The organism is Streptomyces sp. NPDC085931, assembly GCF_044540565.1.
Taxonomy (GTDB): Bacteria; Actinomycetota; Actinomycetes; order Streptomycetales; family Streptomycetaceae; genus Streptomyces.
Window position 1 is genome coordinate 172191 of record NZ_JBITSK010000012.1, and the last position, 55692, is coordinate 227882.

52 protein-coding genes and 1 pseudogene are annotated in these 55692 nt (G+C 73.8%); 18 read left to right on the forward strand and 35 right to left on the reverse strand.

The window, feature by feature from the left end; translation table 11 throughout:
• Positions 1-708, reverse strand: a 708-nt coding sequence (locus tag ACIGAN_RS25135) for a HAMP domain-containing protein (RefSeq protein ID WP_399860698.1), incomplete at its 3' end; no start/stop codon positions are given.
• A 301-nt stretch (positions 709-1009) separates the two neighbouring features.
• Positions 1010-1399 carry a VOC family protein gene (locus tag ACIGAN_RS25140; RefSeq protein WP_399860700.1) on the reverse strand — a complete coding sequence of 130 codons (390 nt, stop codon included), beginning with the start codon at positions 1397-1399 and terminating at the stop codon, positions 1010-1012.
• Positions 1400-1531: 132 nt separating this feature from the next.
• Between ACIGAN_RS25140 and ACIGAN_RS25145 the strand changes: the two genes are divergently transcribed.
• The 3 genes from ACIGAN_RS25145 (at position 1532) to ACIGAN_RS25155 (ending at position 4073) form a co-directional block, all read left to right on the forward strand.
• Entirely contained in the window at positions 1532-2242 is a 711-nt protein-coding gene (locus ACIGAN_RS25145) for a VanZ family protein (RefSeq protein WP_399860704.1), read from the forward strand.
• A 66-nt stretch (positions 2243-2308) separates the two neighbouring features.
• Entirely contained in the window at positions 2309-2998 is a 690-nt protein-coding gene (locus ACIGAN_RS25150; RefSeq protein ID WP_399860705.1) for a response regulator transcription factor, read from the forward strand.
• Positions 2991-4073, forward strand: a complete 1083-nt coding sequence (locus ACIGAN_RS25155; RefSeq protein WP_399860707.1) for a sensor histidine kinase — start codon at positions 2991-2993, stop codon at positions 4071-4073. The genes ACIGAN_RS25150 and ACIGAN_RS25155 overlap by 8 nt, the downstream gene beginning before the upstream one ends.
• A 12-nt stretch (positions 4074-4085) precedes the next feature.
• Here ACIGAN_RS25155 and ACIGAN_RS25160 read toward each other — a convergent pair whose 3' ends face one another.
• From ACIGAN_RS25160 to ACIGAN_RS25190, 7 genes are all read right to left on the reverse strand, one after another.
• On the reverse strand, positions 4086-4943 hold the full coding sequence (locus ACIGAN_RS25160; protein WP_399860710.1) for a hypothetical protein: 858 nt from the start codon (positions 4941-4943) through the stop codon (positions 4086-4088).
• 384 nt (positions 4944-5327) lie between these two features.
• On the reverse strand, positions 5328-6893 hold the full coding sequence (locus tag ACIGAN_RS25165; protein ID WP_399860874.1) for an MFS transporter: 1566 nt from the start codon (positions 6891-6893) through the stop codon (positions 5328-5330).
• A 174-nt stretch (positions 6894-7067) separates the two neighbouring features.
• A complete protein-coding gene (locus ACIGAN_RS25170; RefSeq protein WP_365740905.1) occupies positions 7068-7547 on the reverse strand; it encodes a MarR family winged helix-turn-helix transcriptional regulator in 480 nt (159 codons plus the stop codon).
• Positions 7548-7640: 93 nt separating this feature from the next.
• The gene (locus ACIGAN_RS25175; RefSeq protein WP_399860713.1) at positions 7641-9152 is read right to left on the reverse strand and encodes a sensor histidine kinase; all 1512 of its coding nucleotides are present in this window, start codon (positions 9150-9152) and stop codon (positions 7641-7643) included.
• On the reverse strand, positions 9149-9853 hold the full coding sequence (locus tag ACIGAN_RS25180) for a response regulator transcription factor (protein WP_365740901.1): 705 nt from the start codon (positions 9851-9853) through the stop codon (positions 9149-9151). Before ACIGAN_RS25180 ends, ACIGAN_RS25175 begins: the two co-directional genes overlap by 4 nt.
• 74 nt (positions 9854-9927) lie before the next feature.
• Positions 9928-10806, reverse strand: a complete 879-nt coding sequence (locus ACIGAN_RS25185; RefSeq protein ID WP_399860716.1) for an ABC transporter permease — start codon at positions 10804-10806, stop codon at positions 9928-9930.
• Entirely contained in the window at positions 10803-11717 is a 915-nt protein-coding gene (locus tag ACIGAN_RS25190) for an ABC transporter ATP-binding protein (RefSeq protein ID WP_365740897.1), read from the reverse strand. Before ACIGAN_RS25190 ends, ACIGAN_RS25185 begins: the two co-directional genes overlap by 4 nt.
• A gap of 383 nt (positions 11718-12100) precedes the next feature.
• On the opposite strand from ACIGAN_RS25190, the gene ACIGAN_RS25195 reads away from it, so the two are divergent.
• Positions 12101-13483, forward strand: coding sequence for a DEAD/DEAH box helicase (locus ACIGAN_RS25195; protein WP_399860719.1), 1383 nt, complete (start codon positions 12101-12103; stop codon positions 13481-13483).
• 70 nt (positions 13484-13553) lie between these two features.
• Here ACIGAN_RS25195 and adh read toward each other — a convergent pair whose 3' ends face one another.
• Positions 13554-15071, reverse strand: coding sequence for an aldehyde dehydrogenase (gene adh / locus ACIGAN_RS25200; protein ID WP_365740893.1), 1518 nt, complete (start codon positions 15069-15071; stop codon positions 13554-13556).
• Between the two features lie 106 nt (positions 15072-15177).
• Positions 15178-16404, reverse strand: a complete 1227-nt coding sequence (locus tag ACIGAN_RS25205; RefSeq protein ID WP_399860723.1) for a GAF domain-containing protein — start codon at positions 16402-16404, stop codon at positions 15178-15180.
• Positions 16405-16688: 284 nt separating this feature from the next.
• On the opposite strand from ACIGAN_RS25205, the gene ACIGAN_RS25210 reads away from it, so the two are divergent.
• Positions 16689-17021 carry a hypothetical protein gene (locus ACIGAN_RS25210; RefSeq protein WP_365740890.1) on the forward strand — a complete coding sequence of 111 codons (333 nt, stop codon included), beginning with the start codon at positions 16689-16691 and terminating at the stop codon, positions 17019-17021.
• On the opposite strand, the gene ACIGAN_RS25215 is transcribed toward ACIGAN_RS25210, so the two are convergent.
• Together ACIGAN_RS25215 and ACIGAN_RS25220 are read right to left on the reverse strand one after the other, a co-directional pair.
• Complete coding sequence (locus ACIGAN_RS25215) at positions 16987-17475, reverse strand: hypothetical protein (RefSeq protein WP_399860876.1); 489 nt, start codon at positions 17473-17475, stop codon at positions 16987-16989. The genes ACIGAN_RS25210 and ACIGAN_RS25215 overlap by 35 nt on opposite strands.
• A gap of 322 nt (positions 17476-17797) precedes the next feature.
• Positions 17798-18181 carry a DUF5997 family protein gene (locus ACIGAN_RS25220; RefSeq protein WP_399860726.1) on the reverse strand — a complete coding sequence of 128 codons (384 nt, stop codon included), beginning with the start codon at positions 18179-18181 and terminating at the stop codon, positions 17798-17800.
• Between the two features lie 58 nt (positions 18182-18239).
• Between ACIGAN_RS25220 and ACIGAN_RS25225 the strand changes: the two genes are divergently transcribed.
• Positions 18240-19118, forward strand: coding sequence for a LysR family transcriptional regulator substrate-binding protein (locus tag ACIGAN_RS25225; RefSeq protein ID WP_399860729.1), 879 nt, complete (start codon positions 18240-18242; stop codon positions 19116-19118).
• Positions 19119-19717: 599 nt separating this feature from the next.
• Here the strand turns inward: ACIGAN_RS25225 and ACIGAN_RS25230 are convergent.
• The 4 genes from ACIGAN_RS25230 to ACIGAN_RS25245 form a co-directional block, all read right to left on the reverse strand.
• Positions 19718-20482: a DUF4142 domain-containing protein gene (locus tag ACIGAN_RS25230; protein WP_365740883.1), complete on the reverse strand. Its 765-nt coding sequence runs from the start codon at positions 20480-20482 to the stop codon at positions 19718-19720.
• 143 nt (positions 20483-20625) lie between these two features.
• Positions 20626-23448, reverse strand: a complete 2823-nt coding sequence (locus ACIGAN_RS25235; protein ID WP_399860731.1) for a beta-L-arabinofuranosidase domain-containing protein — start codon at positions 23446-23448, stop codon at positions 20626-20628.
• A 101-nt stretch (positions 23449-23549) separates the two neighbouring features.
• Complete coding sequence (locus ACIGAN_RS25240; protein WP_399860734.1) at positions 23550-24245, reverse strand: HAD family hydrolase; 696 nt, start codon at positions 24243-24245, stop codon at positions 23550-23552.
• A 19-nt stretch (positions 24246-24264) separates the two neighbouring features.
• Positions 24265-24741 carry an Lrp/AsnC family transcriptional regulator gene (locus tag ACIGAN_RS25245; RefSeq protein ID WP_365088812.1) on the reverse strand — a complete coding sequence of 159 codons (477 nt, stop codon included), beginning with the start codon at positions 24739-24741 and terminating at the stop codon, positions 24265-24267.
• Between the two features lie 197 nt (positions 24742-24938).
• On the opposite strand from ACIGAN_RS25245, the gene ACIGAN_RS25250 reads away from it, so the two are divergent.
• The gene (locus ACIGAN_RS25250; RefSeq protein WP_399860737.1) at positions 24939-26429 is read left to right on the forward strand and encodes an FUSC family protein; all 1491 of its coding nucleotides are present in this window, start codon (positions 24939-24941) and stop codon (positions 26427-26429) included.
• Positions 26430-26858: 429 nt separating this feature from the next.
• A complete protein-coding gene (locus ACIGAN_RS25255) occupies positions 26859-27884 on the forward strand; it encodes a lactonase family protein (protein ID WP_399860739.1) in 1026 nt (341 codons plus the stop codon).
• Between the two features lie 198 nt (positions 27885-28082).
• Here ACIGAN_RS25255 and ACIGAN_RS25260 read toward each other — a convergent pair whose 3' ends face one another.
• The 4 genes from ACIGAN_RS25260 to ACIGAN_RS25275 all read right to left on the reverse strand — a co-directional run bounded on the left by ACIGAN_RS25260 (position 28083) and on the right by ACIGAN_RS25275 (position 32037).
• Positions 28083-29006, reverse strand: a complete 924-nt coding sequence (locus tag ACIGAN_RS25260; RefSeq protein ID WP_365088808.1) for a sirohydrochlorin chelatase — start codon at positions 29004-29006, stop codon at positions 28083-28085.
• 110 nt (positions 29007-29116) lie between these two features.
• Positions 29117-30118, reverse strand: a complete 1002-nt coding sequence (locus tag ACIGAN_RS25265; RefSeq protein ID WP_365088806.1) for an N-acetylglucosamine kinase — start codon at positions 30116-30118, stop codon at positions 29117-29119.
• Positions 30115-30792, reverse strand: coding sequence for a uracil-DNA glycosylase (locus ACIGAN_RS25270; RefSeq protein ID WP_365088804.1), 678 nt, complete (start codon positions 30790-30792; stop codon positions 30115-30117). Before ACIGAN_RS25270 ends, ACIGAN_RS25265 begins: the two co-directional genes overlap by 4 nt.
• A gap of 87 nt (positions 30793-30879) precedes the next feature.
• The gene (locus ACIGAN_RS25275; RefSeq protein WP_399860743.1) at positions 30880-32037 is read right to left on the reverse strand and encodes a WD40/YVTN/BNR-like repeat-containing protein; all 1158 of its coding nucleotides are present in this window, start codon (positions 32035-32037) and stop codon (positions 30880-30882) included.
• Between the two features lie 200 nt (positions 32038-32237).
• Between ACIGAN_RS25275 and ACIGAN_RS25280 the strand changes: the two genes are divergently transcribed.
• Both ACIGAN_RS25280 and ACIGAN_RS25285 read left to right on the forward strand, forming a co-directional pair.
• Entirely contained in the window at positions 32238-32822 is a 585-nt protein-coding gene (locus ACIGAN_RS25280) for an Rv1733c family protein (protein ID WP_399860746.1), read from the forward strand.
• Between the two features lie 212 nt (positions 32823-33034).
• Complete coding sequence (locus tag ACIGAN_RS25285; protein ID WP_399860748.1) at positions 33035-34393, forward strand: cytochrome P450; 1359 nt, start codon at positions 33035-33037, stop codon at positions 34391-34393.
• Position 34394: 1 nt separating this feature from the next.
• Here ACIGAN_RS25285 and ACIGAN_RS25290 read toward each other — a convergent pair whose 3' ends face one another.
• The 4 genes from ACIGAN_RS25290 to ACIGAN_RS25305 all read right to left on the reverse strand — a co-directional run bounded on the left by ACIGAN_RS25290 (position 34395) and on the right by ACIGAN_RS25305 (position 38373).
• Positions 34395-35252, reverse strand: a complete 858-nt coding sequence (locus tag ACIGAN_RS25290) for a hypothetical protein (protein WP_399860751.1) — start codon at positions 35250-35252, stop codon at positions 34395-34397.
• Positions 35240-35794, reverse strand: a complete 555-nt coding sequence (locus ACIGAN_RS25295) for a hypothetical protein (RefSeq protein WP_365740859.1) — start codon at positions 35792-35794, stop codon at positions 35240-35242. Before ACIGAN_RS25295 ends, ACIGAN_RS25290 begins: the two co-directional genes overlap by 13 nt.
• Before the next feature lie 129 nt (positions 35795-35923).
• A complete protein-coding gene (locus ACIGAN_RS25300) occupies positions 35924-36520 on the reverse strand; it encodes a hypothetical protein (RefSeq protein WP_399860754.1) in 597 nt (198 codons plus the stop codon).
• Between the two features lie 185 nt (positions 36521-36705).
• Positions 36706-38373 (reverse strand): acyl-CoA dehydrogenase family protein, encoded by a 1668-nt coding sequence (locus ACIGAN_RS25305; protein ID WP_399860757.1) that lies wholly within the window; start codon positions 38371-38373, stop codon positions 36706-36708.
• Positions 38374-38449: 76 nt separating this feature from the next.
• On the opposite strand from ACIGAN_RS25305, the gene ACIGAN_RS25310 reads away from it, so the two are divergent.
• Positions 38450-39208 (forward strand): PaaX family transcriptional regulator C-terminal domain-containing protein, encoded by a 759-nt coding sequence (locus ACIGAN_RS25310; protein WP_399860759.1) that lies wholly within the window; start codon positions 38450-38452, stop codon positions 39206-39208.
• Positions 39209-39414: 206 nt separating this feature from the next.
• On the opposite strand, the gene ACIGAN_RS25315 is transcribed toward ACIGAN_RS25310, so the two are convergent.
• Positions 39415-40203: a pectate lyase gene (locus tag ACIGAN_RS25315; protein WP_365088789.1), complete on the reverse strand. Its 789-nt coding sequence runs from the start codon at positions 40201-40203 to the stop codon at positions 39415-39417.
• A 412-nt stretch (positions 40204-40615) separates the two neighbouring features.
• Here ACIGAN_RS25315 and ACIGAN_RS25320 point away from each other — a divergent pair, with 412 nt between their 5' ends.
• Entirely contained in the window at positions 40616-41932 is a 1317-nt protein-coding gene (locus ACIGAN_RS25320; protein ID WP_399860762.1) for an extracellular catalytic domain type 1 short-chain-length polyhydroxyalkanoate depolymerase, read from the forward strand.
• Positions 41933-41954: 22 nt separating this feature from the next.
• On the opposite strand, the gene ACIGAN_RS25325 is transcribed toward ACIGAN_RS25320, so the two are convergent.
• Complete coding sequence (locus ACIGAN_RS25325) at positions 41955-43034, reverse strand: NADH:flavin oxidoreductase/NADH oxidase (RefSeq protein WP_399860764.1); 1080 nt, start codon at positions 43032-43034, stop codon at positions 41955-41957.
• A gap of 119 nt (positions 43035-43153) precedes the next feature.
• Between ACIGAN_RS25325 and ACIGAN_RS25330 the strand changes: the two genes are divergently transcribed.
• Both ACIGAN_RS25330 and ACIGAN_RS25335 read left to right on the forward strand, forming a co-directional pair.
• The gene (locus ACIGAN_RS25330; protein ID WP_399860767.1) at positions 43154-43504 is read left to right on the forward strand and encodes an ArsR/SmtB family transcription factor; all 351 of its coding nucleotides are present in this window, start codon (positions 43154-43156) and stop codon (positions 43502-43504) included.
• A gap of 151 nt (positions 43505-43655) precedes the next feature.
• Positions 43656-44114 (forward strand): DUF6214 family protein, encoded by a 459-nt coding sequence (locus ACIGAN_RS25335; RefSeq protein ID WP_399860769.1) that lies wholly within the window; start codon positions 43656-43658, stop codon positions 44112-44114.
• A 567-nt stretch (positions 44115-44681) separates the two neighbouring features.
• Here the strand turns inward: ACIGAN_RS25335 and ACIGAN_RS25340 are convergent.
• The 5 genes and pseudogenes from ACIGAN_RS25340 to ACIGAN_RS25360 all read right to left on the reverse strand — a co-directional run.
• Positions 44682-45335: pseudogene (locus ACIGAN_RS25340) on the reverse strand (TetR/AcrR family transcriptional regulator); the annotation flags it as partial.
• A 203-nt stretch (positions 45336-45538) separates the two neighbouring features.
• The gene (locus ACIGAN_RS25345) at positions 45539-46228 is read right to left on the reverse strand and encodes an HAD family hydrolase (protein ID WP_399860772.1); all 690 of its coding nucleotides are present in this window, start codon (positions 46226-46228) and stop codon (positions 45539-45541) included.
• Between the two features lie 9 nt (positions 46229-46237).
• Positions 46238-46933: a phosphatase PAP2 family protein gene (locus tag ACIGAN_RS25350; protein ID WP_399860774.1), complete on the reverse strand. Its 696-nt coding sequence runs from the start codon at positions 46931-46933 to the stop codon at positions 46238-46240.
• Positions 46934-47127: 194 nt separating this feature from the next.
• On the reverse strand, positions 47128-48063 hold the full coding sequence (locus tag ACIGAN_RS25355) for a M56 family metallopeptidase (RefSeq protein ID WP_399860776.1): 936 nt from the start codon (positions 48061-48063) through the stop codon (positions 47128-47130).
• Positions 48064-48186: 123 nt separating this feature from the next.
• The gene (locus tag ACIGAN_RS25360) at positions 48187-48759 is read right to left on the reverse strand and encodes a DUF5134 domain-containing protein (RefSeq protein ID WP_399860779.1); all 573 of its coding nucleotides are present in this window, start codon (positions 48757-48759) and stop codon (positions 48187-48189) included.
• Positions 48760-48909: 150 nt separating this feature from the next.
• On the opposite strand from ACIGAN_RS25360, the gene ACIGAN_RS25365 reads away from it, so the two are divergent.
• Entirely contained in the window at positions 48910-50598 is a 1689-nt protein-coding gene (locus tag ACIGAN_RS25365) for an FUSC family protein (protein ID WP_399860781.1), read from the forward strand.
• Between the two features lie 263 nt (positions 50599-50861).
• On the forward strand, positions 50862-51404 hold the full coding sequence (locus ACIGAN_RS25370) for a MarR family winged helix-turn-helix transcriptional regulator (protein ID WP_399860784.1): 543 nt from the start codon (positions 50862-50864) through the stop codon (positions 51402-51404).
• Between the two features lie 80 nt (positions 51405-51484).
• Here the strand turns inward: ACIGAN_RS25370 and ACIGAN_RS25375 are convergent, their stop codons facing one another.
• Together ACIGAN_RS25375 and ACIGAN_RS25380 are read right to left on the reverse strand one after the other, a co-directional pair.
• The gene (locus ACIGAN_RS25375; RefSeq protein ID WP_399860786.1) at positions 51485-52246 is read right to left on the reverse strand and encodes a VOC family protein; all 762 of its coding nucleotides are present in this window, start codon (positions 52244-52246) and stop codon (positions 51485-51487) included.
• A 92-nt stretch (positions 52247-52338) separates the two neighbouring features.
• Positions 52339-52731, reverse strand: a complete 393-nt coding sequence (locus ACIGAN_RS25380) for a VOC family protein (RefSeq protein ID WP_399860789.1) — start codon at positions 52729-52731, stop codon at positions 52339-52341.
• Between the two features lie 72 nt (positions 52732-52803).
• On the opposite strand from ACIGAN_RS25380, the gene ACIGAN_RS25385 reads away from it, so the two are divergent.
• On the forward strand, positions 52804-53343 hold the full coding sequence (locus ACIGAN_RS25385; protein ID WP_399860792.1) for a GNAT family N-acetyltransferase: 540 nt from the start codon (positions 52804-52806) through the stop codon (positions 53341-53343).
• A gap of 3 nt (positions 53344-53346) precedes the next feature.
• Here the strand turns inward: ACIGAN_RS25385 and ACIGAN_RS25390 are convergent, their stop codons facing one another.
• Positions 53347-54030: a glycerophosphodiester phosphodiesterase gene (locus tag ACIGAN_RS25390; protein WP_365095937.1), complete on the reverse strand. Its 684-nt coding sequence runs from the start codon at positions 54028-54030 to the stop codon at positions 53347-53349.
• 250 nt (positions 54031-54280) lie between these two features.
• Between ACIGAN_RS25390 and ACIGAN_RS25395 the strand changes: the two genes are divergently transcribed.
• Positions 54281-55678, forward strand: a complete 1398-nt coding sequence (locus ACIGAN_RS25395) for a DUF6421 family protein (RefSeq protein ID WP_399860795.1) — start codon at positions 54281-54283, stop codon at positions 55676-55678.
• The last annotated feature ends 14 nt before the right edge of the window (positions 55679-55692 follow it).

Genomic DNA, 55692 nt, shown 5'->3' on the forward strand with positions numbered 1-55692 from the left:
GATGGTGGACTTCAGCTCCAGGATCTCCCCGCGCGCGTCGACGGTGATCTTCTGCGACAGGTCGCCCTCGGCGACGGCCGTGGTGACCTGGGCGATGGAGCGCACCTGGCTGGTCAGGTTGCCGGCCATGTGGTTCACGGAGTCGGTCAGGTCGCGCCACACACCGGCCACGCCGGGCACCTGCGCCTGGCCGCCGAGGCGCCCTTCGCTGCCGACCTCGCGGGCGACGCGTGTCACCTCGTCGGCGAAGGCGGACAGCTGGTCGACCATCGTGTTGACGGTCTCCTTCAGCTGCAGGATCTCGCCCCGCGCGGGCACGTCGATCTTCTGCGACAGGTCGCCCTTGGCCACCGCCGTGGCCACCTGCGCGATGTCACGGACCTGCGTGGTCAGATTGCCCGCCATGGCGTTGACCGAGTCGGTCAGGTCGGCCCAGGTGCCCGAGACGCCCGGCACCTCCGCCTGCCCGCCGAGCGTGCCCTCGGTTCCGACCTCACGGGCCACCCGGGTGACCTCGGAGGTGAACACGGACAGCTGGTCGACCATGCCGTTGAAGACCTTGGCGATGTCGCCCATGAGGCCGTCCGCGTCGTCGGGCAACCGGGTACCGAAGTCCCCGTCCCGTACGGCGGTCAGGCCGGCCAGCAGCCGCCGCAGCTCCTGGTCGCCCGGCACCGCGTCGACGGCCCCGGCGCTCTCGCTGGTCATGCGCACCCTCGTTCCGCTCCCCAAGAGCCCCCGTGGCCGAGGACTCGGAACTCCCCGGACCGCGGCGGCGGCCCGGCTGTCGTGCATGCGTGTGTGCAGTCACGGATCTGCTCGATGAGAAATACGCCGCAGGCTAACCCACGTTTCGAGTCCCTCACAAAGCCTGCCCGGAATGGTCACCTCAGCACTCGGACGCCTCGAACCCGGCCGGGTTCCCACCTTCACCCGGACCATGCATCGCCCTTCGGGCGAGTCCGTCCGGGGGAGGGGAGCGACCGCCGCCCGGGGCCGCCGCGCACGCTCAGTCGAGGCAGAACTCGTTGCCCTCGACGTCCCGCATCACCAGACACGACTCGTCGACGCCGTCGGCGGGCAGCAGCCGCACGCGCACCCCGCCCAGCCCGACCAGCCGCGCGCACTCGGCCTCCAGCGCGGCGACGCGCTCCTCGCCCACGAGTCCGGTGCCGACCCGCACGTCCAGATGCACCCGGTTCTTGACGGTCTTGCCCTCCGGCACCCGCTGGAAGTACAGCCGCGGACCCGCGCCCGACGGGTCGACGCACGCCGACCAGGACGTCTCGCCCTGCGCCTGCGGCGGTACGACGTAGCCCAGCACCTCGCACCAGAAGTGAGCGACGCGCTCGGGTTCCGCGCAGTCGAACGTGACCTGGAACTGCCTGATCGATGCCATCCGGCCACCCTAGCAAGCGGCCCCGTGCCCCCAACTCCGCTGACCGGGGGGCATGTTGCCACGCCCCTTGTATGGCCGGCGTATCGAAAAGCGCATACGCCGCGACAACCGCCGGGCGTCTCCCATGGGGGCATGAAACCCGACCCGTCCCTGCCGACACCACCCCGCCGCTCGCGCGGGCTCGTGTTCCCCGGCCTGCTGCTCCTCACCGTCGCGGGCGCCGCGTTCGTCCTGCGACGGCCGCTGCTGATGTCCGCTCCGGCGTGCCGGGCCGGGCGGTGGCACACCTGCTTCGGCACGTTCAACGGCGTGCTGCTCATGACCCTCGTCGCGCTGCCGTTGTCCGCGCTCGTCGTGTGGGCGCTGGCCCACCGCCGCCGCAGGGCCGGTGCCGCGTCGCCGTGGCGGACGTCGCTGGCCGAGGTGGGCATGGTCCACGGGACGGTGCCGTTCCTGTGGATGACCATGATGCCGGGCGGCGCCGAGCCCGGCACGGCCCCCGCGCGGGTGAGCCTCGTCCCCCTGCGGGACCTGGTCACGATGGGACCGCTCGGCATCGCCGGCAACCTGCTGGTCTTCGCGGCGCTGGGGTTCTTCGCCCCGATGCGGTGGGCGGCACTGGCGTCCGTGCCGCGGATCCTCGCGCTGGGCGCGGGCTGCTCGGCCCTGGTCGAGACCGCCCAGTACGTCCTGCGGCTGGACCGCGTGTCCTCCGTGGACGACGTGCTCGTCAACGCCACCGGCGCCGCCCTGGCCGCACTGGCGTCGCGCCGCTGGTGGCGTGGGCCGGCGCGGCCGACGGCGGACGACCGGCCCGGTGCCGCGTACGCACGGGCGGGCTGACCCCGCCCGCGGCGGGGGCCCCGGTCCCATACGCCCGCGATATGGCGTGCTGCCTAGGCTGCGGCCATGCGCGTACTGATCGTGGAGGACGAGCCCCACCTGGCCGAGGCGGTCCGTGACGGTCTGCGGCTGGAGGCGATCGCCGCCGACATCGCGGGCGACGGCGACACGGCCCTGGAACTGCTGAGCGTGCACGCCTACGACCTCGCCGTGCTCGACCGCGACATCCCCGGCCCCTCCGGTGACGAGGTCGCCCGGCGCATCGTCGCCTCCGGCAGCGGCATCCCGATCCTGATGCTCACCGCCGCCGACCGGATCGACGACAAGGAGTCCGGGTTCGAGCTCGGCGCCGACGACTACCTGACGAAACCGTTCGAGCTGCGCGAGCTCGTGCTGCGCCTGCGGGCGCTGGACCGCAGGCGCGCGTACGCCCGGCCCCCGGTCCGTGAGATCGCGGGCCTGCGGGTCGACCCGTTCCGCCGGGAGGTGTTCCGTGACGGACGCCATGTGGCGCTCACCCGCAAGCAGTTCGCCGTGCTCGACGTCCTCGTCGCCGCCGAGGGCGGCGTCGTCAGCGCCGAGGAACTCCTGGAGCGGGCCTGGGACGGGAACGCCGACCCCTTCACCAACGCCGTCCGCATCACCGTCTCGGCGTTGCGCAAGCGGCTCGGCGAGCCATGGATCATCGCGACGGTGCCCGGTGTCGGCTACCGCATCGACACCGGCACCGCCCGTCCCGACCGGACGCATGGTTAGCCGCCCGGCGCGCAGCGCCCGGCTCCGACTCGCCCTCAGCTACGCCGGATTCCTCGCCGTCGCGGGCGCCTGCCTGCTGGCCGTGGTGTGGATGTTCCTGCTGCGCTACGTGCCCGACAACAGTCAGGGTCTGCTCGGCGTCTCGCCCAACCGCTACCTCCTGGTGCGCACCTTCGCCCCGGCCGCGGCCCTGGCGATGGCCTTCCTGCTGGTGTTCGGGCTCGTCGGGGGATGGGTCCTGGCCGGCCGGATGCTCGCGCCCCTCACCCGGATCACGGACGCGGCGCGCCGGGCCGGCAGGGGGTCGCTGTCCCACCGCATCCGCATGGAGGGCCGCCGGGACGAGTTCCGCGAGCTGTCCGACGCCTTCGACACCATGCTGGAACAACTGGAGTCCCACGTCGCCGAGCAGCGCAGGTTCGCCGCGAACGCCTCCCACGAACTGCGCACGCCGCTGGCCATCTCGCGGACGCTGCTCGACGTCGCCCGCACCGACCCCACGCGGGACCGCGAGGAGCTGATCGAACGTCTGCATGCCGCCAACGCGCGGGCGATCAACCTCACCGAGGCGCTCCTGCTGCTCAGCCGCAGCGACCGCGGGACCTTCGCCCGTGCGGCCGTCGACCTCTCCCTCCTCGCAGAGGAAGCCGCCGAGACCCTGCTGCCCCTCGCCGAACAGCGCCGGATCACCCTCGAGGTGACCGGAGCGGCGACACCGGCCGGCGGATCGGCGGAGCTCCTGCTGCGGATGGTGACGAACCTCGTCCAGAACGCCCTGGTCCACAACCTCCCCTCCGGCGGCACGGTGACCGTCCACACCGAGGCGCGGCCCGGCGCGAGCGTGCTGCGGGTCGAGAACACGGGCCCTTGCGTGCCGCCGGACCTGGTGCCCACCCTCACCGAGCCCTTCCAGCGCGGAACGGAGCGGGCACGCACCGGCGACCACGCCGGTGTCGGGCTGGGACTGGCCATCGTCCACAGCATCGTCCGCGCCCACGACGGCACCCTCGACCTCGCCCCCCGCGCGGACGGCGGCCTCGTCGCCACGGTCCGCCTGCCCGCCGGGCCCGCGTAGACGTCCTGTTGCTCAGAGGCTGATCGGCAGGTCCGCGCGGGCCTGTTCGAGGTCGTCCTCCCAGATCCACAGGCGGTGCTGGGGCGGCACACCGTGGTAGCCGTACAGGCCCACCTCGGTCAGCGTCCGCAGGTCCACGCACACCCGCTGGTAGGCCTGCCCGATGGCCTCGGCCGGGTCGCCGACCTCGCGTGCCCCGAGTTTGACGCAGGCCCGGTACTCGTAGCCCAGCAGCAGGTCCTCGCCGAACTCCGCCCAGGCGCCGAGGCGTCGGGTCCACGCCTGCTCGGCCTCGTCCAGCAGCAGGTTCAGGTCGGCGGAGGACGGGAGAGAGGGGTAGATGAGGAAGGTGGCGGCCCAGCCGAGAGCCACCATGTCCAGGTTGAACGTGCGCCGGCGCGGGTCGTCGCGCGGCGGCAGCGGATCGGAGGAACCGCCGCCGAACCAGGGCGCGGTGTACGCCAGCAGACGTCCGTTGCTCTCGACGAGCTCACCGGTGGCGATCACGGCCAGCTTGCGCCGGGAGCCGTCGGGGCGGGTCAGACGCGTGGCCACCATGTCCGCGTGGGCCTCGGCCGCCGCCTTGCCCGCCGCCTGGTGCCGCTGCGCGGCGTCGTCGGTGATGCGGGAGACGAGATGGTCGCGCAGGCCCTGCGGCAGGGCGTCGTAGGTGCCGTCCAGCAATCGTGCCCGGGTGCGGTCCAGAGCGGCCTGGGCGGTGGCGGGAGCGCCGCCGAACTCGCTTTCCGGCGTGTCGATGGACACCATGCGGATCGCCATGGCGATGTTCGGTGTGTCGCCGTCGGTGACGCTCAGGAATCGGTAGTCGTGTGCGGGCCGGCTCGGGCCCACGAAGCCCAGATCTGTCATGGCAGTGTCCGAGATGTGGCAAGCGGCGCGGTCCCTTGCGGACTTGCCTTACTTCATTCTCGGCCGCCGTCGCACCGCACGCCACCGCAGCGCGGGCCGTCGGCGGTTCCATCGCCCGGGACGCCGGCTTCCGGCGGCGAGGAACACGCGGGCTGCGGCTGCCCGGGCCGGCCGCACACGGTTCGCGGGGAGCGGCACACGGCCCAACTGCCGTACGCGGGGCGGGACCAGGGGCTTCGCCGTGGCACGGGGGCAGTGGCGCCGGGGCCGGTCGCGAGCACCGGACACCGCCGTGGCGCGGAGGCGGTGGCGCGGACCGGGACACCGCTGCGGCACGGGGAGTGCCGGCGGTGTCCCGGTCCGGCTGTGGACCGGGGCGGGGCGTCAGTGGCCGGAGCCGGCCGGCACCTTTGTCTCGTGCGCGCCGCCGCGGCCGCGCAGGCCGAGCACCGCGAGGGCCGCGCCGACCAGGGCGAGGACGCCGGTGACGAGGACGGCGGTGTGCACGCCGTTCATGAACGCGGTGTGGCTGCCCTCGGTCACGGCGGCCCGGAGCTGCGCCGGCATCCCCTCCGAGACCGGGGCGACGCCCATGGCGACGGCGTCCTTCGCCTCCGCCGAGCGCGCCGCCACCGCGTGCGGCACGCCCGCGTCGGTCAGCGAACCGCCGAGCGTGGAGCCGACGCGGCTGCTGATGAGGGAGACGAGCACCGACGTGCCGAGCGCGCCGCCGACCTGGAGCGCGGTGGCCTGCAGCCCACCCGCGATGCCGCCGTCCCGCACCGGGGCGTTGCCGACGATCGCGTCGGAGGACGCGGCCATCACCATGCCGACGCCGAGACCGAGCGCGACGAAGGGCGGCCACAGGGTGTGGTACGCGGTGTCGGCGTTCCACGCGAGCATCGTGAACGCGGCACCGGCCTGGAGCACCATGCCCAACGGCATGGTCAGACGCGAGCCGAACCGCTCGGTGAGCTTCGCGCCGAGCGGCGAGGCCACCATGGAGGCGAGGCTCAGCGGCAGCGTGCGCACACCGGACTCGACGGGCGTGAAGCCGCGCACGTTCTGCAGGTACAGCATCACGAAGAAGATCACGCCGAGCAGGATGAAGAAGTTCAGCGCGGTGACGACCGTGCCGATCGTCAGGGCCGGGTCGCGGAACAGGCGCATCGGCAGCAGCGGATGGGCGACGCGGGTCTCGTACCGGCCGAACAGGGCCAGGACGACGACGCCCGCGACGATGGCGCCGAGCGTGCCGGGCGAAGTCCAGCCCCAGGTCTCGCCCTTGACGACGCCGAAGACGACGGCGAGCAGTCCGAGGGCGAGCAGCACGACGCCGGGTACGTCGAACTTCTGGTGCGCGGCCGCCTCGTTGCGGGACTGCGGCAGGACCACGAGGCCGAAGACCAGGGCGATGACGCCGATGGGGGCGTTGACGTAGAAGACGGACTCCCAGTCGACGTGCTCGACGAGCAGCCCGCCGACGATGGGGCCGAGCGCGGTGGAGACGGACGAGATCATCGCCCAGATGCCGACCGCCATGCCGAACTTCCCCGGCGGGAACACGGCCCGCAGCAGCGCGAGGGTGTTGGGCATGAGCATCGCGCCGAAGAGGCCCTGCACGGCACGGAAGGCGATGACGCCCTCGATCGACCCGGCCAGGCCGATCGCGACGGACGCGAGGGTGAACCCGACGACACCGACGAGGTACAGGGTGCGGCGTCCGAAGCGGTCGCCGAGCTTGCCGCCGAGGATGAGGGTGGCGGCGAGGGCGAGCAGGTAGGAGTTGGTGACCCACTGCAGTTCGGCGGTGGTGGCGTCGAGGTCCCGGGCGATCTCGGCGTTGGCGATCGAGACGACGGAGCCGTCGAGGCCGACCATGAACAGGCCGAAGGCGACGGCGATCAGCGTGAGCCAGGGGTTGGCGCGCGGACCGCGCGGGCCGGACATGGGCGCGGGCGCTGCGGAGACAGCGGTGACAGACACGGGTGGGTGGTCCTCGGGACGTGGGGCGCGCACAGGGGCGCGTGAACGGGTGGGGGGCGCTGCGCATCGGGGCAGCGCGCCCGGCCCCGGCCGTGGCGGCAGGGGCGGGGGTGGTGGGAAGGCGGGGTACGGGACCGGTCAGGCGGACTGGTCGCGCAGACGCCGGGTGAGGGACTGGAGGGCGCCGAGCGCCGAGCCGAGGGCGTCGAGGTCGCCGTCGGTGAGGTGGCGCAGCGCGGGCGTGAGCCGGGCGGCCGCGATCTTCTCGACCTCGCCGATGCGCTGACGCGCCAGCGCGGTGACGCACAGATGGGCCACGCGCTTGTCGGTGTCGTCCTGGTGCCGCTCCAGCAGGCCCGCCTCGGTGAGGCGGGTGACCAGGGCGCTGACGTTGTTCGGCATCATGCCCAGCGCGTCCGCGGCCTTGTGGACGGTGGCGCCGTCGTGTTCGGCGACGTACTGCAGCAGGGCCAACTGCCGCTCGGGCAGCCTGGGGTAGGGCAGGTTCCGGTCGATGAGCTGCTTGAGCTGCCGGTTCAGTGCGGGCAGGCAGGCCACGAGGCCGGCGGCCACCTGGTCGACGTCCCGGCTCTCGCGAGCCCCACTGCTTCCGGTCACGCCCGCACGTTACCTATGCGGAGAAACCTATGTCAACATACTGATCTCCTGGCGGCATCACCCCGGCCGGGCGTCGGCGGAAGCGCGGGCAGGTCAGGAACCGGTGTGCGCGCTGTCGGTGTGCAGCGGCAGCCGGATCCGGAAGGTGGCGCCCTCGCCGACGGCGGTGTCGACCTCGACCCGGCCGTGATGCGCGCTCACCAGCGAGTGCACGATGGACAGACCGAGCCCCGCGCCACCGGTCGGGGTGCGGCCCCGGGCGGTGTCCGCGCGGTAGAAGCGGTCGAAGACGTGGGCGGCCTGCTCGGTGCTCATCCCGGGTCCCCGGTCGGCGAGTTCGAGGACGGCCTGACCCTCCAGCGTCCCCACGCCGATGCGCACCGGCGTGCCGGGCGGGGTGTGGGCGACCACGTTGCCGACCAGGTTGGACGTCACCTGCCGCAGGCGCGCCTCGTCGCCCAGCACGGGGGCACGGCCGGGCGGGCCACCGCCGGGTCCGGTCAGGGTGACGGGGCGCTCGGGGGCCAGGGCCCGCAGATCGTGCAGGGCGTCCGCCGCCAGGGTGCGCAGGTCCATCGGCGTCGGACGCAGCGTCGGACCCGACTCGGCGGCGGCCTGTTCGTCGAGACGGGCCAGCAGCAGCAGATCCTCCACGAGGCGCACCAGCCGCGCCGCCTCACCCTCGATACGGCTCATCGCCGCGTCGACGTCCGTGCGCTCGGGCATGCCGCCCATCCGGTACAGCTCGGTGAACCCCTTGATCCCGAACAGGGGGGTGCGCAGTTCGTGGCTGGCGTCCGCGATGAAGCTGCGCATGCGCTCGTTGGTGGCCGCTCTGGCCGCGTCCCCGGCCTCGATCCGCTCCAGCATGCCGTTCAACGCGGCCGACAGGCGGCCCAGTTCGGTGCGGGTCCCGGCCGGCTGCGGGACCCGGCTGGACAGATCCCCGGCCGCGATGGCCGCCGCCGTGGCCTCGACGCGCCGCAGCGGCCGCAGCCCGGCCCGCACGGCGAACCAGGCGATGACGCCCAGCAGCACCAGCACCAGTGAGTCGATCACCAGCATCCACCCGCCCAGGTGCCGGATCGTGGCCTGCACCGGCGCCAGCGAACCGGCCACCACCACGGCACCGGGCGCCGCCGCCGGACGGCCGGTGCCCTCGGGCAGGACCGCGACGACCCGCCAGGCGTCGCCGCCGCCCCGGCCCGGCACCTGGAACGGGCGCCCGGCACGGGCCTCGACGGCCGCCCGGTCGAGCACCGGCAGCCGCGGGGCACGGTCGGTGGCCACCCGCAGCGTGTGCCGGACGCGGCCCCGGCCGTCGAGGTGGGCGACGAACACCTCACCGATCAGCTCGCTCTCCGCGGCGCCGCGCGCCCCGGCCTCCCGCTCCCCGGCCGCCGGGGCCGACGGCAGCCGGGCGACCACCGTGGCGGCGGTGCGCAGCCTCGCGTCCAGCTGCTCGACCAGCTGCCGCTGCAGCAGCGTGACCAGCAGCGCGTTGCTGGCCAGCAGCGCGGCGACGACGAGCAGCAGGGTGAGGGACACCACCCGCCCCCGCAGCGACAGACGGCTGACCGGCCCCGCCGCGACCGGGGCGCTCATCCGCGCGGCCTGCGCAGGACGTAGCCGGTGCCGCGCACCGTGTGGATCAGCTTCGGCTCACCCGTGTCGATCTTGCGGCGCAGGTAGCTGATGTAGGAGGCGACGATCGAGTCGTCCCCGCCGAAGTCGTAGTGCCACACCTGGTCCAGCAACCGGTCCCGGGACAGCACCCGCCCGGCGTTCTCCATCAGCACCCGCAGCAGGCGGAACTCGGTCGGCGACAGCTGCACGGGGCGGCCGGCGCGGGTCACCTGATGACTGCCGGGATCCAGCTCCAGGTCGTCGACGACCAGCAGGCCGCCACGGTGGTGGCCGCTGGTGCGGCGCAGCACGGCCTGGATGCGCAGGACGAGCTCCTCCAGGTCGAAGGGCTTGGTGACATAGTCGTCGCCGCCGGCCCGCAGACCGCTGATCCGGTCCTCCGTCGCGTCCCGGGCGGTGAGGAAGAGGATCGGCGGGTGCTCGCGCCCACCGGCCCCGGGCCGCTCACGGCCCAGCCGGCGGGCGACCTCGAACCCGTCGAAGTCCGGCAGCATCACGTCGAGGACGATCAGGTCGGGGCGCCGGTCACGGACCGCCTCCAGGGCCTGGGCGCCCGTCTCGGCCGCGGCCACCTCGAAGCCGGCCAGCCGCAGGCTGGCGGACAACAGCTCACGCAGCGTCGGCTCGTCCTCCACCACCAGCAGTCGCTGCGTCGTCACGGCACCCGTCCTCACCCGATGGTCCTCACCTTCACTGTCCCGCCCCGCCGGAGGCCTGACCCGGACGACGGGCCCTAGGCGTCGCGCCCGCGGAACACGACGAACGCCGCCGCCGTCAGAAGCGTCACACACCCGGCCATCACGCCCAGCCCGGCCCAGGGGCCCAGCAGGTCAGGATCCCGCACACCGGTGACGATCCGCCCGCCGGCGATCGGCGGCCAGTACGTCGACACCCAGTCACCCATCCTGCCCGGCAGCGCCGGAGCGAAGGCCTGGACGATCAGCAGCACGCCGAACAGCGTGGTCACCGTCGCCGTGGTGGAGCGGACGATCGTGCCCAGGGCCAGACCGAACAGGCCCGCCAGTGCCAGATACATGCCACCGCCGACGATGCCGCGCAGGGCCACGCCGTCGGTGAGCGCCAGATGCGGGGCCCCGGCCCGGGACAGCGCCGCCTGCCCGGCCAGGAACCCGGCCAGCGACACCCCGATCCCGGCCGGCAGCGCCACCCCCACCAGCACCACGGCCTTGGAGGCCAGCACCCGCGCCCGGTGCGGCACCGCCGTGAGGGTGGGCACGATGGTGCGCGCCCCGTACTCGGAGGTGACCACCAGGCCGCCCAGCAGCCCCAGGGCGATCTGCGCCAGCAGATAGCCGCGCAGGCTGATGGCCAGCGGGTCGAACGCGCTCCGCTCCGCCGGGCTCATGGACGCGAAGTCGTCGCCGGCGGACGAGCCGCTCAGCGCCGCCAGCCCGATCGTGAACGCCGACGTGCCAAGGATCAGGAACAGCGTCGACCGCATCGTACGGATCTTGATCCATTCGGCGTGCAGGCTGTGGCGGAAGGTCGCCCGCCCCTCCCGTCCCCGGTCCTCGGACGCCCAGGACGCGCGTACGCGTCCCCGCCCGGTCCTCGCCGGCGTGCCGGACGGCGTCGTGGTGGTGCGGCTCATCGGTCCGTCTCCTTCTCCGCCCGGTACTCCACCGCGTCGCGGGTCAACGTCATGAACGCCTTCTCCAGCGACTCCCGGCGCGGGGCGAGTTCGTGCAGCTCCACGTCGGCGGCCGCTGCCACCGCCCCGATCTCGGCGGCCTCCAGACCGGTCACGACCAGGGTGCCGGCGCCCTCGGCCCGCACCTGCGCCGCGGCGCCGAGCAGGCCGCGCAGGACCTCGGCCCGCGGGCTGCGCACCACCACCTCGCGGGCGGAGTGCGCCGCGATGAAGTCCTTCATCGTCGTGTCGGCGATCAGCTTCCCGCGCCCGATGACGAGGAGGTGGTCGGCGGTCAGTTCCATCTCGCTCATCAGATGGCTGGACATCAGCACCGCGCGTCCCTCGGCGGCCATCCGCCGCATCAGGGCGCGGATCCACACGATGCCCTCCGGGTCCAGCCCGTTGAGCGGTTCGTCGAAGACCAGCACCGGGGGATCGCCCAGCAGCGCCGCGGCGATCCCCAGCCGCTGCCGCATGCCCAGCGAGTACGTCCCCGCCGGGCGCCGGGCCGCCTTCTCCAGCCCGACCTCCGCCAGCACCTCGGCGACCCGGCCGCGCGCGATACCGTTGCCGGCCGCGAGCGCCAGCAGATGGTGGAAAGCGCTGCGGCCGGGCAGCACCGCGCCCGGGTCGAGCACCGCCCCGACCGCCCTCAGCGGGGCGGGCTGCCGGACGTACGGCCGCCCGCCCACGCGGGCGGTACCGGACGTGGCGGCGTCCAGGCCCAGGACGAGGCGCAGCGTGGTCGACTTGCCGGCGCCGTTCGGCCCCAGGAAACCGGTCACCGCCCCGGCCCGGACCGTGAACGTCAGATCGTCCACGGCGAGGACGTCGCCGTAGCGTTTCGTCAGACCCTGCACTTCGATCATCGAGACTCCCGACCCGGTGTCAGCGAGGCACACGAGGACCCGTGTGCGCTGCCCCCACTGTCGAGGGCCAGGTGGGGCGGGAGCTGAACGAGCATGTGAGCCTCATGACAACCGCACGCCCGTGACCTGCGGCGATCTCATCCAAGGCGCTCCGCGGGGCGGGAACTCCCAGGAAACTCCCATGCGCTTCCCATGAAAGGCGCGGCCGCGGCGGCGCGACCGCCCGGGGCCCGGCGCCGCGACCGCCGGGCCCCGGTGCCGCGCCCCGTGCTAGCGTTGCCCGTTTGCAGCGTCGCTGTGCCGGTGTCCGTTCCGTGTCCCGGCCGGTGGCCGCGTCCCCGCCGCGCCCTCCCCGGTACGGTCCCCTCGGAGGAAGGCCCGACATGAGCGAATCAGCACCCACCGACCCCACGGCCCTGCCCGCGGCGCCCTCCTTCGCACAGCTGGGGCTGCCCGCCGGGCTCCTGCGGACGCTCGGCGAACGCGGTGTGACGGTGCCCTTCCCGATCCAGGCGGCGGCGCTGCCCGACGCGCTCGCGGGACGGGACGTCCTCGGCCGCGGCCGTACGGGATCCGGCAAGACGCTCGCCTTCGGCCTCGGCCTGCTCGCCCGGACGGCGGGCCGGCGAGCACAGCCGAAGGAGCCGCTGGCACTCGTCCTGGTGCCCACCAGGGAGCTGGCCCAGCAGGTCGGCGAGGCGCTCACCCCGTACGCCGAGGCGCTGCGGCTGCGGCTGGCCACCGTGGTCGGCGGTGTCTCCGCCGGACGGCAGGCCGCCGCGCTGCGCGACGGCGCCGAGATCGTCGTCGCCACCCCGGGAAGGCTGCACGACCTCGTCGAACGCAAGGGCTGCCGGCTCGGACGAGTGCGCATCGTCGTCCTGGACGAGGCCGACCAGATGTGCGACCTGGGATTCCTTCCGCAGGTCACCGAGCTGCTGGACCAGGTGCGCCCCGACGGGCAGCGGATGCTGTTCTCCGCCACCCTCGACCGCGACGTCGACCAGCTGGTGCGGCACTACCTCCGCGGCCCCGCCGTCCACTCCGTGGACCCCTCCACCGGCGCGGTCCCCGCCGTCGAGCACCACGTCCTCGTCGTCCACGGCCCGGACCGCTACGCCGTCACCACGGAGATCGCCGCCCGGGACGGCCGCGTCCTGCTGTTCCTGGACACCAAGCACGGCGTCGACCTGCTCACGCGGCATCTGCGGACCAACGGCGTGGCCGCCGCCGCCCTGCACAGCGGCAAGGCCCAGCCGCAGCGCACCCGGACCCTGGCCCAGTTCAAGAACGGTCAGGTCACCGCCCTGGTCGCGACGAACGTCGCCGCACGCGGCCTGCACGTCGACGACCTCGACCTCGTGGTCAACGTCGACCCGGCCACCGACCCCAAGGACTATCTGCACCGCGCGGGCCGCACGGCCCGGGCCGGCCGCTCCGGCACCGTCGTGACACTCGTCCAGTCCGCGCAGCGCCGCGAGACGAGCCAGGTCCTGGCGGACGCCGACGTCGTCCCCCGGGTCGCCAAAGTGCGCTCCGGCGAAGCGGAGTTGAGCCGGATCACCGGAGCCAGGACCCCTTCCGGCACACCCCTCGACGGCGGACCGGCCGCACCGCGCACCAAGAACCACAACGTGCCGTTCCGCGGCCTGGGCAACAGCAAGGACCCCCAGGGCGGCTCCGGCGGCAGGGCGTCCCGCAGGACCAGCGAGGCACGCAAGCTCGCCGAGGCCCGCAAGGCCGCCCGGGTACGCCGCTCCGGCTGATGCGGCTCTCCGGACGGCCCGCTCGCGGACCGGTGTCCGCATCGAGCCGCGCCTCGACGCCCCTGCGGCCTCAGAAGAACCCGAGCTTCTTCGCCGAGTACGACACCAGCAGGTTCTTCGTCTGCTGGTAGTGGTCGAGCATCATCTTGTGCGTCTCGCGGCCGATGCCCGACTTCTTGTAGCCGCCGAAGGCCGCGTGGGCCGGGTAGGCGTGGTAGCAGTTGGTCCAGACGCGGCCCGCCTTGATCTCGCGGCCCAGGCGGTAGGCCGTGTTGCCGTCCCGGGTCCAGACGCCCGCCCCGAGGCCGTACAGCGTGTCGTTGGCGATCTTCAGGGCCTCGTCGACCGAGTCGTAGGTGGTCACCGACACGACCGGGCCGAAGATCTCCTCCTGGAAGATCCGCATGTCGTTGGTGCCGCGGAAGATGGTCGGCTCGATGTAGTAGCCGCCCTCCAGACCGGGAACCGTGCGGGAGTTGCCGCCCGTGACGACCTCGGCGCCCTCCTTCCGGCCGATGTCGAGGTAGGACAGGATCTTCTCGTACTGGTCGTTGCTGGCCTGGGCGCCGATCATCGTGGCCGGGTCCAGCGGGTCGCCGCCGACGATGGCCCGGGTGCGTTCCACGCAGCGGGCCATGAAGTCGTCGTAGATCGACGAGGGGATCAGGGCCCGGGACGGGCAGGTGCAGACCTCGCCCTGGTTGAGGGCGAACATCACGAAGCCCTCGACGGCCTTGTCCAGGAAGTCGTCGTCGGCGGCCATCACGTCGGGCAGGAAGATGTTCGGGCTCTTGCCGCCCAGTTCCAGTGTGACGGGGATGATGTTCTCGCTCGCGTACTGCATGATCAGGCGGCCGGTCGTGGTCTCGCCGGTGAACGCCACCTTCGCCACGCGCGGGCTGGACGCCAGCGGCTTGCCCGCCTCCACGCCGAAGCCGTTGACGACGTTCAGCACGCCGGGCGGCAGCAGATCGGCGATCAGGTCGACGACGTAGAGCAGGCTGGCCGGGGTCTGTTCGGCCGGCTTGATGACGACGCAGTTGCCGGCGGCCAGCGCGGGCGCCAGTTTCCAGGCGGCCATCAGGATCGGGAAGTTCCACGGGATGATCTGGCCGACCACGCCCAGCGGCTCGTGGAAGTGGTAGGCGACGGTGTCGGCGTCGATCTCCGCGATGCTGCCCTCCTGGGCGCGCACGACGCCGGCGAAGTACCGGAAGTGGTCCACGGCCAGCGGGATGTCGGCGGCGAGCGTCTCGCGGACCGGCTTGCCGTTCTCCCAGGTCTCGGCGACCGCGATCTTCTCCAGGTGCTGCTCGATGCGGTCCGCGATCCGGTTGAGGACGTTCGCGCGTTCCGTGGTGGAGGTGCGGCCCCACGCGTCGGCCGCCCGGTGCGCCGCGTCCAGGGCGAGGTCGACGTCGGCCGCGGAGGAGCGGGCCACCTCGCAGAAGACCTTGCCGGTCACGGGGGTCGGGTTCTCGAAGTAGCGGCCCTCGACGGGGGCCACCCAGTCGCCGTCGATGAAGTTGTCGTAGCGCCGGGCGAAGTTGACGATGCTGCCGTCGGTTCCTGGCTGCGCGTACACCATGGCGGCTCTCCTCGGGGCAGGGCATGTGACGGTCACGCCGTCGTGACGCCCTCACTGTGCTCCCGGCAGGTTGGCGCAAGGTTGGCGCCCGTGCCGGGCCGTGGCGTCAGTCGCGCAGCGCCGCCGTCAGCCGTCCCGCCGCGATCGCCCGGCGGGTGTCGTCCGGGCCCAGCAGCCGCAGCGCGTGCTCGTGGATCTCCGCGTCGTACGGTGCCCGTTCGCCGTAGCGCAGGGCGTGTTCGGGGCGCGTGCTCGCCAGCACGGCCTCCCGCACGGCTACTTCGAGACGGGTGCGCCACTCCTCGATGCCGGGCGCCTCGGAGCGGGGGAGCAGCGGGCCGCCGTAGTGGCGCAGCGCGGTGTCCGTGTCGCCCTGTTCCAGCGCGCGCAGCACGTCCAAGGCGTCGCAGGACACGGGTGCGGTGAGGGTGTAGCGGCGGGGCGAGACGCCACCGCCGAGCGCGCGGCGCAGGTGGGAGACCTCCGCCTTGAAGGTGGACGCGGTGACCGGACGGTCGCCGTACAGGGCGGCGCGCAGCCGCTCCGGCGAGAAGCCGCCCGGTTCCAGCGCGAGCAGGGTGAGGATCTCCAACTGACGTGGGCGCAGGCTCAGTCGGCGGCCCTCTCGGGCGGCCTGCTCGGTGCCCAGGCAGGTGAGCCGCAGCCGGCCGGGGCGGGGCAGCGCCTCCGTGCCGAGACGGGCCTCGATCGTGGACACCAGCGTCCGCACGGTCGACATGGCCAGCGGATGCGAGCGGTCCCAGGTGGTGGACAGGTCCAGGACGCCCAGGACACGGCCGTCCGGGCCGTGCACGGGCGCGCAGTAGCAGACCCAGCCGTGCAGCGCCGACACCAGGTGCTCGGCCGAGAAGACCGAGCTGGGGCGGCCGGTGCGCAGGGCGAGGGACAGGGCGTTGGTGCCCATGGCCTGCTCGTCCCAGCGGCCGCCCGGCGCGAAGTTGACGCGCTCGGCGCGGCGGCGCATGGTCGCCCCGCCGCAGGTCCACAGGATGGTGCCGGACTCGTCCGTGACGGCCGTGACGAACCCGGCGTCCTCGGCGATGCTGCGCAGTTCACCGGCGAGCGCGGTCACCGGCCGGTACAGCGGTGAGGACGTCCAGCGCTGGTGCACCGGGCCCCCGTCGGTCACCGGGGCGCTGTCACGGCCGGGATCCACGCTGATCAGGGAGCGCGCCCAGGACTCGGTCACCTCGTGCCGCAGTGCGGTGGTGCCGCCCGGGCGGGCGCCCGGGACACTCAGCCGCGGCACCCAGCGGGACCACTCGTGCTCCAGCACGGCCCTGCGCTGTTGGAGGTCAGGGCGCTGTGACATGGCCTCTCCCTGCCGTCGTACCGGTTCTCGGCGTGAGGTCAGTGTTACCGGATGCGCCGGGCCCGGTCGAGGAGCCCGGCGTGACCGGAAGACGCCGCATCGAAGGGCCCGTGGCTCGAACGTGACCGAACGGCCGGGAATCGACCCCCGGGCTGAACGGGCGACCGCCTGACTGGATGTTTGTCCGGTGCCCCCGTGCCGCCGGACGGGTGACGCGTTCACTCGACCCGACGGACGGCGTCCCACCCGCGTACCACCGGCGCGCGACGTCCCGTTGCCCTGGCATGGACAGCACTGACACGGCGCGGCGCCCTTCCCACGGCGACGCCACGCCCCGTCCGTACGCCGAGATCACCAGCGCCTACGCGGGGCATCCGCCGATCTACGCGGCCCTGGTCGCCGAATGGGAGGCGAGGGGCCACACGGTGCCCGAGCACCGCGACGGCCAGTGGGTCTCCTTCGCCGCACCGGCGGACAGCGAGACCTGGGCGGCCGTCCCGTCGTGGACGGCCGGCCCGCACCTGGGCCCGGTCGCCCCGGCCGGGGCCCACCCGGCCGCCGGCCGGGCCATGGGCGCCCTCTTCACCAGCCGTCCGGCACCACCGGCTCCGCGCTGACCGGCGCCAGCACGGCGAGCGTGCCGGTGGCCTCGCGCAGGACCGACTCCAGGGCACCGGGCGCGTGCAGCGCGCCGGTGCCGTCCGGCGGGACGAGCCACTCCAGACGGCCCGCGGGCCGGTACGGCGGCGGCACGGCGATCCAGGAGCCCCGGCCCAGGTGCCGCACGCCGCACCCCACCCACTCGCTGACCGGATCCGGTGGCAGGAAGAACCCCACTCTGCGCGCGGCCGAGTCCACCAGGGTGGGGCCCGGCACCCGCAGCGGGTCGCGCCACAGCAGGTCCAGCGCGAGCAGCCCGAGCCGGTCGGGCACGCTGAGCACGTCCCAGTACCGCCCGGCCTCCACCAGCGCCGTGCCCGTGCCGTGGTCCCACTCCCGCTTGCACTCCTGGGGGTCCGTCGCGGCCGCCGCGAGCCACTCGACGGCTTGCTTCCACATGACGCTCTGCATGGCCACCCCAGGCACAGTCGGCGGCGCCGCGGTGGCGCGCGCGGGACACGGGCCGGTGACCCGCGGGGTTCCGCGCGCCGCCCGGCCACAGCCATGGTCGTAGATATTTCTACGGGCTGGAAGGGGTGGCGCGGTCTGGCGTTTTATGCCGGGCCTGGCCCGGTCGAAAGGGAGCAGGCGAAGGTGCCGGCCCGAAAGCCCCCGGTCAACTCCGGACGCGTCCGGCGTCCTTCGCGGGCCGCGAGGAGGGGCAAGGGGCCCGAGCGCGACAACGGCCCCCACCGGAGGCACCGGTGAAGGCCGTCCCGGACGACAGGCGAGGTCAGTCGGTGCGTTCGGCGTGCTTCTTCTTGATGCGGGCCGCTTCCTTGCGCACCTCGGCCTGGGTGGCGCGCTCCCGCACCAGCCACTCGGGGTTCTCCTGCTTCAGCTTCTCGATCTCTTCGGTGGTGAGGGCCTCGGTGACACCCCCACGGGCCAGGCCCGCGATGGAGACGCCGAGCTTCGCGGCGACCACCGGGCGGGGGTGCGGGCCGTTGCGCCGCAGGTTCTGCAGCCACTGCGGCGGGTTCGCCTGGAGCTCGTTCAGCTCGGCGCGCGAGACGACACCCTCCCGGAAATCGGCGGGGGTGGCCTCGAGGTACACACCCAGTTTCTTCGCCGCGGTGGCGGGCTTCATCGTCTGGGTGCTCTGGTGCGACGTCATGGCATCCAGCGTATCGAGCGTGTGCACGAGGCCTGACCACGGCCGGTAACCTGGCCAGGTGACAGGCTCGGAAGTTTCCCCCTCGTTCCGGCTCGTGTACGTCCCCGGGGTGATGCCCGACAAGTGGGTGCGCGTCTGGAACGGGCGGCATCCCGACGTCCCGCTGACCCTCGCGCAGGTGCCCGCCGCGGTCGCGGCCGAGCGGTTGCGGAGCGGGGAGGCCGACGCGGGTCTCGTCCGGCTGCCCGTCGACCGCACGGTCTTCAGCGCGATCCCCCTCTACACCGAGCAGACGGTCGTCGTCGTCCCCAAGGACCACCTGGTCACGGCGGTCGACGAGGTGACGCCGGAGGATCTGTCCGACGACATCGTGCTGCACCCGCTCGACGACGTCTTCGACTGGCAGCAGGGGCTCCCCGGCCGGCCCGCCTTCGAACGCCCCGCCACCACGGCCGACGCGGTCGAGCTGGTCGCCGCGGGCATCGGCGTCCTGATCGTGCCGCTGTCGCTCGCCCGCCTGCACCACCGCAAGGACCTCACGCACCGGCCCCTCACGAACGCCCCCGAGTCGAGCGTCGCCCTGTCCTGGCCCGAGGACGCGACGACCGACCAGGTGGAGGACTTCATCGGCATCGTCCGCGGCCGCACGGTCAACAGCACCCGCGGCCGTGTGCAGCCTCCGGCGGACAAGCGGGGACGCACGGACAAGACCGCGGCCCGCCGAGAGGACGGCCCCCGCCGAAAGCCGGGAGCGGCGGGGAAGCAGGGGGCGGCAGGGAAGTCAGGCGCGGCCGGGAGGTCAGGCGCGGCCGGGAAGCAGGGAGCCGCCGGGAAGCCCGGGGCGGCAGGGAAGCCGGGGACGAACCGTCGCGGGGGAGCCTCCGGCGGAACCCCCAAGGGCGGCGGCAAGCGCGGCCGGCCGCGACGCGGGTCGTAACGCTCACGGGCCCGCGTGCGCGGCGGAGGTAGCGCGCCGCCGGGGCGGGCCGTGCGGCGGCGGGCGTGGCCGGTTGTGACGCTTGCGCGTCTCGGTGTGCGCGGCGGCGCCGTCGTGCGGCGGACCCTGGGGGCGGCGTCCGCCGGCGGTGATAGCCCTCACCGGGCTCGGTGACCCCGGCGGGACGTCGCGCCAGCGGTCTGCCGGGCGGTGGCATTCATGAGCCCCGGCGTGCGCGGCGGAGGTATTGCGCCGCCAGGGTGGACCCTGGGGTGGCGTCCGCCGGCGGTGGTAGCACCGACAAGGCTCGGTGCCCTGGAGGGGGGCGACCGTGTCGGGGTGCGTCCGTTCGGCCACGATGCCGTCCGGCCGTTCGTCCGTCCGTCGGTCGGGTCGTCTGCGGACAGGAGGGCGATCCGGGGGCGAGCCGGGAGGCGACGCGGGGTGGGGCTCTTCGGACCCGGCGCCCGTCCGCCCCGGCGCCCGTCCGCCCCGGCGCCCGTCCGCCCCGGGGCCCCTCCGCCCTCAGGCCCGGCCTTCCCCAGGACCCGCCTTACCCGGGGAGCCCGCTTTCAGGAACCCGGCACCGTCGTTGTGGCTCAGCCCGCCGTCGGGGAGGGCTGTGGCTGGGCGAAGGACGGGTTGGGGGCGACCGTCTGGAAGTCCTTCAGGTCCTCGGGGACCGGCAGCACCCGGACCGGCGCGCCCGCCTGCGGAGGCGGCGGTGTCGTCTGGTCCTGCGGCAGCTTCGCCGGGGCCGTGATCTGGAAGGCCACCTGCTCGTGATTGACCAGACCGGTCTTCTCCAGGATCGAGATGTGGTCGAGCACGGTGTCGTTGGTCTGGTCGGCGAGTTCCCGCACGAGGCTGTTCCGGGTGGTGGCCCGGATCTTGGCGACGGTCGGGAAGATGCTCCCGTGCGCGACCCGCATGATGGTCACCGCCGTGGAGTCGAACTCCTTGCCCGTGGCGCCTTCCGCCGTGGCCACGAACTGCTGCTGCTGCGGCGACGGCTCGTTCGGCAGGGTGATGCCCAGGTCCGTGCCGAGCTTGCGGCACGACGCGTCGAGGCGGCCGTGGCCCACCAGCAGGTGCTTGGCGACTTCCTTCATCGCCGGTGTCGTGCCCTTCGTCATCGCCATCTGCCCGAGCGGGTACTCCCAGAGCCCGGCCGCGCGCACACGGACCACGAAGTCCCGGTCGGCCTCGGTCAGCGGACCCCACTGGGTGTTGGCGATAATGCGGTCCTGGCCGGATGCCGCGTTCTGCACGCCCAGCATGCTGGGGTAGGCGAGCGCGGAGAGCGTAAGGATCAACGCACCGCCCACGAACGCGGTACCTGCCGTGCTGCGCGAGATGCGCATCGTGCCTCCTGGGATATGAACGGCCCAACACCCAGAGGTACGGACGTCAGGAGCGAAACAATCACTCCTGCCGCGAAAAAGTTCATGTGACGTCCGCGACGCGGTGCCGTACGGCAGGCGGCACCGGATCCCGGGTCCGGCGCTCAGTCCCGGTAGGACGCCGCGGCCGCCGTCCGCACCACCCGGTCGCCGTCCGCCCTGTTCAGCAGCCCGTCCGCGACCCACGCGTCCACCGTGGACCGCACCCGCGCCACCAGCGCCCCCTTGGACCGGAACGGCGCCCCGGCCCAGATGTCGTCCAGCAGCGTGGTGCCGTCGGCCTTCGCCGGGTTGGCGACCCCCGCGTCCTGCCCGCCGAACACCACGTCCGGCTCCGCGCGGCGGAAGTAGACGTGCGTGGGATCCTCCGTCCCCGCGGAGAACGGCGCCCACTCCCGGCCGCCCAGGGTGAAGTGGAGCGGCTTGCCCGGCACCGGCCGCAGGGAGGCGGTCAGATCGCCGGAGAGCCCCGCGCCGCCGTACAGGGCGACCCGCAAAAAGTCCGTGGCGGGGTCGCGGGCGACCAGGTTGACGGGGCCGTGGAACAGCGTCTGCAGGGAAGGGTCGTCGAGGGCCTTCTCCACCCGCGTCCGGAACGGCAGGGCGATGCGCACGGTGTCGCCGGCCCGCCACGTCCGGGACACGTCGAAGTAGCTCCCCGGCCGGGGAGTGCCCGGCACGGCGCGGCCGTTGACGGTCACCCGGAACCCGGCGGTCGCCCACGCCGGCACCCGCAGCCGCAGCGTGAACGACGCCCGGCCGCCCCCGATGACCAGCGTGCTGCCCTGCTCCTCCGGGAAGCGGGTGGTCTGCGTGACCGTGACGCCCTTCTCCGCCCAGGTCAGCCCCGAGGCGCTGTACAGGTTCACGTAGAGGGCGCCGCCGTCGGCCCGCGCGAAGTACACCGAGTCCTGGTACTTCGTGGCGCTCTCCATGCCGGTGCCCTCGCAGCAGGTCGTCCCCTGCTTGGGCGTGTAGTCCCGCACATGACCGGGGGTCAGCCCGATGAAGTAGGTGACCAGCGGCTTCTCCGCGTCGGGCCTGTCCTGCTTCGAGCCGAGCACCTGGTTGAACAGGGCACGCTCGTAGTAGTCCATGTACTTCGGGTCCTGCTCGTGGAAGAACAGGGTCCGGCTGAGTTTGAGCATGTTGTACGCGCAGCACGTCTCGGCCGTGGCCGGGCCGATCGTGCCGGCGATCACGTCCCGGGCCTTCCAGAACTCCTGCGTACTGGTGCCGCCGATGCCGTACATCCGGTGCGGGACGACCATGTCCCAGAAGTTCCTCGCCGCGGTGAGGTAGCGCTCCTCGCCGGTCTCGTCGTAGAGCCGTACGTAGCCGGTGAAGATGGGGATGTGCTGGTTGGCGTGCAGTCCGTCGAGGACGTCGGTGTTCGCGGCGCACGCGTCGATCAGCCGGTCCAGGTCGAACAGCCGGGCCAGCGCGAGGTGTTCGGGCTTGCCGGTGAGGGCGTGCAGATCGCAGACCGCCTCGACGATGCCGCCGAACTCACCGCTGGAGAACAGGCCCCACATGCGCTGGAGTGTGGTCTCCGGCAGCTTCGACAGCCGCGCGTGCATCCAGTCGCACATGCCGGACGCGAGGTCGAGGGCCCGGTCGTCGCCGGTGGCGGTGTACGCGTCGAGCAGGCCCCGCAGGATCTTGTGCGCGGTGTAGTACGGCGCCCACACCTTGGTGTAGTCCGAGGTGGTCCGTGACTCCAGGTCGATGAACTGCGTCTCCGGGTACGCCGCGAGGTACCCGGGATGGCTGGGCCCGCCCCAGGTGCGGCGCAGGGTAGCGGTCAGGCCCCGGCCGGAGGCGTCCGCGAAGGTCCCGCCGGACGTCTCGTCGAAGGCGTACGAGACCAGGTCGCCACGGCCCGAAGAGGCGTCGGCGGCCCGGCTGCTCCGCACCTCGGGGATCTCGGCGGCGGTCAGCGCCCGTGAGAAGACGTCGAACGCCTCGAACGCGCCCGCGAAGACGGGGTCGGCGGCGTGGTTCGAGCGGCCCAGCCAGTTGTTCCGGAGGGTGCCGAGGGCCGCCGGGGTCAGGGTCATGGCGGTGTTCCGCGCGACTTCGGTGCCGTCGACGTAGAGGATGCCGGTGCCGTCCGCGACGGTGACCGCCAGGTGGCTCCACCGGTGCAGCGGCAGCGGGGCCGTGCCCTTGAGCGCCTGCTCGCCGCCGGCGCCCGACGTGGTGATGGCGAAGCGGGGCACTCCCGCCTGGTCGCGGGCGGCCAGGTACAGGTAACGGGTGGTGTCGTTGCCGAAGTCGAACACCCGGGCCCAGGCGGCGTCGTGGGTGGGCCGCACCCACACGGAGAAGGTGATCGCCGCCGCTCCGCCGAGCACGGCGGCCGGCAGGTCGACGTACTGGTGGGAGCCGCGCACCAGCTCCGCGGCCGTACCGAACCTCCCCTCCACGCTCAGCACCGCCGGATCCCGCCGCAGCGCCGCGCGCACCTCGGTCAGCGCGCCCACCATGGTGTCGATCCGGTCGGCGAACACCCTTTCCCCGGTGCTGCGGTGGGCCTGCGCCAGCATCGTCAGGAAGTGGCCGGTGTAGTGGCCGCGCAGGTTGCCGTTGGCCTCGCCGTCCAGACCCTCCCAGCCGCCCGGGGCGACCGCGCCGCCCGTGTCCAGACCGGCGTTGGCGCGGAACACCTGCAGCAGCCGGTGCACGTCGTAGCCGCGCGCGTGATCCAGCATCAGCTTCCGCTTGTCGGCGAGGACGCCCGTGCCCAGGCTCACCTCCTCCAGCGCGAAGGGCCGCACGGTCCAGGCCGCGGGGACACCGGCGGCGGCCGCCGAGACGACCGCGGCGGCCGCGGCCTGCCCCGCCCGGGTCCCGGTGAGCGCGGGTACGGCCGCGGCGAGGGTCGCCGCCTGGAGAAGGGATCGTCGGGAGAGGGACCGTGCCATGGATGCTCCTCCGGAGTGTCGATATTTCGAACGCCGTACGCATGGTCGACCAGACCCTAGGGAGGAGGGGGAGGAGCGTCAACGGGTCGGAAGGGGCGAGTTCACCGACGGCCGGCCGCGCCCGCCAGCCAGTCGTACGCGGACCGGGCCGTGAACTCCGCCTGCCCGCCCCGCAGCAGCAGGCTCGCGGTGGCGAACTCCGGCGCGTCCGCCTGCGCCGTGACATAGGGGATCGCGATGCACCGCATCCCCGCCGCGTGCGCCGCCGCGGCGCCCGGGGCGGCATCCTCCAGCACGACGCAGTCGGCCGGGGACGCGCCCAGCCGGCGGGCCGCCTCCAAGAACACGTCGGGGGCCGGCTTGCCGTGCGCGACCTCGTCGGCGGAGACGACCGTGTGCAGGTGCGCGTCCAGTCCCGTTCCGGCGAGCACCGCCCGGATCGCCTCCGGGGACGAGCCCGAGGCCACGGCCATGGGGACGCCCTCGGCCGCCAGCAGCTCGACGAACGCCCGCATCTCCGGGTAGGCGCGGGAGGCGCTGCGGGCCAGCTCCAGGTAGTGGCGGTTCTTCACGGCGAGCAGTTCGTCCACGGTGGCGGACAGCCCGTAGCGGTCCTTCCAGTCCGCGACCGTCTCCTGGGTGCTGATGCCGACGTACCGTTCGTGGTCCGCCCAGCTGAAGTCCGGGACGCCGTACGCGGCGAGGGTCTGCCGGCCCGCCTGGTAGTAGTGCGGCTCGCTGTCCACGAGTGTTCCGTCGAGATCGAAGATGACCGATGTGCCGCGGAGCTTGCTCATGCCGCCATGCTCTCAAAGATCATCGGCGGGCCGACCGCCCGATCGACTCCACCAGCGGCAGCATCCGGTGGGGCACCCGCTCGCGCAGCGCGACCTCGGTGCGGGTGCGCACCACCCCCGGCATGCTGATCAGCTTCTGGACGACGTCCTCCAGGTGCGCGTTGTCCCGCGCCACGACCCGGGCCAGCAGATCGCCGCCGCCCGTGATCGAGAACGCCTCGACGATCTCCGGCACCGCGGCCAGTGCGTCGCCCACCTCGTCGAGATGCCCCTGCGTGACCTCGATGTGCACGAACGCGAGCACCGGGTGCCCGAGCGCGGCGGGGGAGAGGGCCGGCGCCGTACCGGTGATCACGCCGTCGCGCTCCAGCCGGTCGAGCCGCGCCTGCAGCGTGCCCCGGGCGATGCCCAGGAGGCGGGCGTACTCCCGCACGCTCGTGCGCGGCTGCTCCAGCAGCAGCCGCAGGATGCGGGTGTCGAGCTCGTCCACGGGCATGCCGCGCCCTCCTCGTCCGTTGGCTCTGCCGCGGCCGGAATCCGCCCGCCGTCGCTGTACCAATGGCCCAGTGTAGGAGGAGCGAGTTGAGCCAGTGGTGTGCGAGGTGCTGATATGGAGGGGTCGATGGCGCTGCGGACCCCGCGGCGCCTTTTTCGTGCTCATTCCTGATCCAGGTGTGAAGGGGGCGGTAAACGGTGCTGAAGAGGGTGTTCTGGGCTCCGGATCCGGGGCGGACCCGATTGCGGTTCGCCACGCGCGCCGTGCTCGGCATCTCGCTCGCGGTCGCCGTCTGCGGCCTCGCCGGGCACTCCCTCACGGGCGCCGTCACCGGCGGGCTCGCCGCCCTGCTCGCCCTGTTCACCGTCACCGACGCCACCGTCCGCGCCCAGGCGGTCACCACCGCGCTGCTGCCCGCCGTCGGCCTGCCCGTGCTCACGGCGGCCGCCACGCTCCACGACCATCCCGTGGCCCGCGACCTCACCTTCCTCGCCGTGGTCGGCGCCGGCGTGTACGCCCGCCGCTGGGGCCCCCGCGGGCACAGCCTCGGCGTCTTCGCGTTCATGACCTTCTTCGTGGCGCAGTTCCTGCACGCCACCACCGGCCAGCTGCCCGAGCTGTACGCCGCGGTCCTGCTGTCCGTGCTCGCCGCCGCCGCGGTGCGGTTCGGCCTGTGGTGCTACGAGCGTCGCCTGCCGCCGCCCGTCGTGCCCGCTCCGCCGGGCGGCACCGGCCTGGCCCGGATCACCACCCGCCAGGCGATCCAGGCGACCGCCGGAGCGGGCTTCGCCCTCGTCGTCGGCCAGCTGCTGTCCGGCCAGCGCTGGTACTGGGCCGTCGGCGCCACGTGGTGGATCTTCGTCAACACCACCTCGCGCGGCGAGACACTGGTCCGCGGCTTCCGCAGGCTGCTCGGCACGGTCATCGGCATCGCCCTCGGCCTGGTCGTCGCCCTGCCCGTGCACGGCGACCCGGCCGCCACGTCCGCCCTCGCCGCGCTCTGCGTCTTCGGCATCTTCTACACGGCGGCCGTGTCCTACACCTGGATGATGCTCTGGGTGACCCTGCTGGCCGGGCTGCTCTACGGCCTCCTCGGTGTGCTGAGCCCCGGCCTGCTCGCGCTGCGGCTCGCGGAGACCGGCGTCGGGGCGCTCGGCGCCGCGCTGGCCGTCGTCCTCGTCCTGCCCGTCACGACGCACAGCGTCACCGACGCCTGGATCCGGCGGGCCCTGCGCTGTGTGCACGCCTGTGCCGTCGAGACCGCCCGGCGGCTGGCCGGCGCGCCGGACGCCGATCCGGCCCCGCGCGTGGCCGAGCTGGAGCAGCTCCTGGCCCGCGTACGGCTCTCGGTCGCCCCGCTGGTGCACCCGCTGAACCCGATGCTCGGCCGCAAGCGCCGGGCCCGGCAGGTCCTGGACCTGCTCGACGTGTGCGCCCGGGAGATCCGCGCCCTGGTGGCCGTCGCCGCCGACCCGGAGGCCTCGCACGACACCCGCCTGGCCACGGCATGCCGCCGCGTGGAGGCCGCGGTCGAGGCCCTCACCGAGGGCCGGGACATCGCCGTCCACACGGACGGCCCGACCGTCACGGAACCGGCCCTGGCCCACGTCCACGGCCTGGAACGGGCCCTGGCCGAACTCGCCCGGCCCCTGCGGACGCCGCCGGGATCGCCGCTGGTGGGCGCGTGAGTCTCCCGACGGGGCGTGAGTCTCCGGGACGGAGCGCCTTCGGGCGCACGTTCGGGCGTACAGGTGTGTCCGGGCGGGGGCATGTCCCCGACCGGTGCGCAGGTTCCCGAGGGGCGTGAGTCTCCGGAGCGGGGGACCTTCGGACGGGGGCGGGTGTCCGGGCGGGTCCGGGTCCCCCGACCGGTGTGCGTCTTCGGGCGGGCGCGTGTCCCCGAGCGGGGGAGTGTGCCCCTGTGACCTCCTGAACCGCGCCGGAACCGTCGGCCTCGGCCGGCGCCGGTCTCGTCTCCCGGCCCCCGGCCGGTCCACCGGCCTCGCTCGGCCCTGCGCCGATCGGCTCCCGCACCCTTGACCCGTTGGTCTAGACCGCGCATGATCGGCTGCGTGGTCCACCGGGACGGCGCGGCACACGGGCGAGAGGGGTCAGCGGTGGCGGACGGCGGTCGGCGGCGGGCGTTCATCGGGTCGTTCACGGCGGCCGGCGGCCCCGGCATCGTGACCGCGCGGGTCGACACCACCGGCGCCCTGACCGTCCTCAGCGCCCTCGACGACGTCCCGGACCCCTCGTACCTGGCCCTCTCACCCGACGGCCGGACCCTGTACGCGGTGAGTGAGACGGCCCAGGGCGCGGTGGCCGCGTACCGCCTGGACGGAGGGTGGCCCGAGCCGGCCGGTCCGCCCGTGCCGGTCGACGGCAGCGGGCCCACGCACCTCGGCCTCTTCGACGGGCACGTCCTCACGGCCAACTACGGCTCCGGCAGCGTCACCGCCGTCCCCCTCCGGCCCGACGGCACCCTCTCCCGGACCGCCTCCGGCGTCCTCCGGCACACCGGCGCGGGCCCCTGCACCCCGCGCCAGCAGGGCCCGCACGCCCACCAGGTGCAGTCCGACCCGAGCGGCCGCTGGGCCGTCAGCGTCGACCTGGGCACCGACTCGGTGCGTGTGTGCACCCTGGCGGACGGTGCCCCGACGCTGCACCGGGAGACCGCGCTGCGGCCCGGCTCGGGGCCCCGCCACCTGGCCTTCCACCCGGACGGCACCCGCGCGTACGTCGTCAACGAACTCAGCCCCTCCGTCACCGCCGCCCGCTGGGACGCGGCCGAGGGCGTCCTGACGCCGCTGAGCGAGACGCCGGTGCTGCCCGGCGCCCCGGCGGGCGACGCCTACCCGTCGGGCATCGCCGTCTCCGCCGACGGCCGCTTCGTGTGGACCGCCACGCGCGGCGAGGACGTGCTGTCCGTGCTCGCGGTCGAGGGCGAGGACCTGCGGCTCGTCACCACGGTCCCCTGCGGCGGCCACTGGCCCCGCGCCCTCACGGCGGACGACGGCGTCCTGTACGTCGCCAACGAACGCTCCGGTGACGTGACCTGGTTCGCCGTCGACCCGGCCACCGGGATCCCGCGCCGGAGCGGCTCCATCAGGGTGCCGGCGGCGTCCTGCGTGATCCTCGGCTGACAGAGCCGACTGACAGAGCCGACTGACGTAGCAGGCCGGTGGGACCGGCTGACGGAACAAGCTGCCGGAACCGACGGCGGGAGCCGACGGCCGGAGCCGGCTGACAGAGCCGGCCGGCGGATCCGGCGGACACGCGGCTGCCCCGACGACGAAGGCCCGCTCCGAGCCGGAGCGGGCCTTTTCGGTCGTACCGGAGCGTCAGCGAACCGGCGCGCCCTGCGGCTGCTGCGGCGAGATGCCCAGCGCCGTCGTGTACTTCGCCAGGGCCAGCTTCCCGATCGCCGGGTAGGGGCCGAGCGACTCCGCGGCGGAGCACTCCGCCTCCTTCGCGGCCTCCTCGATCAGCCCCGGCTCGATCTCCGGGCCGATCAGGTACGGCGCGAGGGCCAGCTGCTGCGAGCCCGAGGAGCGCAGCTGCTCGGCGACGGACGCGATGGAGCCCTCCTGGTCCAGGGCCGCCGCCATCACCGGCACGGCGAGGCGCGCGGCGAGCAGCATGCCGGTGATCCCGGCCGCCTGCACGGCCTCGTCACCGCCCACGGAGGCCAGGATGATGCCGTCCGCCGCGGTCGCGACCGTGAACAGCCGGGCACGGTCGGCGCGGGCCAGACCGGCCTCGGACAGCCGCACGTGCAGCGCCTCGGCGAGCAGCGGGTGCGGGCCGAGGACGTCCGTCAGCTCGGCGGCGACCCGGCTCTCCATGAGGGCCTGGCGGACCTGGCGCAGCAGCGCGCTGTCCGGACCGGCGAGCAGCGGCACCACGACGGCGACGGGGCCGTCGGGCTGCTTCACGTCCATGCCGGCGGCGCGCGCCTGCTCGTAACGGGCCGTACGCTCCTCGGCCGTGTGCACGAGCACGGTCTGCAGCGTGGGGAACTCGGCGTTGTCGCCGTCGAGGTACCCGATCCGGGCGTCGAGGCCGGGGAGCTCGGAGCGGGCGATGCTCACGACCTCCTCGGCGAGGCTGCGCGTGGCGCTACTGGGCGTCCCCGGCACGGCGAGGACGAGCGCCGGCGCGCCCTCGGGAGCGACCAGCGGCTCGGGACGGCGGTGGCGTCCGGGCTGGCGGGGGCGCGGCATTCGTACGGGCAGGCCATCCGCGGGCCCAGTGGGGGAACTCATGGCGCCGCATGTTACTGGCTTCCTGGGCTCCCCTGTTCGGGGAGGGTGCAGGTGAGCGGTATCCGTCCTGTTTTGTCTGATGAGTTCCGTACGGTTCGGACGGGATCGGATCAATCACCCGATCTCTCACCCGACAGGGTCGTCACGGTCAGCATCGTCGGGTGACCCGGCAGGGTGAGTGAACCGGCGCTCAGCTCGGCGGCCATGCGCACGGCCCCGTCCAGCGGATCGCCCGCCGCCGGCACCCGCCGCGCCTGCGGGAGCCGCTCGGCCAGCTCCTCGTCCAGCGGGCCGAGGAGCGGGTCGCCCATCCGGAACAGGCCGCCGGTGACGGTCACGCGCGCCGCACCGTCCGCGGGGCACACGGCGGCGGCCGACTCGGCGATGTGCCGGGCTGCGTCACGCAGGATGCCCCGCGCCACCGGATCCCCGTCCGCGCAGGCGTCGGCGACCCGGGGCGCGAACGAGGCGAGCACGGCGGGCCGGTCGGGCCGCGGGTACAGCGCCGCGGGCAGGTCCGTGACGGGGCCGAACATCTCCTCCGCGTCCTCCAGCAGCCGGCCCGAGCCGCCCGGGCGCCCGTCGTGGGCCCGCAGCGCGGCCTCCAGACCGGCCCGCCCGATCCAGGCGCCGCCCCCGCAGTCGCCCAGCAGATGTCCCCAGCCGTCCGCGCGGCGCCAGCCGGTCAGGTCCGTGCCGATCGCGATCAGGCCCGTACCACCGGCGACGACCGCTCCCGGCCGGGACCCGAGGGCCCCCGCGTAGGCGGTCACGGCGTCGGCCGCCAGCGCGAGGGTCCGCACGCCCAGCTCCGCGGCCAGGGCGCCCGGCAGTTCGGCGCGCAGCGCGTCCCCGAGGGAGGCGAGCCCGGCCGCGCCGACGACGGCCGCCGTCAGCCGCACCGGGCCCGTCTCGGCGGTCAGGGCCCGCACCAGCGGCAGCAGTTGCGCCATGAGGTGGTCGGGGTCGATCCCCCGCTCACCGGTGCGGACCGGCTCGCCCGAGGCACACCGCGCCAGCGGGCCGCGCTCGGCGGTCCCGACCACCACCCGGAGCCCGGACCCGCCGGAGTCCACCGCGAGGAAACCGGAGACCTCCGGCGCCCCCGTCACGGCAGGCGCCAGTCCACCGGTTGGCCGCCCTGGCGGATCAGCAGGTCGTTGGCCCGGCTGAACGGACGGGAGCCGAAGAAACCCCGGTCGGCGGACATGGGGGAGGGGTGGGCGGATTCCACGGAGGGCAGATCGCCGAGGAGCGGGCGCAGATTGCGCGCGTCACGCCCCCACAGGACGGACACCAGCGGCTTGCCGCGCGCGGCCAGGGCCCGGATCGCCTGCTCGGTGACCTCCTCCCAGCCCTTGCCCCGATGGGCGCCCGGCTTGCGCGGGGCGGTGGTCAGGGCCCTGTTGAGCAGCAGCACCCCCTGCCGCGTCCACGGCGTGAGGTCTCCGCTGGACGGCTGGGGCACGCCCAGGTCGGCCTGCAGCTCCCGGAAGATGTTGATGAGGCTGCCGGGCAGCGGCCGCACCTCGGGGGCGACCGAGAACGACAGGCCCACCGCGTGCCCCGGGGTGGGATACGGGTCCTGACCGACGATCAGGACCCGGACGTCGTCGAAGGGCTGCTGGAAGGCCCGCAGGACGTTCGGCCCGGCCGGGAGGTACGTACGTCCCGCGGCGATCTCCGCGCGCAGGAAGTCCCCCATCGCGGCGACGCGTTCGGCCACGGGTTCCAGGGCCTTCGCCCAGCCCGCTTCGACGATTTCATGCAAGGGTCGTGGTGCCACGGGCGTCACCCTACTGCCGTACGGGCAGCGGAGATCAACCGGTGGCCCGGGCCCTGGCGTAACCACGTCCCCCGGCTCATCCGCGCCTCACCCGACGACCGCGGCCCGGACGCACAGCACGTCCGGCAGGTGCGAGGCGAGCTGCTGCCAGCTGTCGCCGTCGTCCGCCGACGCGAACACCTCGCCGTTGCGGTTGCCGAAGTAGACGCCCGCCGGGTCCGCGTCGTCCGTGCACAGCGCGTCGCGCAGCACCGTGCCGTAGTGGTCCTCCTGCGGCAGGCCCGCCGAGAGCGGCTCCCAGCTCCGTCCCGCGTCCGCCGTGCGGTAGACCCGGCAGCGGTGACCGGCCGGGACCCGGTCGGCGTCGGCGTTGATCGGGAAGACGTACGCCGTGTCGCCTCGGTGCGGGTGCGCGGCCGCGGCGAAGCCGAACGTGGAGGGCAGGCCCTCGCCGATGTCCGTCCAGTGCGCGCCCGCGTCGTCGCTGCGGTACACGCCCCAGTGGTTCTGCAGGTACAGCCGGTCCGGGTCCGCCGCGTCGCGGGTGACCTTGTGCACGCACTGGCCGAACTCCGGGTTCGGGTCGGGCAGGAACACCGCGGAGACGCCCGAGTTGGAGGGCGTCCAGCTCGCGCCCCCGTCCAGGGTCCGGAACACGCCGGCCGTCGACACCGCGACCGTGACCGCCCGTGGGTCGCGCGCGTCGGTGAGCACCGTGTGCAGTCCCTCGCCGCCGCCGCCCGGCATCCACTTCGACCGCGTCGGATGCTCCCACAGGGGGCGGACGAGCTCGAACGTCTCACCGCGGTCCGCCGAGCGGTACAGCGCGGCCGGTTCCGTGCCCGCGTACACCACGTCCGGCTCGGCGGCGGCCGGGTGCAGCTGCCACACCCGCTCCAGCGACGCCCCGGTGTCCTGGGGGAACTTCACGGCCGGGCTGGCCGGCTCCGTCCATGTCCGCCCGAGGTCGTCCGAGTGGAACACGGAGGGGCCCCAGTGCGAGCTGTCGCCGCCCACCAGCAGCCTCGGGGCCGCGGCCCGGGTGTCGATGGCGACCGAGTACACGGCCTGCGCGTTGAAGTACGGACTGTCGTCGAACTCCCAGGCGCCACCACCGCGCCGGCGCCCGATGAACAGGCCTTTGCGCGTGCCCACGGCGAGCAGTACCTCGGTCATGCCGATCACCTCCGCGGCGTCACCTTTGACGCCTTCTCCTCGGACACCGGCCAGTCTGCACCCCACCACTGACAGTCACCTCCGCACGACGCTCCGGTGCAGGTCAGGGCGGTGTCGTGGCGATGTCGGGCCGGTGCCGGGGCCGGTCGCGGCGGGCCCGCGAGAGGCTGTGGCGGGGACCGCGAGGCAGCTGCGGTGAGCATCCAGCCGGCCGCTCGCGTATGGGGAGGGCGGCGGATGGTCCCGCGCACGTGAGGAGGATGCCTTCGATGGCGTTACGTGGTCCGCAGGTGTGGCTCTGGCGCTGGCGGCGCAACCCGCTCAAGCGCCGCGCCGACAGGATCGAGACGTGGGTCGTCCTGGGCGTGTGGACGCTCACCGTGCTGGCCGGGGTGCTCACGGGCGCGGCGGTGAGCCGGTGGGCCGAGGACGAGCTGGCCCGGGAACGCGTCGAGTGGCGCCCGCTGGCGGGGCGGCTGGCCGAGCGGGCTCCCGGCACGCCCGCCGACGGCCGCGCCGCCTCCCGCGCCGACCAGGTGTGGGCGCGGGCGACCTGGACCGCCGCGGACGGCTCCGCGCACTCCGGGCAGCTCCGGGTCCCGGCGGGCAGCCCCGCCGGAACGCCGGTCACCGTGTGGACGGACCGCGAGGGACGCCAGGTGACCCGGCCTTTCACCCCCGCACAGGCCCGCCTGCGGGCCGGCCTCCTCGGCGCGGCGGCGGGCCTCGCCGCGGCCGCCGTCCCCCTCGTCGGCGGCCGCACCCTCCGCGACCGCCTGGAGCGCCGACGCCTCGACCAGTGGGACACCGACTGGTCCCGCTTCGGGCCGATGTGGGGCCGGACGACGGGCTGAGAACACCGAAGGGGGGCCACGGGTCCCGTCACGGGTGGAGACGGACGGACGAGGCGGGTCCGGGGGCGTGGGGGAGGGGGCCGGGCAGCCGTCGCGGGGAGGCGGCGTCGGCGGGGTCTCCGTCCACCCGTGGGCACGCCACGCTGCCACGGGCATGGCCACCGCCACGGGATGGGCAGTGATCAAGGGCCATTCTCGTGAAGGGACCGACCGTGAACGTCACTGCGTCTCCCCCCATACCCAGGGCGGCGGGTTCCCTGCCGCTCGTGGGTCACGCGATACCGCTCCTGCGCGACAACCTCGCCTTCATCGCCTCCCTCCGCCGCACCTACGGCCCTGTCGTCGAGATCACCCTGCAACCCGGCACCCGCACCGTCATCGTCCAGGACCCCGTCCTCATCGAGGCCATGCTCAAGGACAAGACCCTCGACAAGGGGCGCTTCTTCGAGAAGATGGGCCAGTTGCTGGGCGACTCGGTGGTCACGGCGGCCGGCGAGGAGCACACCGGCAAACGGCGCCAGCTGCAACCCGCCTTCGCCCGCGGCGAGATCGCCCGCTACGTCGACATCATGCGCGACGAGACCGACGCGGCCGTCGACGGCTGGGACCCCGGACGGACCCTCGACGTGCGCGAGGCGATGGTCGAGCTCTCCCTGGACATGCTCGCCCGAACCGTGTTCTCCGGCAGCCTCGACGACACGGCCTTTCGCAGACTCCGCCGCGACCTGTCCGTGGTCATGAACGGCGTGGGGACGCGCATCATGCTGCCCGACTGGGCCGAGCGGCTGCCGCTGCCCGCCAACCGCCGGTTCGACCGCGCACGCGATGCCGTACGGGCCACCGTCCACCACGCCGTCCACGACCTCCAGGCCGCCGAGCACGACACCGGCGACATGCTGTCCCTGCTGCTGCGCGCGCAGGACGAGGAGACCGGCCGGCCCTTGACCGCACACCAGATCTGCTCGGAGATCCTCACCCTGGCCGTCGCCGGCACCGAGACCACCGCGTCCGTACTGTCGTGGGCCCTGTACGAACTCGCCCGCCACCCAGGCATCGAGGAGCGTGTCCTCGGCGAACTCGACGACGTCCTCGGCGGCGGGCCGGTCACCTTCGCGGACGTCACCCGCTTGCCGTACCTGCGGCGCGTGATCACCGAGGTGACACGCCTGCACCACACCGGGTGGCTGGTGACGCGCCGCACCCGGACGGAGACGCGCCTCGGCGAATGGACCCTGCCGGCCGGCACCGAGCTGGCCTACTGCCAGCACGCCCTGCACCGCGATCCCGCCCTCTTCCCGGATCCGCTGGTGTTCGACCCCGACCGGTGGCTGGACACGGCGCAGCCGCCTCCGTCCGGGGCGTTCCTGCCCTTCGGCGCGGGCAAGCACAGGTGTATCGGTGACCGGTTCGCCCTCACCGAGCTGGTCACGGCCATCGCGACGATCGTCCGGCGGGTCCGGTTCGACGTCACGGGAAACGGGACGGTTCGTCCGGTGGCGCGGGCCACCGTGCGCCCGCGCACACTGCTGATGACCGTGCGGCCGAGGGGGCAGGAGGCGTGGGGCGGCTGACTCAGGGCTGCAGCAGTGCCTCCAGCTTGACGGCGAAGTCCTCCAGTCCTGCCGGGACATGGTCCGAGTCGTCGAGTGCGCGCTGGACCGTCCGCAGGGTGGTGGCGTAGCACCGGCGGTCCCGTTCCCGTTCCTCCTCGGGCAGGCCCGAGTCGGTCAGCCTGGCGGCGTCCCGCAGCACCTGCTCCTGCCACAAGGGCACGTTGGACACCGTGGACTTGGCCACCGTCACGGACTCGGAGCCCACCCGGAGGGTGAGGGAGAAGCCGTACAGCCAGGACTCGGAGGCCACCTCACCGGCGGGCCCCAGGGCGAAGGCCAGTGACTCGCCCTTGTGCGGATCGACCTTGAAGAACACGGGTTTCACCAGCCGTTGGCCCGGCTTCACATCGGTGGGCACCTCCACCGGGAACCGGACGGAGTCGATCTCGCCGCCGCCCGCGCGAGAGCACTGGTTCATGTCGCGGGCGGCGAAGAAGGTGAACTCGGCGGACTTCACATAGGCCGTACGGTCGCCGGAGTTGACCAGGAGCACGTCCAGGACGGGCGCCGAGAAGTCGCGTTTCGTGGACCCGGCGCCCGGCACCTCGGTCTGGCCGTGCAGTTCCTCGGACCTGCCCACCGCCACGTTCTCGACCTTCACGTCGGACTTCTTCTCCGGCGAGGGCTGCAGGTCGGGGAAGAGGGTGAACAGCAGGCCCGCGCCGGCGCCCAGCAGGCCGATCACGGCCGTGGCGCCCACGACGAGGACGCCCACGCGGTGGCCCTCGAACGAGGCCTGGATCCGTTCCCAGAAGGTGCCGGTTCCGGCGGGAGGCTGATCGTCCGCCGGGTTGCCGGTCTCGTTCACCACTGGCATCGCGGCACATCCAGTACGGAGGGTTTCCGCGCCGAGAGGCGAGTCCCCTCGACGGTGAAGATCTGCACGTGCTTCAGGCCGGGGCAGGCCTTGGCGTCCTTGTACCGCCACCGGTCGGCCACGATGGTGATGCGCTGTCCCTCGACGTCGACCTTGCGGATCTTCGCTCCCGTCCTGACCGCCTGCCGGTAGTCCTTGGTCTCAGGCATGCGGAGCAGGGTCCCCACCACCTCGGGGCCGGCCGCCGGGGACGCCCCGTCCAGCACGACGACATGGCTGAACGAACTGGCGTCGCCCGTCACGCATTCCAGGGAGACGACGAGGTCACGCGTCCCGTCGCCGGTGACGTCGGACCGCACCGGGGCGAGCGGAAGCTCCACCCCCAGACCGGGTACGGAGCAGTCGACGAGCTGTTCGCCCCACGCGACGAGCGCGGCCTCCGTCATCCCCGAGGCGGTGTCCTCCTGCGTGCACCCCGAGCACAGCGCCACCAGCGCGGCCGCCACGGCACAACGGGCCGCTGCCGCCCTGCGGTTCGCCAAGGGCCGTAGCCCCGATGCTGGTTGGCCGATCCCTTGAGCGGCCGCCGTCCCGCGCGTCATGCCCGGTCCCCCGAAACGTCTCCCCCGATACCGTGGTCAGCACTGTAGGGCGCTGGAAGTGACCGGGCATCAGATTCGGCCGAAGAGCCCCTCCGGACCCCGCCCCGTCACGGCCGGCGCCTCCCGGCCCACCCGCATCAGCTCCAGGTCCGGGTCGCTGCCCTGCCCACCGGCGCCCGCCCGGTGCCGTCGCGGGGAGGCGAGTTCGGCGCGCAGCAGGTCGTGCAGGGGCGCGCCCGCCGGACCGGGGGCCGCCACGCACCCCGCGATCGCCGTCCTCGTGCGCGGCTGCTCCGCCCACGCCGAGCGGAGCAGGGACGCGACCCGCCTGCCGTCGCCCGTGATGCCCCACACCGCGCACGCGGCCGCCACCCGCTCCACGGCCTCCTCGGACCCGGTCAGGCGGAACAGCGCGGGCAGGGCCGGGGCAGCCGCCGGGCCAAGCCGGGCCAGGGGGTCCGCCGCCGCGCGGCGGTACCGGCCGCCGCCGTTGTCCGTCAACGCCCGGAGCGGCACGCGCAGTACGGCGTCCGGCTCGCGCGTGACGGACCGCAGCGCCTCCGCCGCGGTGACGGCGCAGTCGGTGTCCAGCAGCCCGCGCAGCTCCGGCACCGCCTCGTGCGCGGCGCCGCCGCACGCGGCCAGGGTACGGACCGGGGGCTCCACGACCGCCTGGCACGGACCCGGGCCCCCGGGCACGCCCCGCAGCAGACGCACCACCGACGGCACGGACGCGGCGTCCCCCAGGGCCGCAGGGCCGACTGACGGGGAGTCTGCACCACGGCACCGACAACGAAGCGGCATCGGGCGATGACGGTGCGCGATCCGTGCGCGCTCCGGCCGATCGACGCTCAGTCCCGGGTGGGCAGCGCCCGCGCCACGATGCCGTCGAGGTCCGCCGCGTCCGGCAGCGTTCCGAACGCGTGCCCCCAGTCTCCGCCGAGCCGGGTCGCGCAGAACGCGTCGGCGACCGCGGGCGGGGCGTGGCGGACGAGCAGGGAGGCCTGCAGCGTGAGCGCCAAGTCCTCCACCAGTCGGCGGGCCGTCGCCGGGGACGCCTCGGACAGCCGGTCCCCGAGCCGTGCCACGGCCGCGTCCAGCCGCGCGTCCGCGCCCCGGGCGAGCGCGAACTCGCCGAACAGGGCTTCGGCCGTGCCGGGTTCACGGCTGAGCGCCCGCAGCACGTCGAGCGCGTTGACGTTCCCGGAGCCCTCCCAGATCGACAGCAGGGGAGCCTCCCGGTAGTGCCGGGGCATGCCCGAGTCCTCGACATAGCCGTTGCCGCCGAGGCACTCCAGGGCCTCCGCGGTGAAGGCCGGGCCTCGCTTGGTCACCCAGTACTTGCCGACGGCCGTGGCGATCCGGCGGAACGCGGCCTCGCCCTCGTCCCCGCGGACCGCCCGGTCCGCCGCCCCGGCCAGCCGCAGCGTGAGCGTCGTGGCCGCTTCCGACTCCAGCGCGAGATCGGCCAGGACGTTGCGCATCAGGGGCTGGTCGACGAGCCGCGCGCCGAACGCGCTGCGGTGCCGCGCGTGGTGCCCGGCCTCGACGAGGGACTTGCGCATCAGCGCGGCCGACATCATCACGCAGTCCAGCCGCGTGCAGTTGACCATCTCGATGATGGTCTTCACGCCCTGCCCCTCGGGGCCGACCAGCCAGGCCACCGTGCGGTCGAACTCCGGCTCGGAGGAGGCGTTGGACCGGTTGCCCAGCTTGTCCTTCAGCCGCTGGATGCGGAAGGTGTTGCGGGTGCCGTCGGGCAGCACCCGCGGCACCAGGAAGCAGGACAGCCCGCCCGGGGCCTGCGCCAGCACGAGGAAGAGGTCGCACATCGGCGCCGAGGTGAACCACTTGTGCCCGCGCAGGGTGTACACCCCCGGCTCGGCCGTGGGCGTGGCCGCCGTGGTGTTCGTGCGGACGTCGGAGCCGCCCTGCTTCTCGGTCATCCCCATGCCGGCCAGCAGCCCGCGCTTCTCGGCCGGCACGCGCAGGCCCGGGTCGTACTCCCGGCTCGTCAGCAGCGGTTCGTAGACCTTCGCCAGCTCGGGCCGGCGGCGCAGCGCCGGGACGGCGGCGTACGTCATCGACGTCGGGCAGCCGTGCCCCGCCTCGGTGTGCCCCCACACCAGCCCCCCGGCGGTCCGCGCGACATGGGCGCCGGGCCGCGCGTCCGCCCACGGCGACGCCGCCAGCCCTTCGGCGATCGCGGTGCGCATCAGGTGGTGCCAGCTCGGGTGGAACTCGACCTCGTCGACGCGGTTGCCGTAGCGGTCGTGCGTGCGCAGCTCCGGTTCGTGCCGGTTGGCCAGGTCGGCCCACTCCTGCGCCTGGGCGCTGCCGGCCCGCCTGCCGAGCCTTCGCAGCTCCTCCTCGGCCCAGCCCGCGCCCTCCCTCCGCAGTCCCTCCAGCAGCGCGAGGTCGTCGGAGGCGTCGTACGGGGTGAGGGGCGGGGGCTGGTTGATGACGTCGTGCGTGGCGGGTCCGTCGTGCGCCCGCAGTGCGTCCGGTGTCGCGACCATGCCCCGAGTGTTGCATCAGCGCTACGACCGCAGCAATAGTGCAACATGTAATCGGTGCCGCGTACAGTACGTGACCATGCCGATGAACGACCCGGCGCGGCCCGGCGCGCTCGATCTGCGGCCGCTGTCCGCGCGGTCGGTGGTGCTGAGCCTGCTGCTCGGCACGCATCCCCCCGAGCTGCCGGTGCGGGAACTCGTGCGCCTGGTGGGGGAATTCGGCGTCGGCGGTTCCACCCTGCGGGCGGCGCTCAGCCGGATGGTGGCCGCGGGCGACCTGCGGCGCACGGACACCGGCTACCGCCTCAGCGACCGGCTGCTGCAGCGCCAGCGGCGTCAGGACGAGGCGGTGCGGCCGCGCACGCGCGCGTGGGACGGCGACTGGGAGATGGTCGTGATCACCGCGACCGGACGTGGACCCGCCGAACGCGCCGAACTGCGGACCCGGCTGACCGGCCTGCGGCTCGCCGAACTCCGCGAGGGCGTCTGGCTCCGGCCGGCCAATCTCACCCGCGCGCTCCCCGGCGACCTGGACCGGGTCGCCGAGCACTGCACGGCCCGCCCCGGCCGCCCCGCGCCCGAACTGGCCGCAGACCTGTGGCCGTTGGACGCCTGGGCCGGGACGGCCCGGACGCTGCTGGCCCACATCGCCCGCACCCCCCGCCCCGCCGACCGGCTCACCGCCTACGCGGCCGTCGTGCGGCACCTGCTGGCCGATCCGGTCCTGCCGCCCGCGCTGCTGCCCGCCGACTGGCCCGGCGCCGACCTGCGCGCCGCCTACACGGCGTACCAGGACGAGCTGGTGGGGGAGGTGCACGCGCGCGTGCGGGGCGCGTGACACGGACGGGCGGGGGGGGGGGGGGGGGGGGGGGCGGGGGCGCGGCCGGCCGCCCGCGCCGGGCCGGGGCGGGGGGCCGCGGGGGGGGGGGGCGGGGGGGGGGGGGGGGGGGGGCGGGGGGGGGGGGGGCGGCCCCCGCCGGGGGGGGGGCGCCCCCGCGCGGCCCCCCCCCCACGGCCGCCTTCACCGTGGGGGGACGCTCGGGACTACCGGTAGGTGATGTCCGAGGCGGAGTACAGGCAGTTCGTGCTGTCGGGACCCGTCCCGACGGCGGTGTTGTTGTTGTACTTCTGGCAGGGGACGACCTTGCGGCTCGCGTCGTTGCGGATGGTGATGCCGCGCAGCGTCGCCACGTCGTTGCGGTTGACGTTGATGCCGACCAGCCGCGCGGTGCTGCCCGTGCCGGTCACGTCGATGGTGTTGAGGTTGACCTTGCGGGTGTACTGCGTGGAGCAGTCGCCGCAGGAGCGGTAGAGCGTCTTGAACTCCTGCACCGCGAAGTTGGAGATGTTGAGCGTGCCGCCGCCGTTGTGCTGGAAGACCTTGTCCGCCGCCTTCTTCGCGCCGCCGCCGATCACGTGGTAGGTGGCGCCGGTGCCGCCGCGGAAGGTGGCGGCGTCCTCGCCGACGTCCTCCCACCAGACGTTCTGCAGCGTGCAGCTGCCCTCGCAATGGATGCCGTCGGCCGCCGGGGCGCCGAGGATGACGTTCTTCAGCACCGCGCCGTCCGAGAGCCGGAAGATCGGGTCCTGGCCCTCCTCCTGGCCGTCGCCGGCCAGGTCGCCGGTGCCGTAGTACCGCTTCATCCCGTAGTCCTTGGTGCCGGACACCGAGATGGTGGAGGAGGTTCCCTGGCTGCCGTTCGGTGTCGGCCAGGTGGCGGCGCTGGCCGTGGGCGCGTTCGTGGTCATGATCATGCCAACCGACAGGCCGAGGGTGGCCAGTGCGCCGGTCAGCGCGCGCCTGCGGGCGCGCGGTCGTGTCGCAGAAGTCATGTCCCGATTCCTTCTGTCCGTTCGAGCGATGGGGGGATGTCGGTGCGTCGAGTGCGTGCCAAGGGCTGCGCGTCCTTTCGGAGCGCTTCGCTTGCATGGGCATGTACGTGAACGACGTTCACAGTCCGGCTCGTTGCAGGTGTGGAGGGCGCCCGTGGGTCACACTGCTGAACGGAACGTAGAGGGCAAGCGCTTTCTAGTCAACGCCTCGCGCAGAACACATTCGGCCGGTCTGGTCACGGGGACGAACCTGTGGGAGCGCTTCCATGGCAGCCGTGTTCATGCCACCATGCGACCGTTCCGGCGAACCGCCGTCCGACCGTTCCGGCGGCCGCCACGCACCCCGACCCGGTATCGAGAACCGCCGTACGACGTCCTGCGAGCCGCGCCTCATCACCGAAGGGACCCGGACGTGCCCGCCACCCCCCACATCACGGCGAGGAGACCCCTGCGGTCGCTGCTCCTCGCCCTCCTTGCCGCGCTGCTGCCGCTGCTCTCCGCCACCGCGCTCACGGCGCCGGCGGCCGCCGCCCGCGAGAGGGCCGTGCCCGCCGCCGCCCTCACCGAGGTCACGGACTTCGGCACCAACCCCAGCGACCTGCGCATGTACCTCTACGTGCTGGAGAGCGTGCGGCCCAGCCCGGCGGTCGTGGTCGCCGTCCACTGGTGCACCGGCTCGGGCCCGGACATGTACCACGGCACCGAGTACGACACGCTGGCCGACCGGTACGGGTTCATCGTGCTCTACCCGTCGGTCACCCGCAGCAGCAAGTGCTTCGACGTCTCCTCGCCGCAGGCCCTGCGCCGCGGCGGAGGCAGCGACCCCGTCGGCATCAAGTCGATGATCGACTGGGTCCTGCGCACCTACGACGCCGACCGGAGCCGGGTGTTCGCCACGGGCATCTCCTCCGGCGCGATGATGACCAACGTGCTGCTCGGCGACTACCCGGACGTCTTCGCCGCGGGCGCCGCCTTCTCGGGCGTCCCGTTCGGCTGCTTCGCCACCACCGACGGCTCCGAGTGGAACAGCGCCTGCTCGGGCGGCACCCTCACCCGCTCCCCGCAGGAGTGGGGCGACCTGGTCCGGAGCGCGTACCCCGGCTACGACGGGCCCCGCCCGCGCATGCAGATCTGGCACGGCACCGAGGACGACGTCCTGCGCTACCCGAACTTCGGCGAGCAGATCGAGCAGTGGACGAACGTGCACGGGGTGAGCCGGACGCCGGCCGCCACGGACACCCCCCAGCCCGGCTGGACCCGCACCCGCTACGGAGGCACGGGCGAGCGCGCCCCCGTGGAGGCCATCAGCCTCCAGGGCGTCGGCCACAACCTCTACGCCCAGGGCATGGCGTCCCGCGTGCTCACCTTCTTCGGCCTGGACGCCGCGGGCCCGGCCCCCCAGCCGCAGCCGGGGGCCTGCAGGGTGACGGCCTCGGTGAACGCCTGGAGCACGGGCCTGACCGCCGCCCTGACCCTCACCAACACCGGCACGACGACGATCGACGGCTGGCGCCTCGGCTTCACGCTGCCCTCCGGGCAGACCGTCACCGGCGGCTGGGGCGCCACGTACGCGCCGTCGTCCGGGGCGGTGACCGCGGCGAACGCGCCGTACAACGGCACGATCGCACCGGGCGCGAGCGTGACCCTCGGCTATCAGGCCACCCACACCGGGAACAGCGCCGGTCCGGCCGCGTTCACCCTCAACACAACGGTGTGCGCGGCCGGTTGACGGGACGGGCGGCGGTGCCGGATCAGACCGAACGGTGGTACTGGTCCGGCACCCGCACCTCGCCGCCCAGTTCACGCGCCGCCTGCCGGGCCCACGAGGGGTTGCGCAGCAGCTCGCGGCCCAGGAGCACCGCGTCCGCCTCGCCGTTGGCCAGGATCTTCTCGGCCTGCTCGGCGTCGGTGATCAGTCCCACCGCGGCGACCGCGAGGTCGGTCTCCTTCTTCACCCGGGCCGCGAAGGGCACCTGGTAGCCGGGGCCGGTCGGGATGCGGACGCCGGAGGCGTTGCCGCCGGTGGAGACGTCCAGCAGATCCACGCCGTGGGCCCGCAGCTCCGCGGCGAAGCGCACGGTGTCGTCGGGGGTCCAGCCGTCGCCGTCCAGCCAGTCGGTCGCCGAGATGCGGAAGAACAGCGGCTTGTCGTCCGGCCAGACCTCCCGCACGGCGTCGACGACCTCGAGCGCGAAGCGGACGCGGTTGTCGTACGAGCCGCCGTAGGCGTCGGTGCGGTGGTTGGAGTGCGGCGACAGGAACTCGTTGATCAGGTAGCCGTGGGCGCCGTGGATCTCGGCGATCTCGAAACCGGCGTCGAGCGCGCGGCGGGCCGCGGCCGCGAACTGCCCCACGACGTCCTTGATCTGATCCACGCTCAGCTCGGCCGGGGCCGGGTGCCTGTCGTCGAAGGCGATCGGGCTGGGCGCGACGGAGCTCCAGCCGTGGGCGTCGGGACCGACCGGCGCGCCCCCCTTCCAGGGGCGGTCCGTCGAGGCCTTGCGGCCGGCATGGGCGAGCTGGATGGCCGGAACCGAGCCCTGCTCCGAGAGGAAGCGCGTGATCCGGCGGAACGCCTCGACCTGTGTGTCGTTCCAGATGCCCAGGTCGTAGGGCGAGATGCGGCCCTCGGGGGACACCGCGGTCGCCTCCACGAAAATCAGGCCCGTGCCGCCGGTCGCGCGGGCGGCGTAGTGCGCGAAGTGCCAGTCCGTGGGCGCGCCGGCCGCCGGGCCCTCCGGTGCCGCCGAGTACTGGCACATCGGGGACATCCACACGCGGTTCGGGATGGTCATGGCGCGCAGGGTGAAGGGCTCGAAGAGCGCGGTCACGGCGGACTCCAATCGTCACGGGGCCGAGGTCGACTCGTACGATAGGCATCGTAGTACGGTGGATGTCAAACTACGAGGGGTCTCGTACTATGGGATCCCCGAAGGAAGTGGAGCCCGCCGTGACGTCGCCCGCCGTCAGTAGCCGTGATCTGCCGCATCCCGTGCGGGGCGAGATTCGCCTGGAAGGCGTGCTGCACGCGCTCAGCGATCCGATGCGGCTGCGGATCGTGCGCGAACTCGCCGCGGCGAGCGGCGAGTTGTCCTGCTCGGACTTCGAGCTCCCCGTCACCAAGTCGACCACCACGCATCACTTCCGGGTGCTGCGCGAGAGCGGAGTGATCCGGCAGGTGTACCGGGGGACGGCCAAGATGAACGGGCTGCGGCGGGACGACCTGGACGAGCTGTTCCCCGGGCTGATGCACGCGCTTCTGGACGCGGCGGGGCGGCAGGCCGTCCGGGTGGGTGGCTGACCCGGGTCCGGCCGGGCTCCGCTGACAGGGTGCTGTGCCCCACCCGGGACGCGTGTCCGATCTGTATGGAATGTGATCATGCGGTTTCGTTCCCTTTGTGCTGGAAGCATCCTTTCTTAATCTTTCTGATCGCTCTCCGGTGGACGGGGCGGTGTCCGTCCGGCCCGCGTGGGAAGTGCGGGAGAACGAGGACGCCACGCGGTGGTTCGAGTACCGGGTGGCCTTCCCGGACGGGGCCCGCGTCGACGCGCTGGCCGTCCTGGCGGGCGGGCGCGTCGGTGTGGAGGAGGTGCGCGCTCAGCCCGCGCTCTCCCTCGACGACCTGGGCGTGCTCGCCGACTGGATCGAGGAGGCACTGGCCGAGGCGTGCGGTGCCGCAGCGGCGCCGGAGGGCTGCGAGGGCCGGGGCCGGCGGGCCCGGCCGGCCTGGCCGCGCGGCGCGGAGGGGCGCCGGCGGGTGGCGCAGGAGTACCGCGCGGCCCAGCGGGAGGGTGCCGACCCGGTCCTGGCGGTGATGTCCGCGACCGGTCACAGCCGCCGCACCTCACTGAGGCTGATCGGCCAGGCCAGGGATGCCGGACTGCTGACATCTCGCCGCGGCCGGGGGTGAAGGTGTGGTGGGGGTCGGGTGCCGGGTGCCGGGTGCTCGCGCCGGGGACAAGGGGAGGCTGTGTGAGTGGGGGAGGGCTGTGTGTGGGGGCGGGGTCGGTGATACCGGGCGGGTCGCGTGCTCAGCCGGTGAGCGCCGCTCGGTACCGGCCGGCCGTCACGGCCGCGCCTCCGGCTCCTGCCCCGCGACGGCGGTGCCGGGCGTGGTCCCGAGCGACGGCGTGACCGTACTCCCGGTCGCGGCATCCACGGCGTTCACGCCGGTGTCTTCGGCAGCGTTCCCGGCGGTGGCGTGGGCGGCGTTCTCGGTCGCGGCATCCGCGGCGTTCGCGCCGGTGTCTTCGGGGGCGTTTCCGGCGGTGGCGTGGGCGGCGTTTCCGTCCGTGTCTCCGGCCGCGCTTCCGGCGGTGGCGTGGGCGGCGTTACCGGTCGCGGCATCCACGGCGTTCGCGCCGGTGTCTCGGGCCGCGCTCCCGGCGGTGGCGTGGGCGGCGTTTCCGTCCGTGTCTCCGGCCTCGCTCCCGCCCGTCGCGTCGGTCGCCGACCGGGTCGCGGCGGCCGCCTGCGCCTCCGTCCCGGTCGCGAAGAAGCGTGACAGGTCCGAGTCGCCCGGCCCGTCCGGCGCCTCGGCCTCCGGAGGGATGCCCAGCTCCCAGTCCAGCCGGTACCGCTTGAACAGCTCGGCCCGCAGCACCGGCACCGGCATCGGCACCCCCGGCACCAGAGCCGCGTACACCGCGCCCATCAGAAGCGCGCGCAGCATCGGGTAGTCGTTGTCGACGTCCCGCGACCCGTGCCGGGCGACGGTGTCCCGCAGCAGTTCGGCCAGACGGCGCTGCTCCGGGCAGGGGAGGAAGCCCTCGGCCTGCAACAACCCGGCCATGTGCTGGCGCATCAGCACGGGACGGTCCCGGGCCAGGCCCAGGATCGCGTCGATGGCCCGGGCCATCCGCTCCCGGCCGTCCTCGGTGCGCGGCTCGCGCTCCAGCGCCTCCTCCAGCGTGCGGTGCATCAGCCGGTGCACGGCCGACTGCACGAGCTGGCGTTTGCCGGGGAAGTAGTACGAGACCAGCCCGCGTGCCGAACCGGCCCGGTCGGCGATGTCGCCGAGCGTCGTCGCCTCGAAGCCGCGCTCGCCGACCAGCTCGACCGCCGCTTGCAGAAGCCGCTCCTTCGAACGCCTCCGCAACTCTTCATTGACCGAGGCGCTGCGCGGGGACATGCTGTAACTCCTGCGTTGACTGGCTGCCAGCCAACTATACTCAGGGAGTCCGGTCCGGCCCGCGGTGGCCGGTGCCGGTGATGCCGTCTGCCTCGGGCGACGCGGGGGATCGTCCGAGGCGGACGAGCAAACGCTCACGTGGTCGCCTCGGGCTACTTCCCGCAGCCGCCGGGGTGCCGGGTCTCCCGGCCGCCCCGCGAGCGTCAGCTCACCAGATCCAGCACCGGCCGCAGCCCGTCCGGCCGGTCGCTCACCGGCAGATGGTCCACGAAGTGCACCGCGCACCCGAGGGCGGTGGCGCCGCCGTCCGCCCCGCGGTCGTCGCCGACCATGAGCGTCCGGCGGGGATCGGCGCCCAGCGCCTTGCAGGCGGTGGCGAACAGCCGCGCGTCGGGTTTCTGGATCCCGTGCTCGTACGACAGGACGTAGGTGTCGACGTACCGATCCAGGCCGTGTGCCCGGAACACCGGGCGCGGGTCCCAGCCGATGTTGCTGACCACCCCGACGGACACGCCCCGATCCCGCAGGGCGCGGAGCACCTCGGCGGCGTCCGGGTACGGGGTCCACGCGGCCGGGGTCATGTGGCGGTCGTACAGCGCCTCGTGCAAGGCCGGGTCCGGCAGCGGGACTTGGCGGGACAGGCCGACGTAGGCGGCCCGGTGCAGCGCGGCGCTGCTGTCCCGAAGGCTCCAGGCGTCGGCGAGTTCCTCGGGCACGCGCGCAGGGGGGCCGCCGCCCGGCAGTGCACCGGCCGCCTCCAGAGCCCGGGCCGTCGCGGTCAACTCCGCCTCCGGAAGCCGCACTCCGGCCGCCTCCAGGACGCCGCGCAGCCAGGAATCGGCGGACTCGACACGGAAGAGGGTGCCGGAGAAGTCGAACAGCACAGCGTTCATGCGGCGATCCTACGAGGCCGCGTCCCCGGCCCGGTTGCGTGGCAGCCGGCGCTCGTGCACCCACACCGCCACGGTCACCACCAGTGCGCCCAGCAGCCAGCCGCCCACCACGTCCGACGGCCAGTGCACGCCCAGCCACACGCGGGTCAGACCGACGCCGGTCACGGAGACGACCGCCACGGCCACGGCCGTACGCCACACGGCGGCGCTCACGCCGTGCCGGTGCAGCAGCCACAGCAGCAGGCCGCACACCACCGTGGCGGTCATGGCGTGGCCCGACGGGAACGCCGAGTAGTGGGCCGTGTCCACGGGGTCGGGCCACACCGGGCGGGGACGGTCCACCGCCGCCTTGAGGCCCTGCTGCACCAGCGTGCCCAGGGCGACGGCCAGGCCCAGCCACAGTGCCGTCCAGCGCGCCGCCAGCCGCACCACCAGCCAGACCACGACGACCGCGCAGAGCAGCCGCATCGTCCAGGGGTCCCACACCCAGTCCGTCAGGATGCGGCAGGCCTGGGTCAGGCCGGGTTCGTCGACCGCCCAGCGGTGGGTGGTCCGGGAGATGTCCCCGTCCGCGCCGATCAACGGGCTCCATCTGGCCGCGACGAGGGTCAGCAGCAGGATCGAGCACGCGGCCAGGACGCCGGCGAGACCGGCGGTGGCGCGGTGCTGCGGACGGGGCGGGGATGCGACGGTGGGGGAGTGCATGAGGCGATCCTCGCCGAACCGGGGGGTACGGATCCAGTACGGGTGCGCCGCGGGTGGCGATCTTCGCTCCAAGAGGCAGCGCTGCACCCCCGCACTCCGTCCCCGGCACCCTCGTTTCCCGGGGACGGGCAGGGCCCGTCACCCCCGGCCCGGGGAAAGGCTCCTGTCACCCCGTGCCCCGCGCGTCGCCTTCGTCACCCCAGTGCCCGCAGCCCCGGTACGAACGCCACCAGCACCGGCACCACGGGCACCAGCGCGGCCGCCGCCGTGAGCCGCAGGCGCCGGGCCGCGGTCAGCCGGTCCGGGGGAGTGAGCAACCGGCGCACCCGGGCCGGGACATGAGCCGTCGGGGCCGGGCAGGGCCCGAACACGCCCCGGTGCTCGTTGAGTTCCACCAGCGCCAGGGCCGTCGTCAGCCGGCCGAAGCGGCGGGAGGCCGTGTCGTCGGCGGCGAGTTCGACCAGCCGGTGCATCTCGTCGCGGAACGCGGCGAACACCGGCACCTGCGGGAATCCGCCCGCCAGAGCCGAGGAGCAGTTCAGCAGCCAGTCGTGCCGGGCCCGCGCGTGCCCCTGCTCGTGTGCCAGCACCGCGTCCAGCTGCCGGCCCTTCAGACGGCGCAACGCGGCGGTGGTGACGACCAGTTGGGGCGGGGCGCCGGGCAGCCACCAGGCGTCGGGCCGTTCGCTCTCCAGGACCACCAGCCGGCCGGACACGGCCACCTCGCCCGGCAGCAGCGGCGCCCGGACCAGGAGATCGGCACGCCTGCGGCGGCGCCGGGCGCGGGCCCGGCCGATCTCGCGCACCAGCATCGCCGCGCTCCACAGCGCCCCGCAGGCCAGGGCGACCGCGGTGGTCGCCGCCCAGGGGCCCGCCGTGCCGAGCGCGTACGCCTCGACCACCCCGGTCGGCGCCGTCGCGAAGACGGGTCCGCCGACCGCGTGCCAGGCCGCCGCCGCGCTGAACGTCATCGACAGGGCGCAGCACACGAGGACGGCCGCCACCACGCACTGCCACATCCACAGCGCCACGACCGGTTCCCGGTCCGGCCAGTTGGCCCGGGCGAGCAGCCGGGGGCCGGCCACGGCGGTCAGGGCGCCGAGCAGCAGCAGCGCCGCGGGGAGCATCATGGGAGGCAGCCTATGAGCGCGGCCCCGCCCAGGGGTACGTCTCGCGGCGGCAAAGTGACGCAGGCAACGGATTGCGCACGGCGTGCCGTGCGGCGTGCCGCACCCCCGCCGAACCCCGGCCGCTCACAGCGTCAGCAGCATCGCCACCATCGCGATCCCCATGGCCAGCCGGCAGGCCCGCGCCAGCTCCGGACGGTCGCCCCAGCCGGAGGCGCCACCGCCCCCGGCTCCGCCCCCGGTCCCGCCCCCGGCCAGCGCCCCCACCGGCACCAGCCGGACACCGCTGAGCAGGACGTAGCCGGCGAAGTAGAGCAGCAGCGCGCCGGTCAGCAGCGGTATCCCGGAGCCGTCCCGTCCGTGGGCGTGGGCGGGGGAGCCGGCCATGACGAGGGACATGTAGACCATCGCGGCGGCCCCCACCAGATGGTGGAGGTGGTGGGCACCGGACCGTGCCGCCCACAGCGCGTGCACGCCCGCCGCGCCGAACACGACCGCGTAGGCGGGCCAGGCCCACGGCGGCGGAGTGAACACCGCGGCGGGCACCGCCATCACGGCCATCCCGAAACCCATCAGCGCCTCGCCGCCCGCGCCGCGCCGCTGCTCACCGCCACCGCCGCGCATCCGCGCCAGGCAGTAGGCGCCGGTCACCGCGCAGAGCGCCACCAGCAGCCAGCCCGACGAAGCCGGTCCGTGCACGCGCACCTCCCCGTTCGACAGTCGGTCATTCGATGCCCGGGCGGTGCGGCGCGCACGCGAGCGCAAGGGTGTACACGGGGGGCATTCGACGGAGCACGCCAGGTGAACCGATATATTTTACGAGTAAAACACCTGCTAATCTTGTCCGTCATGAGCAGTGTGCCCCCCACTTCCGCCTCCCCGCCGGCCCGGCGCCTCCCCATGGCCGGCGTGCTGCGCCCCGGCCGGCCCTCGGACATCTGGTTCAAGCCCGCGCTGAGCGTCGTCGCGGCGGTCGCCCCGCCCGACCTCACCCTGCTCGCGCTCGGCCGGCTCGACCTCGCGATGTACGCCATGGCGGGGGTCCTGTGCGCGCTGTACACCCACAACCGGCCCTACGCGGCCCGTGCCGCGGCCCTGCTGTGGGTGGTGCTCGGCATGCTCGGCGGGCTCGCCGCCGCCCTCGTCACGGCCTCGCTGACCGGCAGCGCCGTCGTCCTGGTCACCGTCGGCGCGCTGCTGGCCGCCGCGCAGAAGGCGCTGTGCGACGCGACCCGGGTGGGCCCGCCCGGGAACGTCGTCCTGACGTTCGTCAGCTCGGCCGCCCTCTTCGTGCCGCAGTCCCTCGACCGGGTCCCCGGCCAGCTGGCGCTCGCGGCCGCGACCGGCGCCTGGGCCTGGCTGGTCTGCATGGCCCCCGCGCTGCTCCGCCCGCACGGCCCGGAGCGCCGCGCCACCGCGAGCGCCCTGCGGGCCGCCGCCGCGTACGCCGACACGGGCGGGACGGGGGAGGGTCACGCGGCGGCCCGCGCCGCGGGGTACGCCGCGGTGCAGGCCGCCTGGCAGTCGCTGCTGTCGACCCGCGCGCCGGCCCGGACCCGGCGTGCGCTCGAACGGCTCGTGGTGCGGGCCGAGGTCGCCCTCGCCGCGCCGGCGGACGCGGACGCCGCCCGGCTGCGGGCGTGGGCCCGCACCCTGCGCTCCACGGGGCCCGTCCCGCACACCGCGCTGCCTCCCGCCGCGGCGGACGAACTGCTCGGTACGGAGGCGGACGAAACGCTCGGCGCGGAGCCGTCCCGGTCCCTGCGGGCACGGCTCGGTCCGCTCACCCCGCTCGCGGCGCGCACCGCGCTGGGCTGCGCGCTCGCCGGATACGTCTCCCTCGCGCTCGGCATCGGCCGCCCGTACTGGGCGCTGGTCACGGCCGCCTCGCTCTACCAGGTCAACATCGCCCTGACCTGGAGCCGGGCCGTGCAGCGGGTCGTGGGCAACGTCGTCGGGGTGCTCGTCTTCGCGGCCGTCGTGCCGCTGGCCCACCTGGGCGGTGCGGCCCTGGTGCTGTGCTGCGTGGCGTTCGCCTTCGGCGCGGAGGCGCTGATCAGCCGCAACTACTGGCTCGGCAGCGTGTGCGTGACGCCCATGGCGCTGCTCATCACGGAGTTCGCCGGGCGGCAGCGGCCCGGCGAGCTCATGGCCGAGCGGGTCGTGGACACCGTCGTCGGGGCGCTGGTCGGTTTCGCCGCCGCCCTGGCGGTCACCGACCGGCGGGCGGGCGACCGGGTCGAACAGGCCCTGACCGCCGCCGACCGGGCCCGGGAACACGCGACCCGGCTGCTGGCCGATCCGCACCCCGGGGCGGCCGCCCTGGAAGTCGCCCGCCGCCGGCTCGCGGTCGCCCTGGCGGAGCTGCGGGCCACCGCCGACGCCGCGGCCGGGGAATGGTGGCAGCGCGCACTGCCCCAGGAGCGGGTCGTGCTCGCCGAGCAGTCCGGACACCGTACGCTCGCCGCTACGGCACGACGCCAGGGGCTGCTCCCGGACCGCGGTCCGGACATGGAGACGGAGGACGCACGGCCATGACGCCGACGGAAGGACCATCGCCCACGGGTCCCGGCCAGGGCCCCGGCCCGCGATCGGCGACAGGCTCGGCGCAGGCGCGGGAGGACCGACGGACCACCGCGCCCGGGACCGACGGCGCGGACGGACGGGCGTCCGGCACCACCGGAGCGGCGAGCGGTGCGCACCCCGCGGGGGGCGGTGCCGGCCGGCCCGGAGCGGAGGCGGCGGCGCAGACCTCCGGTTCCGAGGCGGGGAACGGCCCGGCCGGTGAGGCCTCCGGTTCTGTGGCCTCCGGTTTCGAGGCGGGGGTGGCCGGGGCGCGGCGGGCCGACACCGTCTCCGCCGTCGTGCGGCAGTGGCGTGCCGTGCACCCCGGCCTCGACACGGGGCCGATGGAGATCATCGGGCGGATCAACCGCTGCGCCGCCCTGTTGCAGCAGGCCGAGGACGCCCCGCTGCGCCGGGCCGGGCTGAGCCGCCCCGAGTTCGATCTGCTCGGCGCGCTGCGCCGCACCGGGCGCGAGCTGACGCCCGGGGAGCTGGCCCGGGAGACCTTCTCCTCGGGCGCCGCCGTCACCAAGCGGCTCAAGCAGCTGACGGAGCGCGGCCTGGTCGAACGCCGCGGCGACGCACGCGACCGCCGCGTCGCCCACCTGCGCCTCACCGACGCCGGCCGCGACCTCGTCGACGGCATCCTGCCGGACCAGCTCGCCTACGAGACCGTCGTGCTGTCCGGCCTGGACGGCCCGGAGCAGGGCGAACTGTCCGCGCTGCTGGCGGAGTTGCTCGCCCAGCTGGAGGGCAGACCGGGCGCGCGGCGGACGTGAGCCCCCGACCCGCCGACGCCCCCCGACCCGCCGACGGCCCCCGAACCCGCCGAACCCGCCGGACAGGCCGATCCCGTGTCTCAGAAGCCGTCGCCCGCTCGGTACACCCCGAACATCGCTCCCTGCGGATCCCGCAGTACCGCGATGCGCGGCCCGTCCGGCACGGACGTCGGCACCATCAGGACGGTCCCGTGCCGCTGCACGACCGCGGTCGTGGCGTCCACGTCCGCCACGGCGAAGTACGGCAGCCAGTGCGCCGGCACCTCCGGCGGGAACTTGTCGTCCATCGTCACCATGCCCCCGAAGTCCGCCCCGCGGACCCCCCACCGCGTGTAGCGCTCCCCGGCGTCGACGGTCCATCCGAACACCCGCGTGTAGAAGGCCACCGTCTGCTCGGGGTCGCGGGTGAACAGCTCCACCCAGCCCAGCGCGCCCGGCGCGTTGAGCAGCCCGGCACCCGCGAACGTCCCCGCCTGCCACAGCTGGAACACGGCCCCGCCCGGATCGGCCGCCACCACGAAACGACCCATGTCGAACACGTCCGTGGCCCCCAGCAGCACCGCCCCGCCCGCCTCCGTCACCGCACGGGCGGCGGCATCCGCGTCCGTCACCGCGAACGACACCGTCCAGGCCACCGGCTGGGACGGCTGGTACAGCGGCGTCAGCGCGGCCACCGCGTCCCGCCCCAGGTGCGCGACGGTGTAACCGCCCGCCTCCTGGCGCGGGTCGGTCTCGGGCCGCCAGCCGAACAGCCGCGTGTAGAACCGCCGCGCGTCCTCCAGGTCACTGGTGCCCAGTTCGGTCCAGCAGGGCCCGCCCGTCACCGGTGCGTCGAGCTTCATGGCGTTCCTTCCGCAGGGAACCCCCTGCAGCACGCTAAGCCGCCGCCGGTGCCCCCTGCCATCCGGCACAACCCGCCGGTGTGCCGCGCGGCTCAGATGCCGGGGCGGTAGCGGATCGGATGGTCGGCCGGGACCTCCACCAGCACGATCGGGGTGCCGTCGGGGTCCGCGATCCACATCTCGACCAGCCCCCAGGGCTCCTTCACCGGCGGCCGCACGATCTCCACGCCCTTCGCCGCCAGCTCGTCCCGGGCCGCTGTCACGTCGTCGACCTGGAGCCAGAGCCGCACGGCGGGCGGGGGCGGTGTCTCGGACCGCCCCGAGATCTCCAGGAAGCCGCCGCCCAGGAAGTAGACCGTGCCACGCTCGGGCCCCGTGCCGAACTCCCGGTAGACGGCGAGCCCGAGCTGCTCGCCGTAGAAGGCCCGGGACTTCTCGGGGTCGGTGGGGCGGAGCAGGATCCGGCTGCTCAGTACATGCACCATGCACCGGAGCCTAGTGGCAGGGTTACGCTCGTCCCTGCCCGAGCCGCGCCCAGGACACGGAGACGTACGCCCATGGACACCCTTGCCACCGGACTGACCTTCCGCGACGCCATCGACGCGGACGTGGACGAACTGGTCGCGCTGATCGAGTCCGCCTACCGGGGCGAGGCCAGCCGGGCCGGGTGGACCACCGAGGCGGACATCCTGGCGGGGCAGCGGACGGACCCGGAGGGGGTGCGGGCCGTCGTCAAGGCGCCCGACAGCCGGCTGCTGACCGTGGAGCGGGAGGGGCGGATCGTCGCCTGCTGCCAGCTGGAACACCGCGGGGACCACGCCTACTTCGGGATGTTCTCGGTCAGCCCCGCACTCCAGGGCGCGGGTCTAGGCAAGGTGATCATCGCCGAGGCGGAGCGGCAGGCCCGTGAGACCTGGGGGGTGACGGAGATGCACATGACCGTGATCTCCGTCCGCGAGGACCTCATCGCCTGGTACGAGCGCCGCGGCTACCGCCGCACGGGCCGGATGACCCCGTTCCCGTACGGCGACGAGCGCTTCGGCATCCCGCTCCGCGACGACCTGCAGTTCGAGCTGCTGGTCAAGGAGCTCGGCTAGCCGTCAGGCCGTGAAGCGGCCCGTGCGCTTGATGTCCGGGTGGTCGGTGGTCGCGCCGTCCAGGCCGAACGCCCGGACCAGACGCAGCTGGTCCTGCGTGTTCACCACCCAGCCGATGACCCTCAGGTCGGCCGCCCGGGCGCGCTCCACGATCTCCAGGGTGAGCCGGCGGATGTTCAGGCAGACCGTCTCGGCGCCGGCCGCGACGGCGCGGTCCACGACGTCCGTGCCGTAGCGGCTGGCGATCAGCGCCGTGCGCACCCCCGGCACCAGGGGCTTGATCTCGGCGATCGCCTCGTCGTGGAACGAGGACACCTCCACCCGCCCGGCCAGGTCCCGCTCGTTCATCACCCGGGCCAGGACCCGCGCCGCGTGCACGTCCTTGATCTCCGCCTGGAGCGGTGCCCGGACGGCCTCCAGGACCTCCTCGAAGACCGGCACCCGCTCGCCCCGCCCCGCGTCCAGGGCCCGCAGCTCGGCGAGGGTCTTCTCGGCGATCGGCCCGGTGCCGTCGGTCGTGCGGTCCACGTCCGTGTCGTGCATGACGACGAGCGCGCCGTCCTTGCTCAGGTGCAGATCGAGTTCGATGGCGTCGAGGCCGGCCTCCTGGGCGGCGACGAAGGACCTGAGGGTGTTCTCGGGCTCCACGCCCATGACTCCGCGGTGACCGATGGTGAGGAAGTTCAAGACGCGACTCTCTTCCGTCGACAGGCGGCAGTGAGGGCCCGCAGGGCCCCTCCGACCGTATCGCCTGCGCCAGGGCCTTGCGGAGCGTGAGGGCATGGCCGACACGGGGACGGGCATAAGCGTGATCGGCAGGAAAAAGTGCGGTGAAGCACGGGGTGCGGCAGGATAATTTCCCGAGGTGGCCCTTGCTGGGAGGAACCTCGTGTGTATACGGTCTGCATACGTGAGATTCTCCCGTGGAGGATGGGACATGACGGAAATTCTTGTGCAGATGGGTTCGGAGGACGGGGTTCCTCCCGTGGCCAGGGTGGTGGAGCACCCGGCATGGCCCGTGCTCAAGGATGCCGTGGAGCGGATCCGGCCATGGCAGTCCAAGGACGGGTCGATCGACTTCGACGCCGAGGACGCGCCCGACCCGGCCGACGCCGAGCTCGCCGTCCGGCAGGTCGCCGACGCGGTCCTGGAGCTGTCCCCGCTGCTCCCGCACGACCAGGCGTACCACGAGGCCCTGGCCAAGGACCTGACCCGGTGGGCCGACAGCGGCTTCCAGGTGCCCGACTTCCTGGACTCGCTGCTCGCCTTCCAGCCGGCGCAGGACCGCCGGGACGGTCTGCAGCACCTGGTCGTCTTCCCGATGTACACGCAGAACGGCAACCCGGACCGCAACCTCGAAGCGGTCGTGCTGCGCATGGTCTGGCCGGACTGGCTGGCCGAACTGGAGCGCACCCGCTACGACAACCCGCTGTTCTGCGGCATCAAGTTCGAGGACTTCACCTCCGGCTACGACACCAACTCGGCCGTGCTGTTCCCGGAGACCATCGCCGTGCGCGAGGCGCCGGAGCGCTTCACCTGGGGCGGCATCTTCTGCGACCGCGAGGCCGCCCGCTTCCGTCGCGTGACCGACGCCGCCGTGGACATCCTGGGCCTGGAGCTGCCCGAGGACGTCGCCGCGATGGTCCACGACCAGAAGCGCTGCGAGGAGGCGTTCGTGCTGTGGGACATGGTCCACGACCGCACCCACAGCCACGGCGACCTGCCGTTCGACCCGTTCATGATCAAGCAGCGCCAGCCGTTCTGGATGTACGGCCTGGAGGAGCTGCGCTGCGACCTCACCGCCTTCAAGGAGGCCGTCAAACTGGCGGCCGAGGGCGTACCGCAGGCGCGCGACGTCCAGGTGGCGGTGCTCTTCGACCGCATGTTCCGCTTCCCGGTGACCGGCGAGCGCGTGCGCAACTACGACGGTCTCGGCGGCCAGCTCCTCTTCGCCTACCTGCACAGGCACGACGTCGTCCGCTGGACCGACAACAAGCTCACCATCGACTGGGAGCGCGCCCCGCAGGTCACCAACGCGCTGTGCGGCGAGATCGAGCAGCTGTACCGCGACGGCATCGACCGGCCCAAGCTCGTCCACTGGTTCGCCGGGTACGAGCTCGTCTCCACGTACCTCTCCCCGCACCCGGGCTCCAAGTGGGCCAAGGGCCCCGACGCCCTGGACCTGACGCAGCCGCCGCGCAAGCTCGTCGATGACGTGCTTCCGGACGAGTTTCCGCTGAGCATGTTCTATGAGGCACTGTCCAAGAAGCTGAAGAACGTGATCGCCTCCACCAAGGGCATCACGGCGGACAGCACCGAGCGGATCGCCGCGTGAGCGATCGGCGTACC

Bases quoted from the DNA above. Each gene is read 5' to 3' on its own strand.
- ACIGAN_RS25380 (WP_399860789.1), bottom strand. From the start codon at position 52,731: ATGGTGCATGTACTGAGCAGCCGGATCCTGCTCCGCCCCACCGACCCC.
- ACIGAN_RS25185 (WP_399860716.1), bottom strand. From the start codon at position 10,806: ATGAGCCGCACCACCACGACGCCGTCCGGCACGCCGGCGAGGACCGGG.
- ACIGAN_RS25260 (WP_365088808.1), bottom strand. From the start codon at position 29,006: ATGAGTTCCCCCACTGGGCCCGCGGATGGCCTGCCCGTACGAATGCCG.
- ACIGAN_RS25145 (WP_399860704.1), top strand. From the start codon at position 1,532: ATGAAACCCGACCCGTCCCTGCCGACACCACCCCGCCGCTCGCGCGGG.
- ACIGAN_RS25215 (WP_399860876.1), bottom strand. From the start codon at position 17,475: ATGCAGAGCGTCATGTGGAAGCAAGCCGTCGAGTGGCTCGCGGCGGCC.
- ACIGAN_RS25195 (WP_399860719.1), top strand. From the start codon at position 12,101: ATGAGCGAATCAGCACCCACCGACCCCACGGCCCTGCCCGCGGCGCCC.
- ACIGAN_RS25395 (WP_399860795.1), top strand. From the start codon at position 54,281: ATGACGGAAATTCTTGTGCAGATGGGTTCGGAGGACGGGGTTCCTCCC.
- ACIGAN_RS25160 (WP_399860710.1), bottom strand. From the start codon at position 4,943: ATGACAGATCTGGGCTTCGTGGGCCCGAGCCGGCCCGCACACGACTAC.
- ACIGAN_RS25245 (WP_365088812.1), bottom strand. From the start codon at position 24,741: ATGCCCGTGGACGAGCTCGACACCCGCATCCTGCGGCTGCTGCTGGAG.
- ACIGAN_RS25310 (WP_399860759.1), top strand. From the start codon at position 38,450: ATGCCGATGAACGACCCGGCGCGGCCCGGCGCGCTCGATCTGCGGCCG.
- ACIGAN_RS25190 (WP_365740897.1), bottom strand. From the start codon at position 11,717: ATGATCGAAGTGCAGGGTCTGACGAAACGCTACGGCGACGTCCTCGCC.
- ACIGAN_RS25290 (WP_399860751.1), bottom strand. From the start codon at position 35,252: ATGCCAGTGGTGAACGAGACCGGCAACCCGGCGGACGATCAGCCTCCC.
- ACIGAN_RS25355 (WP_399860776.1), bottom strand. From the start codon at position 48,063: ATGATGCTCCCCGCGGCGCTGCTGCTGCTCGGCGCCCTGACCGCCGTG.
- ACIGAN_RS25150 (WP_399860705.1), top strand. From the start codon at position 2,309: ATGCGCGTACTGATCGTGGAGGACGAGCCCCACCTGGCCGAGGCGGTC.
- ACIGAN_RS25305 (WP_399860757.1), bottom strand. From the start codon at position 38,373: ATGGTCGCGACACCGGACGCACTGCGGGCGCACGACGGACCCGCCACG.
- ACIGAN_RS25350 (WP_399860774.1), bottom strand. From the start codon at position 46,933: ATGCACTCCCCCACCGTCGCATCCCCGCCCCGTCCGCAGCACCGCGCC.
- ACIGAN_RS25220 (WP_399860726.1), bottom strand. From the start codon at position 18,181: ATGACGTCGCACCAGAGCACCCAGACGATGAAGCCCGCCACCGCGGCG.
- ACIGAN_RS25165 (WP_399860874.1), bottom strand. From the start codon at position 6,893: ATGTCCGGCCCGCGCGGTCCGCGCGCCAACCCCTGGCTCACGCTGATC.
- ACIGAN_RS25375 (WP_399860786.1), bottom strand. From the start codon at position 52,246: ATGAAGCTCGACGCACCGGTGACGGGCGGGCCCTGCTGGACCGAACTG.
- ACIGAN_RS25365 (WP_399860781.1), top strand. From the start codon at position 48,910: ATGAGCAGTGTGCCCCCCACTTCCGCCTCCCCGCCGGCCCGGCGCCTC.
- ACIGAN_RS25140 (WP_399860700.1), bottom strand. From the start codon at position 1,399: ATGGCATCGATCAGGCAGTTCCAGGTCACGTTCGACTGCGCGGAACCC.
- ACIGAN_RS25175 (WP_399860713.1), bottom strand. From the start codon at position 9,152: ATGAGCGCCCCGGTCGCGGCGGGGCCGGTCAGCCGTCTGTCGCTGCGG.
- ACIGAN_RS25155 (WP_399860707.1), top strand. From the start codon at position 2,991: ATGGTTAGCCGCCCGGCGCGCAGCGCCCGGCTCCGACTCGCCCTCAGC.
- ACIGAN_RS25385 (WP_399860792.1), top strand. From the start codon at position 52,804: ATGGACACCCTTGCCACCGGACTGACCTTCCGCGACGCCATCGACGCG.
- ACIGAN_RS25230 (WP_365740883.1), bottom strand. From the start codon at position 20,482: ATGCGCATCTCGCGCAGCACGGCAGGTACCGCGTTCGTGGGCGGTGCG.
- ACIGAN_RS25315 (WP_365088789.1), bottom strand. From the start codon at position 40,203: ATGACTTCTGCGACACGACCGCGCGCCCGCAGGCGCGCGCTGACCGGC.
- adh (WP_365740893.1), bottom strand. From the start codon at position 15,071: ATGGTGTACGCGCAGCCAGGAACCGACGGCAGCATCGTCAACTTCGCC.
- ACIGAN_RS25345 (WP_399860772.1), bottom strand. From the start codon at position 46,228: ATGAACGCTGTGCTGTTCGACTTCTCCGGCACCCTCTTCCGTGTCGAG.
- ACIGAN_RS25235 (WP_399860731.1), bottom strand. From the start codon at position 23,448: ATGGCACGGTCCCTCTCCCGACGATCCCTTCTCCAGGCGGCGACCCTC.
- ACIGAN_RS25240 (WP_399860734.1), bottom strand. From the start codon at position 24,245: ATGAGCAAGCTCCGCGGCACATCGGTCATCTTCGATCTCGACGGAACA.
- ACIGAN_RS25280 (WP_399860746.1), top strand. From the start codon at position 32,238: ATGGCGTTACGTGGTCCGCAGGTGTGGCTCTGGCGCTGGCGGCGCAAC.
- ACIGAN_RS25210 (WP_365740890.1), top strand. From the start codon at position 16,689: ATGGACAGCACTGACACGGCGCGGCGCCCTTCCCACGGCGACGCCACG.
- ACIGAN_RS25205 (WP_399860723.1), bottom strand. From the start codon at position 16,404: ATGTCACAGCGCCCTGACCTCCAACAGCGCAGGGCCGTGCTGGAGCAC.